Here is a 54681-nt window from a genome sequence, read left to right as displayed (position 1 = left end):
CTGCACGTTCGAGATCCGCAGACGGCGCTTCGTTGGGGTCACCCTGACGATCATCCTCCCGACAACGCAGGAAGGATGACATCGCCGCCGGCCCAAAAGGCGCCATCGCGACTCGAGCCCAGCGTTCCGGTGAGCGATCCCCATCCGGGATGGCGCGGCCGAGCGCAGCCGGCTAAGCGACGGCTCATCTCAGTCGGCAGACTGTGCTGGTGTCCTCTACGAAGGAGATCCAAGCACTGCTGACCACCGCGCAGCGCGACCAGACGCACGTCACGGTCCGTTTCGCGTTCGGGAACCGATGGTCGATCGACGGGTTTGTCGTCGGTGTGGGTCGGAAGTGGGCGCTCCTCGCGGAGACGATGACCGGCGGCTTCTTCGACGGGTACGCCGCCGTCCGTCTCGCGGAGATCGAGCGGGCGCGACCGAGTCGATCCTGGGAAGCACGATTCTCGCGCACCCGACCGGAGTGGCCCCCTCGCCCGCCAGCCGATCGCCCCGCGATCGATCTGGACACAACCTCGGGGCTGCTGGCCACCTTCCTCGACCCGAAGAACCTGGTCAGCATCGAACGCCGCAAGAAGTACAGCGCGATGTGGGTGGGCGTCCCCTACGCACTCACGCGCAACTGGCTCTCCCTCTGGGAAGTGGACGCGAAAGCGATCTGGCATGAACGGCCGCTCGGCTACCGACCCCGAACCATCGCCCTCGTCCGGACCGGTGACCACTACCTCAGAGCACTCTCGGCCGTCGTCGGCGATCGACCTCCCCAGGACCTGCCGTACGACTGGGCCGCACGCTCGAAGCACGCACGACGCCAACTGTGACGACAGACTGCCGATGGCCGGATGACGACCCCTCATCGGACGCCGGACGCATCGACGCACTAGCCCTCCGAGGCTCGCGCCGCACTACCGTCGAATGCGCCCGCCCAAGGCACCCCTAATCCAGTAAGGGGGTGTCCTGCCCGCAGCACGGTGAGGGTGGCAGCCCGTTCGAGCCGGGCCGGGTCAGAGGAGCCTCGCGCTGCGGGCGCGAGGCTCCCGCTCGACGCGGAGAGCGATTCCCTATCGGTACGCATGTCCAAATCCTCGCGCATCGAACAGGGGCCGGAGAGGCTCCTCGACGCCGGAGCGGCTGTCCTCATCTACTCCGGAGGTGTCCGTTAGGGGGACTTGGGTTCAGCCGGTCGTTGCAATACCACCGTGAGTCGGAGTGTTGGCGATGGGATCGAAGTTGAAGCAGCGCGCCCGGGGTGGCGCGGTTCTGGGAGCTGCCGAGGGAAGGGTCGAGTCGGTCGGCGGCCCGTGATGCTGTCGGCGTGCCGGTGAAGAGCCGCTCAACGGAGCAATCAGCTGCTTTCCGTCCGTCGCCTCGCAGGGGGTGTCTGCTCGGATCTTATGCTTGATTCGTCACATTGTTTAGTGGTTCAGTATCGCGTCGACGTTTTCGGTCGTTCCGTATCCCACCATTCGATGAGGTTGGCGTGCAAGATTAGCGCGAAGGCTTCGACTGCAAGGTCGCCTCCGGTGGTCAGGGAATCGATTGCGGCAGGGTCCCACTGGTCGAGATTCACTACCTCGTCAGTGGAGGTGGGTGTAGCTCGAATGGTTGTGTCAACGCTCCATCCGTTTGAGCTGTGGGTTGCGGTAGCCGCGATGACGTCGTACGGGGTGGAGTAGTGGCGGCGCATCCACCCCACGACGTCGGCGAGGTCGCGGGTGTCGGTCAATCGTTCTCGATCGGGGTGTAGACGGGGCATCCGGTCCCGTAGGGCGGTTGGATGATGGGTGCGGCGGTGGTGCTGCTGGTAGATCGGGTGTTTATGGTGCTGTCGATTTTGTAGGCGTTGACGATGCCGATGGGGTTAGCGAGGGGATCGGAGCCGTTGTAGGCGTTATATCCGAAGAGAACGAAGTAGACGGGTGTGCAGTTCGCGTCGTAGAGCGTCTTAGAGCCTGAGCTCCCGGGTGCGTAGAGGCCGTAGCTGAGTGTCTGCTGAATATCAAAGTTGGTGTCCGCGTCAAAGTGGCCGCGAGCGATGATGTGATTCAGTCCGAACCGGGAATTTCCGCAACGCAGCGGCAAGTCCCCCTGGTCGTTGCTGTAGCTGCCGAGCGAGTGGTCGTACGTCTGTCCGTCGCAGGAATGAGTGTTCAGTCCTGGTACGTCAGCCTGAGCGGCAGGTGCGACAACCGTACCCAGGACGAGCGCAACGAACACCGTGGCGATTTTGCCAGCGGACCGATTTCGTGAGGTGTGCATGACTATTACGACCTTCATCCAAGTCCCCGCGCTCACCCCCTTGTGAGCGGTCGTCGTGCACGTCTAGGTCTACTCCGCATAGCTCGGCAATACAACCCTGGGTGTTGCCGACACCCGGGCTTGGCAGCGGGACACGCATGCCCTTCGAAGATCATCAGTGGGACAGTGTTCGTGGCAGCGAGCTGCAAGTTGGCGTCTGCGGGAGGGCCGTTCCCCGCACCAGCCCGGCGCGCGGGATGCGCCGCGCGCGGGCGCGGGCGGCAGCGTTCCGCAGGACAGCCGCTCGCGGCCATCACTGCTACTGCAGCGACCAGCGCCAGTTCCGAGCGCAGTAGGAACATCCCGCGCTGATGTCCTCCGGCCCGAACGTCGGAGTAATGATCGACGGTGCGAGCTTCACCGCCACAGGCTTCGCGGGACGATACCGCTGCCCGCAGACGTCTAGGCGCCCGGCCAACCATCCCCATGCGGGACGGTTGGATTACCGGGGTTGATCCGCACCCTCCGAGCCGCGGAAGCACGCCCTCTACGCGCGTGTCCCGTCAAGCAGTCTTATGTGCTCCTCCTCGCTGGCCCTCCGCCAGCCGTAGGGCGCGACAACCAGGTACGTCACGCCGCCCTCCTCAACTCGGAGTCGTCCGCCGGAAAGCCCACCGGTCCCCACCTCTTCATCGATCCACACGAGCAGCTGCGAAGTCCAGTCCGCAGCATCTCGCGGGGTGGCATAGATCCAGGGCTGATCATTTCCCGACGACGGCAACGCGATCCTGATCCGAGCCGTGTGACCGCCGACCTGCACAAGCCGAAAGTCGAGCAGACCAGCGACCAGCCGCACGTCATCGATCCGGTAGTCGTACTCCGAAACCGGATGACGCCGCCGCATCCCGACAGCCTCGAGCGCTGCGGCAAGCTCGGCGTCCAGCAACATGCGCTGATCCTCCCAGACGCCCGGCCAGCGATCCCAAACGGAACACCAGAGGCGGAGCGGATAAGGCGCCGCGCGCGACTACTTGCTGGCGCGCTCGCTACGCTCACGGGATGGTCGGCCTTCCGCGGTGGCACCGGCGAGCTGACGCTCGCCGTTCGCGCCGCGCCCGGTTCCGGGTCTTACTCGCTGAGGCCTGCGGTGAGTGCTCGCACCCCTGGGTAGAGCACCTCGCGGACGCCGGCGCGGTCGGCAGCTCCGTCTGCTCGGAGTGCGTCTACGAGCTCGAGCATGAGTTCAGTAGCGGGCCGATTTGTCATCGACCGATTCCGATCGACGTGTTGAGTCGCGCTGACGCCGCTGCCCCGAACGTCTGACCAGCCGCCCGTTCTGCGATCTCTCAGTGAGACGCTTGATCGGCAGCAACGATACTCTGCAAAATAGAGTATGGTGCCACCGTGGAGGAAATACGAGAGCCGAGACTATGGATCATGACGGTCCTGGCGCAGGGGCGAGCGCATGGCTATGGAATTGTCTCCGAGGTGCAACGCCTGTCAGACGGCACCATGCTCTTGAAGATCCCCACTCTCTATGCCGCACTAGACCGCTTGGAGCGCCAGGGACTCGTTCGTCCAGACGGGGATGAGGAAGTGAACGGTCGTACGCGGCGCTACTTCCGACTCACCGATGCCGGTTCCGCGCGACTCGCCATAGATGCGGAGCGGCTCGCCGTGATGGAGAGAGCCGCCGCTCGCGCCGTGCGCGGTCTCGGGCGAAGCGCGACCGCATGAATGGCGCAACCGCCTACCGGCGTTCCCTGCGCTGGTATCCGTCTGAGTGGCGGGAACGGAACGCAGAGTCGGCGATCAGCGCCTACCTCGACCGAGACGACGCGTTGGGTCGATTCGGCCCTTCTCGAGTCGACCGCGCAACGCTCGCATGGTCCGGCGTCCTCGAGACGGCCGTCGCGCCGTTCCGACGAGCGCGCCTGCCGACCACAGCGACCGGCATCACATTCGCCATCGCGGCAGTTCTGTACATTGCCGTGCTCGACGTGCCAGCACGCTTCGCATTGCTGGCGGCCCGAACAGGCAACGTCGCAACCATCGCGCTGGGTTGGTCAGGAGCTGTCGCTTTCGTCGGTGTGATCGTCGCCATCGGATGGATCGTCGCCGCGGCGATCGCGCTGCGCCGCGGGCATCGCGTCGCTTCTCTCGCCCTCATCGCCGTTGCGTGCGGAGCGTCGGTAACGACGTATCTCCTGTCATGGCCAAAAGTGCAGGTCTTCACTCCTACGACACTCGCGCTCATAGTCCTGATTGCCGCTACCGCAGGACCGTTCGCCGGTGCGATTGCCGCTACGCGCGCAGGACTCCTCCGACAATCTGCCCTGTGGATCATCGGAGTATCGCTCCTCGCGCAGCTCCTCGGGGCCGCGATAATCGCTGAACTCGCTGATACGCCGACGCGCGCGGAAATCGTCGCCATCGTCGCCTGTGCCTACTTGCCACCCCTCGCGCAGGTTGCTTCCGCCATCTGCTTCGTCTTCCAAGGACGCGGCACCCAGTCACGAACGACGTCAGCCCCGTCCCAGCCGAGTGCCCTCACGGGCTTCCATCACCGCTCGCGGACGTCTCGCTGAACGATCCCCTACCGGACACCACATCCTCTCAGGCCGCTGTTCTGGGAGAGTGGACTGAATCGTGAGGGGCACCAATGATTGATGCGCGGCGGACCGTAGAGATGGATCGGCTGCCCGGAGGGTTCCGATGAACGGTCCGCGCGAAGTGCTCGGCCTTCCGCCCTTCGCGCTGTTCTGGAGCGCAACGACCATCCGCTCTTTCGGCAGTGCGATCGCGGGTGTCGCGTTCCAGGTGCTGATCGTCTCGGTACTGAACGCAACGCCTGCGGAGATCAGCATTCTCGCGGCGCTCGGCGTAGTGCCGTACCTGCTGTTCGGTCTGATCGTGGGCGCGCTCATGGATCGGTGGCGGCGCCAGCGGACGTTGGTCGTCACCAGCATCGGGCGTGCGCTGATTCTGGGAATGATCCCCGTCCTTCTCCTTCTCGATGCGCTCACCTTCTGGTCACTCGCCGCGGCAGTCCTGCTGCTCGGTGTCCTGACCTTGTTCGCGGACTCCGCCGCGCAGCCGTTCCTCCCGCAGATCGTTCCCCGGTCGTCCTTGGTGATGGCCAACGCGCGACTGGGCCAGAGCGAGACCCTGGCGGGAACGGCAGGACCCGCGCTCGGCGGAGCACTGCTCAACCTGATCGGCTCACCACTCCTGCTCGCCTTCGACGCTGCCATCAACGCGGTGTCGGCGGTGCTGCAATCACGCATCAAGGTGGAGGAGCGCCGGCCCGATCGCCGCGCACCAGGCCGTCACATCGGTCACGACATCCTCGACGGAATGCGATTCACCTACCGGCACCGCACCCTCCGGCCGCTCGCGCTCTCCGTCCACGCCTGGTTCCTCGGCAACAGCATCGTGACGACGGTGTTCGCGGTGTTCGTTCTCCGAGAGCTGTCCCCGCCCGCTTGGGCGTTCGGCGTCTCGCTCGCGTTCGGCGGCGTCGGTGGCCTCCTCGGAGCTCTCGTCGCACCTGCTGTCGGGGCGCGGGTCGGAGCGGGTCGTGCGATCCTGCTGGGCCGTGAGCTCGTCATCCTGCCCTGGCTGGCACTCGCCGTTCTTCCCCTCGACGTGGACAGCGGCCTCGGTCTCCTGCTTCCCGTCGTCTGCGCCGTGCAGTTCGTCTACGGGCTGTCGATGGGTATTGAGGATGCCAACGACACGGGATACCGGCAAGCGATCGCGCCCGACGAGATCCAGGGCCGCATGAACTCCACCATCCGCACAGCGAATCGCGTCGTGTTTCTCTTCGGTGCGCTGTTGACCGGCGTCCTCGTAACGGCTTGGGGCTACAACCTGACGATCGGAGCGGCGGCGATCGCCTTCACCGGAGCCGCGCTCATCGTCGCACTCTCCCCCCTGCGCAATGCCCGCCACGAAGACGCAGAGATCTCTCCCGAGCAGGCTCCCGACTCGATGGACGAGACAACTCGCTAAGCGAGCCCGCCTGACGCCAAGTTGAGGTGTGCTCCAAACGAGCGCTCTCTGCCGCCATAATGCGATCGTAGAACACCGCCACAGAGCGATCATCTCTACATTTCGCGGCGGTCGGTGTCGCTCATGCGTGTACCGGTGAACGATCCCCATACGGGACGTCGGCCGCGCGGCGGAAGCCAACCATTTAGAACTTGGACGGCGTTCCTGAGACGTTCCGCGCCCGACCGGCCATGTCCATAGTGAAGAGCAAGGTCTGCTCGAGGAGGAAACGATGGACGACGACGGATTCGATGAGTTCCTGGCCCGCTCGGGACGTAGTCCGATAGGTGGGCTCGCGTCTCGCACTGTTATTGAGGACCTGGTGTCCGCCACCGCGGAGAGCGCGACACCACGGCGTCCGTGGTGGCGTCGCCCGCTTCTAATCCTCCCCGTGATCGGTGTCCTCGCCGCGACGACAGCCGGGGCCGTCGTCTTCACCGTGGGATTCGATGCGGACGCGATCGTCCCGATCAACTACACGACCGACTCGGGTCGACAGGTCAGCTGTCACTACGCGGTCGAGGCCGGCATCGGCGGCACGAGCGACCCGGCAGCGGTAAAGGACTTCATCGCTGAGCACGACTGGTCAGGGATCGGCCAGCGCGTCTACGAAGAAGCCCTCGCACATCCCTACATCCCACGGAACAGCGAAGAGGCCGCCGGCCTCACGCAGGCCAACCTCGACAAGTTCTCGTTCGGGGCGGCTCTGACCACGGTGATCTGGGCCGAAGTCCCCGACGAACTGGTGCCCGAGGACATGCTGAGCGGAGCCGAATCCGACTGCGAAGGAGAACTGCGGTGACCCTGGACGACCAGCTGTCATCGAAAGCCTCCTCGACGCGGCGAGGCGACGACGAGCGCGCCAGACGGGTGGAGCTCCTGCTTCTCGCCCAGGCGGAACCGCTACTGCGCTACTTCTCCCGCCGAGCTCCCCTGGATGACGCCCCCGACCTCCTCAGCGAGACCATGCTCACCGTCTGGCGCCGCGCGAAAGACGTACCCGCCGGCAACGAAGGGACGCTCTGGATCTACGGGGTCGCACGCCGAGTCCTCGCTACTCACCACCGCTCGAATCGCCGCCGAACCAGCCTCGTTGACCGCCTCCGAGACCAGATTGTCGTTCACAACCCGGCCCACGACCAGCTGGACGACATCAGCGCGCACCTCCACCACCTCATCGAGAGGTTGCCCGCCGTTGATCGCGACATCATCGGCTTGGTCCACTGGGAAGGCTTCACCCTCGAAGAAGCCGCACGCATCCTCGAGAAAAACCCCTCCACGATCCGGACCCGATACGCGCGACTTCGACAACAGCTGAAGTCGGAACTCCAAGCCGAGGTCTAGCTCCGTCAGATGGCCATCCCCTTACGGGACAGACTCTCGACCGATTCCATCGTCGCGTCGTCAATTCGGGGTCCTGCCGGACATGTACAGAGTGAAGGCCACTCGAGCGCACAGGAGCAGATCATGACCACCGAACCTCACGACGCGGGCAGCGATCGGGCGATGAACGCGCTCCTGGACGAATCGGCGCCGCCGACCCCACTGGCGGAAGCCGTCTCCGACTCCTCTCTTCGAGAGATGATTCGCGGAGCGGAGTGGAACGCGCGACGCGGCAGGCGACAGGCGACGCCTCGTGCGCTCGTGATCGGGACCGTCGTCGCTCTCACGCTGGGCGGCACGGGTGCAGCAGCGGCAGCGACGCTCTCGGGGTGGGAGCCGTGGGTGGCGAATCCGGATTCCGTTGTCCACTTCACCCTGCCCAGCGGAAGAGAATGCGAGCTCCGAAGCGTCGCCAAGGAAGGCGACCCGGAGGACATCAAGGAGATGCAGGACGTGCTTCGCACCACCGACGTGCTCGCCCTCGCGGACGTCGACGGCGAGCTTGCTCGGATCGTCGCCCGGGACGTGACCGTCCGCGGCGACGACGGCGACACCGTGGTGCCCGCGACCGAGTTGTACTCCGAAGATGAGCTGTACCGCCAAGCCGTGGAGGGCGCGATCATCAACGTCGTCTGGGACGAGCTCGAAGATCGAGGAGTGGTCGATCCCGTCACCGGATCGGATCTCTCCTTCGGAAGCCAGGACGACTGCGCAGACCTCACCCAGGCAGACCGCACCCAGTGAGCCGCCGCGACACCCGAGCCGATCGCGTGGTCACGATCCTCGACGCCACAGCCCGTGACCTTCTGAACTACCTCGAACGCCGAGTCGGCGCCGACGACGCTCCCGACGCGCTCTCCGAGACAATGACGATCGCGTGGCGCCGATCGTCATCCATGCCCCTGCCAGACGAGGACGCCCGCCTCTGGCTGTTCGGGGTCGCGCGGAACGTCGTCCTGAACACCAGCAGGACCCGCCGGCGCCAAGACCTCCTCGCCGAGAAGCTCCGCGGCACCATCGACCCCACCGTCGTGATCGCAGAACCCTCCGACATCGCCCTCGACGTACGGGCAGCTCTGGACAAGCTCGCTCCAGAGCTCGCAGAGCTCGTGCGACTGGTGCACTGGGACGGCTTCTCTCTCAGCGAGGCAGCTCAGATCGTCTCCGTCCCGCCGTCAACGGCGCGCAGTCGGTACCAGAAGGCGAAGCGCGAGCTCGGTGACCTGCTGTCCCCGCAGCCCTCGGAACGAGCACTTAGGTCTGCAGAGAAACGCTGGGTCTGACGCGCTAGCCCATCGGCTATCGAGACAAGTTCCGGCAGCGGCGGGGGTGTCGGACCACGCGGCCGTTGGCGAGAACCGCACATTGCGAGCCGTATTTCCTGAGTCCGACGACCCACGTCTGAGCGATCCGTCCGACCAGGCTGTGACCATGACTGAATCGCCCATCACTCGATCAACTCTTCTCCACCAGTCGCTTGCAGGCGGCATGGACGTGTCCCACGTCGAGGTGCGCCGAATCTCAATCGCAGCTGGCACGAAGGGCGGTGCTCACGTTCACAACGGCCCTGTCTTCGGAGCCATCGAAAGGGGGTCGGTCACATTCCAGATCGGTGAGGAGGCACAAACCACCCTTCGCGCCGGCGACGTCTTCTACGAGCCTGCCGGGGTCATCGTCTCCAAGTTCGACACCACGAGCGAAGACGTCGTGTTCATCGGCTACTTCCTCCTGGCGGACGGGGCAGCACCCGAGATCGAGTTCACTGCGCAGGACTGACCGCTAGCCCGTCCCCGTACGGGCGGCCTCCCGCGACGGATCGCACGCGCACATAACGCTGGTCGAGTGGTCGGAACGTGGAATCCTCGTCCCATGATCGTGAGCGACGGACAGGCCTGCGCCCCAGGGGACCTCGACGTGCTCAGCGACCGGCTCCGACTGTGCCGGCCCGCCGAAACCGACCTCCACGAGCTGTTCCGCCTCTACACCGATCCGCGGATCGCGGAAGAAGATCCGCTCCTCCTCCATCTCTCCGCCGATCAGACCCGGGCCGTGATCGCGTATCGAAGGACCCAGTGGACACGGGACGGACTCAGCAGCTGGGTGATCCGCCGGCGCGACTCCCCCATCGACAGCCGTGATCTGATCGGAATGGGTGGATGCACTCTGCTCTCCGATGCAGCCTGGAATGTGGCGTTCACCCTCCACCCCGACCACTGGAGCAAGGGCTACGCGCAGGAAGTCGCCCTCGCCGGCATCGAACTCGCCCACCGCCTCCGACCGGAGCTGCCCATCACCGCGGTCGTCGCAGAACGCAACGCACGCTCCCGCCGCACGATTGAGCGACTCGGCCTCCAGCGGAGGTGGGAAGGTCCGGATGCGCACAGCCCAGACCCGACCGCTCGAATCGTCCTCTACGCCGACCGCCAGCTCTCCATCGAACAAGTCCGCCAACTCACCAGCTAAATCCGGCCACAGCACGACCTCATCAGCCGGCCAGGGATCCCTCACGGGACCGTCAATGGTGATGAGGCGATGAGTGAGCACGTTCGTGCCTGCGTCAAGACAGTGGATCTGTCGCGGTGGAGCATCCCCTACCGGACGCATGGTTGACGGTCCCATGGAGGGCGGCCGCCTCCACTAGACCTCTTTATCCGACTGGGGTAGCTACCCTCGAGCCCATGACCGACCAGCAGAACGATGCACGGTTGCGCGCGAGGCGGATCGCCGGTGCGACGGCGATTGTTCTCACCGTTGTCGCCGCGCTTCTCGTTCAGGCCGGCGCGAGCTTGCTGACCCTCGCCTCACCAGCCATGACGGACTGCCGGCCGCGCGAGATCCCGCTGAGCGCAGCAGCCTGGTACCTCGGCGCCCTGCTCGTTATCGGAGGATCCGTCTATGCGGCGGCGAAGACCGCGCGTTCGCTCACATCGACCGCGCTCCCCTACGCCCTCCTCCTCACAGCGATCCTCGGAATCGTGACGTTCTCGGGACTAGCGATCCTCATCGCCGGGCTGATGGGCTTCGCGGAGATGGATGACCCTGGACCGCCTCCGACAGGCGGACCCGTCCTGCTCCTCATCGCCGCACTCAGCACACCTGCCTGGGCGCTCGGCGCATCCAGCATCCTCATGCTGTCCAAGAGACGCAGAGTGCCGTCTCGTCCGGCGGCGTCGCTCATCGCGTTCGCTGCCATCACTGCGACGAGCGTTGGTCTCCAGCTCGTCAGGTTCACCCTGACCTGCTGACGGTGATCACAGAGGTCCTCTACGAAAGGGGCAACGACGGTACCGCCACACGGCACCGATCATCGGCACCGCGGGACTCGAGAAGTTCCTGCTCAGCGACCCCCTTACGGGACGCCAGAAGCGATGGAAGCACGGCGGAGCGCGCGACGGCGTGGCGATGCGCTCGCTACGCTCACGGGATGTTCGGCCTCTCGCGTTGGCGCCCGCGAGCTGACGCGCGCCGTTCGCGCCGCGCTCGGTTCCGCTCCCTGCTCGCTGAGGCCTGTTGCGCGTGCTCTCACCCGTGGGTGGAGCACGTCGCGGATGCCGGACCGGCCGGCGGTCACGTCTGCTCGGAATGCGTCTACGAGCTCGAGCACGGGTTCAGCCACGGGCCGACCTGTCACCGACCGGTTCCGATCGACGTGTCGAGTCGCGCTGACGCCGCCGCCGCGACAGCAGCGCGGGGCGGCAGCGAGCGACTGGTCGGAGGAGGTCGGATGCGAGACGATGCAGAAGACCGTGATGACCCTTCGATCCCGACCCTGCGCGAAACGACAGCCGCTCTCTTCTTCGGGCTGGTCCAGCCCCGAGACGTGATCGCTCTGGCAGCGAATCTCGTCGCAGCAGGGAGTGACAGCGAGTCCCTTGTCGCTCTCGCGTCCCTCTACTCCAGCGCCACTCCCGCCGACGTCTTCGACCTCAGCTCGGCGGCACTCATCGAAGCGGGCGCGCGGCCATTGGATCGGGACGGTGAGGAGATCCCGCTTCTCGCGCTGCGCGTCGCATGCCGTCGTTTCCTCACCGGCGACTGGGATCTCCGCTCCTTCTCATCCTGGGTGCACGACCGGATCGGTCACGACGGACCGGCAGCTGCGCAGCCGCTTGTCGAGGTCGATGACGAGCTCGACGCGCGAGGCATCGGAGCCGGCGAGCGATACCGCCAGAAGGTCGCTCGACTCGCCGCCGCCTTCCTCGCTGACACAGAAGGGCCGGCGAGCGAGAACCCCTAACGAATCCGTCCGGTGCACGATCGGCTATCGAGACTGAAACTCCTACCGCCTTGGTACGGGACTGGTTCCCCCGCATCGACCGCGACGCCTGCTGACATGATCGTGGTCATGCCCTCAATTCGTTCGGCAAAGTTTCGGGCAGAGTCGTCGGTGGACGCTGTGCTCCTGCGGGCACTCGCCGGGCACGAGTCGAAACAGGTGCGCATCGCTGTTGCCGAGAACGCCGCTGCGGATGACCTGACGATCGGGCGTCTCCTCGCTGATGACGTCGACGCCGTGCGCCTCGCCGCCGCCAGCAGCCTTCGTGAACGCCCGCAACTCCACGAGATCGCGGCGAAATCAACGGACAAGTGGGTCCGTGCGATCCTTGCCCACCTGTACGCGGACGACGACCAAAGGTCGCTCGCCCTTGCGGTACAGAGAACACTCGCGGCGGATCCCTTCGGGGAGACTCGTGGCCGGACGGCTCAGACCACCGACGACTTGGAGATCTTCGAGTCGCTTCTCACCGACCCGTCACCGGTTGTCCGCGGCATGTGCGCGCGCAACCCCCGCATCTCCCTGACACAGATGGAGCGTCTCATCACCGACCGCGATCGCGCCGTCCGCGCCGGAGCCGCAGAGGGCGGACTCCAGTACCCCAATGACGAGCAGTTGCTCCGGCTGGCGCGCGACCGGTCGGTCGAGGTGCGCTGGGCAGTACTATTCCGCGCCGACCGACCCAGACGAGCAATCGAACTCATCGCAGAGGACAGCGACGAGATTAACCGACACCACGCGCGGATCGCCCTCCACGACGAGCACGACATCATCGCGCCAGCGGTGACGCACCGTGCACGCGCAGAACGTCGACGGGCACAGCTTGTTCGCTCATTCGGTGAGTGAACGGCGGGGAGTGAAGAGCGCCTTGTACGGCACGCGGTCTCGTTAGCCGATCCCCATATGGGACGGAGCTGAGCGGGTAGCGTCACCGGCATGACCTCGGGTTCGCGTCACCGCATTCGAGTTGCTGCCGCACTCACAACCGGAGCGGCGCTGCTCACCGCCGCCGGCTGCGCGCCGGCGGTGCAGACGTCGGGATGCCCGGGCTGGGCGTATTTTGGATCCGCGGAAGCCCGCTACGAGGTCGCCGAAGCGGTCATCACGACCGCCTCCCCTCGCGCCTCGGGAACTCAGAGCGTCTTCAGCGTCGCAGCATCCGCATACATGGTCACCGTGGATGAGACAGAGAAGGGACCGTTCATTGCAGGAGAGACAATCCGCGTCGTGTCGATGCCTGATGCGTGCAGCGGCACCGACCTCTACCCGGACGGAGACCCGATGGACACCGACCAGCCCCTCCGCCTGTACCTCAGTTCCGGGAACGGATTCTGGGCGACGCTGACTCCGCTCGAGGGCGCTGAACCGATCGAGGAATAGCCCGCCAGTCGATCCTCTTACGGGACGTAACGCCTTCCGTGGGATGGCTCAGTCGGCAGATGCCGCGAGTGCCGGCGCTGCCAGGCCGAGTCCTTCGCAGAAGGGGCCAGTGGGCTGGCCCGCTCTGTTCGGGAAGACGCCGAGCCTGGTGTCCGCGAGGACGCAGACCGTCGGGTTAGGTACGTTGATGGGTCCGCTTCCCGGGTAGGGCTCGTCGGGGACGGCGCTCCAGCTCGCTTCGCATCGTTCGAGGGCGGCGGCGACCCGCTCGGACAGTGGAAGCAGCTCGAATGCGTTGCGGTCGTCGTCCACGAGGATGCTCGTGGTGTGGTCCGCGCGGACGTCGGCGACGGAGTAGCAGTCGAAACTCGTGTTGGCTTCGTCGTTGCTAGCCTGCGTTACGGTGATCGCGGCGGCGCTGGTGCCGATCGCGACGACGGCCGCGAGGCCGAGCCCGACGAGGCGGCGGCGCTTGGTGGAGCGGTGGCGGGCAGCGATGTCGGTGAGGATGGTGGCGCGCATCCTGGTGAGCTGTCCCGTGGTCGGGCCGAGGTCGTGGGTCATCAGTTCTCCCTTTCAAAGGGGCGCAGGGTGGTGCGGAGCGCGGTCCGGAGCCGGCTGACCCGGTTGCGGATAACGCCGTGGGTGGAGCCGAGTGCTTTCGCGGCGTCGGCGTAGCTGCTGCCCTGCTCGATACACAGGTAGTACAGCGCTTGATCGGTGTCGGAGAGCTCGGAGACGGCTTCCTCGATCGCCGCGGCGAGCTGGCGCCTCGCAACTTCTTCGTCAGGGGTGCCACGTCGATCCGGGTGCAGGGACAGGTCCGCGTCCTCGGTGCGGTTCCGTGCACGGGTCTTGGTTCGGACGAGGTTCAGCGCGGTGAACCGGGCGGTGGTGAGCAGCCACGGAAGGGCGGATGCGTCCACGATCGCGACGTCGTTGATCCGCGTCCACGTGGTGAGGAATACGTCTTGCACGACGTCTTCGGCGTCGCTGGGCGTGCGAACGATGCTGAGGGCGTAGCGGTAGGTCGTCGCCGCGTGCCGGTCGTAGAGCCGGCCGAACGCAGCCCGGTCGCCTCGCCTCGCGCCGTCCATCAGGGCGGCGTCATCAGTGCGCGCCGCAGCGTCTCGCGCGGGTGCTGCTGCTTCCGGTGGCGTGCTCATGCCTAGTGGTGTCCGATCCGAGCCGATCGTCTCAGACGAGATCCGCTTTGCAACTCTCCGCTCGAGGATCCCCAAACGGGACTGGCTGACGTCTCCTCAACGCCCTGCCGGTTTCACGTCGAGTTGTATCACTTGAGTTTGATTTGGAACCAACTCGATCAAGCGGACACTTCTAGGCATGGGTGTGGAATGGGAGACGGATCGCGAGGTCTGGCGGCGCGCGACGGGGGCTGATCCGCGGGCATTCGCGCTGATCTTCGACCGGTATCACCTGCGCGTTCGGGCCTACTGCCGTCAACTGCTCGGGGAGTCCGTCGACGCGGAGGATGCCGCGGCCGTCGTGTTCCTTGAGGCGTGGCGTAAGCGCGCCGACGTCCGCTTCGTCAACGACTCGCTCGCCGCGTGGCTGCTCGTCGTCGCCCTGAACGTCACCCGGAACATCGGTCGCGGTCGACGCCGATACGAGCGGATGCTGCGCACTCTTCCACCTCCTGTCAACGCGCCCGATCCAGCAGTGACGGTGGCAGCCGCAGCGGCATCCGCCGAACGCAGCCGCACCATCAGAGCTGCACTGACGATGCTGCGGCCGGCGGATCAGCAGATCCTCGCGCTCTGCGTCATTGAGCAGCTCACCCTCGAGGAAGCAGCCGCCGTGCTGCGCATTCCGGTCGGGACGGTGAAGTCCCGACTGTCCCGCGCCCGAGGTCGCCTACGCGATGAGTTCACACGCAGGCGGACACTTCCCCACACCTTCCGACCCGCGGAGTACTGACATGACAGCACCAGAGCACGACCGTACCCTCGCCCTCCGAACGGTGATCGCGCAGGCCGCAGAGAATGACCCAGGCAGCGGGCGCCACCGACGTCACCGGATCGCGATCGCCGCGGTTCCCGCGGCCGTCATCCTCGCCGCGGTCTCGGGCGGACTCTTCTTCGCCCAAGCGCCGGTGTCCGACACCATGACGGTCGCTTGCTTCGCGCGAGCAGAACGCAATGGGTCCGAGTTCCCCGGCACCACAGGAGCCCTCGCAACACAAGACGGAATACCCGGCAGCGGCGATCAGGTGCCGATCCCGGACGCGATCGCGTTCTGCTCCGACCTGTGGAGGCAGGGCGCACTTGACGTCGACACGGCGAATGGCTCACCAGTCGACCTTCGACCAGGACAGATTCCCTCCGAACTGACCGTCTGCGTCATGCCCGACGGCATTGCAGCTGTCATTCCCGGTACCTCCGACGTCTGCGGGCAGCTCGGCCTCGCCAACCGCGTCAAGTGACTACCAGCGCACCCGATGAACCATCCCGTTACGGGACGCGCACAAGGGGCTCGGGTTCCGACACTAGACCGGTGTCGAAGCAGAAGAAGATCCGGGAAGTGCTGCTCTCAGCTTGGGCCGGTACGACACGTGGGAGCACCGCTTCTCTCGAACACGGCCCGAGTGGCCGCCGCGGCCGCCGTCAGGGATGCCGGCGATCGATCTGGACAGCACCTCAGGCATGTTGGCGACCTTCCTCGAGCCGGGCGTCCTGCTCTCCATCGAACGCAGGAAGCCGCGGAACGTGCTCTGGGTGGGCGTGCCGAACGAGCTCACCCGGAACTGGTTCTACCTCTGGGAGGTCAACTCGAAAGCCGTGTGGGACCCTGCACCAAAGGGCTACAGACCTCGAACCATCACACTCGTCCGAACCGGCGACCGCTACCTCCAGGGACTAACCGTTGTCGCGGACCCTCCTCCGTCCGAGGATCTCCCCCACCACTGGACAGCCCGTTCGAAGACCGGGAGTCGGCAGCAGTGAAGTGGCCCGCTCAGCGATTCCATACGGGGCAGGGATCTTCGCACCGCTATGGCGGGCAGCGCCCCAGGCGAGCGAGGGCGTTCTGACGACGGCGGTCCCGGTGGGATGATCGGCGCATGGCGCCGATTTTGAGGGAAGTGCATCTCTGGCCGCACACGGGTCACCCGGATGTCCGATGGTCTCCACCGCGCCCCCCGGACGAATCGGGCTGGCCCCTGCTCGAGATGGACGCCATTCTTCGAGGGTCGAGGAAGATCTCCGAACCGCTCGGAGAACGCCTGGCGGAGCAGCGCATAGAGATGCCGCGGGCGAGCATCCGACTTCTCCCAGGAGGAGCATCCGCGAGTACCGATCTCGAGGTCGAGATCTCTCGCATCGTGATCGACGGTGAGAACTCGGTCCACTTCGCGGTACCGGCGGGATTCCACAACCTCGATGTGCGGGCGCGGGACGAACTGGTGCTGACGATGTGGACGGAGACGCTGCGAAGGCTGGTGAGCAACCATGGCGGCGATCCGGCCGCGGTGAGTCGAGCGACTGACGCTCTGAAAGGAATCGACTACGAGGAACCGCGTCGCGGGCCCTGTAAGCAGAACCCGGCTCGATCGCATCGCATGCGGCTGATCGGCGTACTCAAGGACGACGGCTACTTCCGTCTACGTGTCGAAGTCGAGCACCTGGACGGAGGTCGGCCGCCGGTGCTGTCCGAGACGATAGTCGGCGACTCCACCTTCTGGTCGTTCGATCGCGCTGCATGAGACCTGCGGTGGACGTCGAGCTCCTCCGTTGAAGGCGTATCGATTCCCGGCATCCTGCTCGGCGACCGAGGACGGTTCACCCTCGACGTCGCCACCGGTGCGGTCCACCCAGCGGAGGATTCAAGACGCCGCTGCCGATCGAGTCGACCGGTCCCGCCGTCGGGGCGGGCTTCCGTTTCATCGAGCAGCCCGCTGACGACGTCTACGTCGGGTGGGGAGGAGGAGGCCCGGTGAACGATGTTCCCGCGGAATATCTCGCCGAGGTCGACCAGCTTGCTGACCGGCTCTGCTCACCCGAGTGGAAACCGTGGTGGCGCCTCGTCGGCGTGGACCACGTGAGTGGGTACGTCAACTACGAGCCACCGCGCGAGACGCCGATCATCCGACTCGTGAACAAGACACTGACGATGATCGTCAGGCGTTCTGTCGCAACGATTCCCACCGGACCGGAAGCAGAACAGCTAGCTCGGCAAGACGTAGAAGCCGCCCTCACCCGTCTGGCCGCACGCAAGAACGTCGAGCTTCCTCCGCTCTGAACCAGCCGCGAAAGGCGCGCACACATCCCCACCTCAGCCGCCGAACACAGCTGGGCGCTGCAAGCACACCGCTACGGAAGACGTCGACCGCGACCGTCGCATCTCGTGACCGGTCAACCATCCCCCGTACGGGTACCTAGCCGCACAACACGGGGAGGCGTGGCTTGTTTCGTAGGCTGAGCCCATGAGGTCAGCACTTCGGAGCGCAGCCGGCGGTGCCCTCATGCTGATGGCCCTCGCCGGAGGTCTGGTCTCGCTCGGTGCCGGGTGGATCATCGATGGACGTGAGCCTCCAGCCGTTCAGTGCGAGAGCGGCCCGTACCCGCGAACAGGCGGACCGTTCCACGAAACGACCCGTATCACCGGATCGGTGACGATCTTGCCCCTCGGGGTGGACTGCACCTACGACGTCGACGGAGACGAGGTCGGCCCGCAGACAGTCCGGCACCCGAACATGCCCGCCACTGCAGGTTTCCTGGGCAGTGCGCTCACTTTCGCTGCTGGAGCAGCGCTCCTCGTCGTCCGGTCCGGTCGGGCAGGACCCGTCTCTGCCGACTGATGCGCCCGACCCCGGCGACTCGCTCAGCCATCCCCCGCCGGGACGTGCGTGGTGGGTAGCGTCCGCCCTACTCTGACGGGATGGAACTGCGGACCGCGAAGACCCTCGGCATCCTCGCGATGGTGATCGGCACCCCAGTCGCCCTCCTCACCCACACGATCGGCTGGATCCAGACCGGCTGGGAACCCGCCGCCGTGCAGTGCCAGCACAGCGACTACCCCGACGGGATCGACCTCTACTCCAGCCGCGTATCGGGCGAGAAGATCCTCTACCCGCTCGGCCTGTCCTGCACCTACGCAGCCAGCGAGACCTCACCAGGCATCACCATCCGTCACCACAGGTGGGACGCCACCGCCCTCTTCACCGCAGCCGCCGCACTCGCTCTCGCGGGAACCGTCGTCGCGCTCAGAGCCGAACGCAAGCAGGAGCTCATCACCGAGTCGAAGGAAGAACGAGCGACGACATAGCGCAGCGCCCCTCTGCCGGTCAACGATCCCCTTACGGGACGGCCGGTACGCCGACTCTCTCCCCGACAGAATCGTGCATCCGTGTCATGCCATCAGGGGTGCAGGGTTGAGCCAGACTGGCCGAGTGTCAGCACTGCGCCATTGGGCGCCATTCCCCTTCGTCGCAGTCGCCATCGTCGCAACGGTAATTCTCACCGCTCTCCACCTGGTCGAGCTGTATGTGCTGACTACCCAGCAGCTCGCGCAGGTCGGGACTGGGCAAAATACCGCGGGAATAGTCGCGTTCTTCGCGGTCTACCTCATTCCGTCCGCCCTGATCGAAGGTGTGCTCATCGGGCTTGCTGCGTTCGCTGCCGCTCGGCTCCTGAAGCGCGGACGTCGAGTCTCGCAACGCGCGATCGCACCGCTCGTCGGTCTGGTCGCGGCGGTCGTCGCCCTCTGCCTAATGGTGGTGCCGTTGATCGGGTACGCCACAGGTGGGCTTCTCCAGCTGGGCGCCGGGATCGCGGCCCTCCTCTCGGGCGAAGCCGGAAGCGGCCCGGCGAACCTGATGGCAGCCATCGCGCTCGCCCTCCTCCTATACGTCGGAGCCTTCACCCTGAGTGCACGCCGCCTCTTCAATACCGCTGCGGCCGCGGACGCTCACGCCCGCTGACATCTACAGCTCCTCGGATGGACCCGCTGGACGATCCCCGTACGGGACAGCAGGGCCGAGACGCGCTTGAGGACAACACCGACCGAGCGCGTCGAGAAGTCCCGCCGATGTCAGGAGGGGTCGCGGTCTCCGCGCACTGTGAGGAACCAGGCGGTGTCATTGTCCGCGTTCGATGCGATGGCGTCGACACTCGATATCGGCTTCTCGCCAAGCGACGCGGGATCGATCTCGTGTGGGCCATCGGCGCAGTCGATCGCGTCGAGGGTGGTCGTCGTCCTCGTCGCCGGTCCCCCAGCCGTGGAAAGCGATCCGATTTCGAGGTCGATCACTCCTTCGCCGAGGCAATCGAAGGTGATCGCGGTCGGCAGCGCCGGCCTCTCGAGGGTGACTTCGACGCGGCCGCCGTCATCGTCGGCCTCGACGTTCAGCGAGAGGACCGCTACGACGTCGCGATCCGTTGCCACGTCCGCCTGGCGCTCTTCGCGCCACTGCGTGATTCGAGGATCTTCACCGGGTACCGGTGTGCAGCCGGCGAGAGCCGCCACAAGAACAAGACCAGCTGCTGTGTGGATCGGACGGGGCCTCATTGCTACACAGTAGAGGCACAGGACGCCGAAGAAGACCCATCATCACAGCGCCAGCGCTCGTCTCCTTCGCAGCGCGATACGGTGTGCTGACGAGGCACAGGGGGATGCGGTGGAATCGACGACGCGCCTGAGGCGGGTGGCCGGAGCGGCAGTGGCGGCGCTCACGATGACGCTCATGGCCGGGTGTTCCGGCCCCGACACCGAGGCGTACACCGATTTCGAGCGGGCGCAGGACGAGCGGGACACTCTTCCCGACGTCGGCACCGTAGGAGACGGCTACGACCCCGCCTCGATCCGTTACGTCGGCTCAGCCGACGGACTGGACGTCTGGATCGGGTCGCAGACCACGACCGGAGGCCGGTGCGTCATCGTGGACGGAGACGGCGACAACGAAGACGGAAGCGGCTGCGGGGATGAGCTGTCGCTGAACGGAGCATGGGCCGTCCAGATTCACACCGATGGCGCCGGTCCAGACGACCCCACTGGCCTCGACTGGACGAGCCTTGGCGAGAACGTGTCCATCCGCCGGTACTAACCACCCTGTTCCTCACGTCGACCGCGCGGACGAGCACGTGCGAACGACCCCTACCGGCCGCCCGGTCGACCATCCCCATACGGGACGCCGCGCTCGGAGCATCTCGCCTTGCTCGCGCAGCGTCGTGCGGAGGATCATCTCGAAGGTGGCAGATGATTGGTACCGCGATCCTGGGTGGGATGCCGCTGACCGTGACGAGTTCGAGCGTCGTCTCAGCCGAGCACGACCGCACAACCGTCAGCAGTACCTCAAGCTCAAGGCCATAGCTCTTCGTGACGCGGGCCTGATCGACGCCGCTCGATCCCTGCTCATCCGCGCAGTGGACTACCCCGAGCCGGATCTCGCCGTTGAACGCGCGCATAGTCGCGAGTTGCTCGGAAACATTGCTGTGCAGACCGGCGACGTGGAGGAGGCCCTGCACCAGTACCGGACGGTGATCCAGGAGAATCCGACCTTGAACGGCACATCGGGGTCGATACGCATCGCTGCCGCCGAGGTGCTCCTCACCCGAAAGGGGCCAGGAGACGTCGAGGAGGCCATCGCCCACCTCGACTCGTGGCCGGCTGAAGTCGGCTTCCAACTCTCGTCCGAGATCTTCCGGTGGCATCTAGCGCGCATCAGCGCGGCCACGATCAAGCGCGACGTCGACGCCGTACGAGAGTCTGCACGCGCTGCTCTGCAACTGGTCGAGGCCCCACCTCAATTCCGGTTCCACCCGACCGTCGGCCTCGTTCACACGGACCGCAAGACGCTGCGCCAGCTGCGTCGCTGGGCGAGGTGAACCCAAGCCACCTGCTCCAACAGCAGATGATGCTCTCAGCATCTCTCTAAGCCATCCCCCGACGGAACGCCCATGCGCTCTCTTCGGCACTGCTCTGGTAAGCGCCGAACTACAGCTGGGGAGAGACTTGGGGCATGTGGTTAGAGGGAATCGCGCTTGAGCGGCGGTTACGCGAGCTGGACACCCCTGGGCCCGGCGATGAGCCGGTTGACTTCGACGGTCAGCGACTGGCAGCAAAGGTGGACGCCCTCGTCGCACTGCTCGATGAGAGCTTTCCCAGGGCTGTAACGGCGGATCGTCCCTGGGAATGGCAGGACTCCGCGACCTTCACGCACGTCACGGTCGACGGTGCAGCAAACCGCACTTCGGCGAACCTCGTCATCTGCATCAGCCGACACGGAGACCTTTGCTTCATTGCCCTCGAAGCCCAGGAAGCGTATACACGCGAGGAGTTCGATGCGCTGGTCGAACCAGAGGACTTGTCATCGATACTGGCAGCCCTCGACACCGTGAACTTCACAGTCACTGCCGAAGAAACGCTCTGGGCCCGATACGACGGACCGCGCGTGATGAGCAACTCGAGCTGGATCGAACGCTACTTCGGGTATCCGATTTGAGCGCGCCCGGCGAGCAGGTCCGCGCGCCGAAGCTGCGTTGAGCGGTAACCCATCCCCTTACGGGACGAACCAGCTTGCCCCGCGGGAGCCGACATGAGCAGTGAACCGTCAGGGCGTGCTCTGCGCCCCACGTACGGTCAGGAACCAAGCCGTGTCGCGATCGGCGTCAGTTGTAGCCGCGCCGACGAGATTGATGGGGTCGGTGCCGAGGGAGGCCGGATCGATGTCGAGCGGGCCATCGCCGCAGTCCACGGTCCGGACAGTGGTCTTGCCTGTCGTGACCGTGCCGGTCTTGGAGTCGGAGTCGAGCTGCAGTTCGACTGTGCCATCCCCGAAGCATTCGAAGGTAATGGCGCCGGGCAGCACCGGTTGGTCGAAGGCAGATACCAGCCGATCCCCCTCCCGTCCCGCGCTCGAATCGGACGACAGCACAGCGAGGAAGGGACCTCCCGCGTCGATGTCAGCCTGACGATCCGAGCGCCACTGGGTGAGCTGTGCGCGATCAACGGGCTCCGGCGCGCATGCGGTCATGGTGCCCACGACAGCCAGTAGGAGTGTGAGTGCAACAGAACGACGACTCATCTGCCCACCCTAGGTCCGACCGGATTAGGTCGAGCGAGTCTCATCGTCCGGCATGGCGGAAAGTGTCGCACTGGGCGATCCCCTTACGGGACGCTCTCGGTCGCGAGTCGGTTGCTCCTCGTGGTGAGAGCCGCGTCACGCCTACTGTTCTCCCGTGGGAGAACTCAAGGGAACGAGCGCGGCGGCGGTCGAGGCCGCTTCTCGTCGCGCCGAGGGGTGGATACGCCGTGGTTGAACGTCTGGACAGTTGGGATCCGAGTGGACTCTCGCCGGACCGGCAGACATCACCCCGCCAACGACGGTTGTTAAGACTGTCGCTCGTGCTGGGCGCTCTAGCCGTCGTGGCGGCCGCGGTTCTGTGGGTGGGTGATCTGCTGTTCGGAGTGCATGGCCCTTCGCACTACGTCAGCATCACCAACGACACCGCAGCCTCACTCACCTGGTCCTGCTCCTGGTCCGATCTTCACCTCGCCGCCGGGGAGACAGGTCAGCTGCGCATCCTCGACCAGCCCGACCAGGACTACGGCTGCGTCCCACAAGCAGCCACCCCCTTCGTGTCGGCACACAACAACGACATCTGCCCGTCGCTGAACTCGATGACCGAGGGAAGGCAGTTCACGGCAACCGACTTCGCGAAGACCTACCGCTGCCCATAGCTGCATACGCGACCGGTGAACGATCCCCAAACGGGACGCCTGTAAGACGGTCCGTCAAATGGGTCGAGTGCAGGCTTCGTCAATCGCTTCTTGCTCGTCGTCGGTCAGCCACGCTTCGCTCGTGCTGGGGAACCATCCCTGGTTCGGCCACTGGTCGATGAAGTCGGTGCGGCTGGGCGCGTCGGGGTTCTCGATGCCGTTCGCTTCGTAGCAGGGCACGAGGTACTCGGTCAGGTAGCTGTAGAGGTAGTCGATCTGCTCGGACGTCATGGGCACCACGGGGGTCGTGGGATAGCTCGACCAGCAGGTGAACGCGGCGACCGATTCGGCTTCCGTCGAGGCGGACGTCATGATGCTGACGGGTCCGCCGCCGGCGGCGTTCGAGCCGAGGTCGACCGTTAGGCCGGCCGCGGTGAGGCAGCCCAGGAGTGCTGTCGAATCGTTCGGGTCGCGGTATTCCTGGAACGGGTCGGCGGGTCTCGTCGCGTCAGGGAAGCCTGCCAGGACTCCTTCCCATTGGCGGTCCTGCTCCTGGATGCGCAGCTGCTCCTGCTCGTCGGGCGCGAGAGGTGTTGGGGCGGGAGAGGGACCAAGATCGGGCATCGGGTAGGCGACGACAGAGGAACTGGTCGCCTCAGGGGTGGGGCCAGGTGCGAGAGCCCACGTCGAAACCAGGGCGACCGCGAGGACGATGACGGCTCCGGCGGCGACGATCCAGATCACCCTCGCGCGGCCGGCTGGCGTGGGGTGGGTGCGGCTCTCGCCCAGGGCGGCGGCCGCGATGGATTCCGGTTCGTCGAAGGACCGCACGCGCTCGATGGCTTCTGCCGGCTCGAGGCCGGCCAGCTCCTCATCTATCCCGTCTCGGATCGCGGAGGCGACGTCACGAGGGACGGGCCTTAGCGCCCGATCGAGCCGCTTCAAGTAGGTCTGGACCTCGCGGGGTGCGCTGGTCGGGGTCATGTGTCGTCTCCTGCCACGATCGCTTGGACGGAACGGGTGAAGGGCTCCCACTGGCGGCGGAACTCGCCCAGCTCGGCCTGTCCGGAGGGGGTGAGCTTGTAGTACTTCCGGACCGGGCCCGAACCGCTCTCCCCTGCGTAGGAGGTGATCAAACCGCGATCCTTCAACCGCCCGAGCACCGGGTAGAGCGTGCCGATGCTGGCGATCATGCCCAGCGACACCAGCTCCTCCGACAGGCGCCAGCCGTACATCGGCTCCCGCGATAGGAGCCCGAGGGCGCAGTACTCCACCACGCCCTTCCGGATCTGGGCCCCCACGTCGACTGTCATGCTTTGCATGTTAGCGTGCGATGCATACTAGCGGTGGTGGGAATCTGTCGGTCCGACTACCGCGCAACAACCAACGAAGGTGTCCCACGATGCCGACTGCTTCCACCGCGTCACGTCTCTCGACTTCAGCATCCGATGGATCTGTGAACGCGTTCATCGGCTGGACCGCCGCCGGCGTGGTCACTGTGCTCGCCGCCCTGGTTCTGGTGTTCAGCAGCTTCATGGTGGCTCTGGGGATCACGGACGCGGATCCATCCGAGGGAGCCATCGCGATCGGCGCCGGCGGTGTAGGTGTCATCATCTGGATCGTCGTTGCCGCTGTCGGAGGTTACGTCGCTCCCCGGAGGCTCTCGCGTCGTCCTGTTCTCGTCGCGTGGCTTCCAGCTGTGGTGAGTGCCCTCTGATGCGGGATCGCTATCGGCCTGTTTCCCGTCCTGCTCGAGAACGTCGTCTTTCCGATGTCGTTGACCCCCGTGCCGATGAGCCAGCCGCTCCTTTTCCAAGCGTTGATTCTTACGGCCGGTGCCATCCCGGCTGGAGCGGGGTTGCTGGTGATCAATCTCGTGTTGCGCGTGATCAGAGCGCGCCGGGGCCGAGTCGCGACGCATACGAGAGGTGATGCGCCTGACGTCGGGAGTCAGAGCTCCTCGTGATCCATGGCGAGAGAGGACTGGACATCAACTAGATGAGGCACGGCGTCGGCTCAGCGCCCAGACCAGCGCGCCCGCGAGGAGCACCGCGCAGGTCAGCCCGGCGACGTGCAGGACGAGCGAGAGCGTCCCGTTCTCGGGGAGCAGGAAGCCGTAGGGCACCCACCCGTCGGTCGCTCCGCGGACGAGCAGGACGGCGCTGACCCAGGGCGGGGCCGTGCCGGTACCGGGGACGAGGGTGTTGTAGATCACGGCGACGACGATCAGGTAGGCCGTCGCCGCGCCGCGGACGTAGCTCAGCCACACCGGAGTCGGACGGCGGGCGAGCGCGACCGATCCGGCGACGATCAGCACCGCGCTCGCGAGGAGGCTGGTCTGGTTCGTGAAGTAGCCGAAGTAGTCGAACGGATTCGGGTCGCCGGCCACGATGCTCAGCGCGTAGGTGTGGAGGATCACCGCGACCGCGGCTGCACCGACGGCGATGCGCGCTACACCCACGAATGGGCGGGTCGGTGCCGGGGAACTCATCGGGTCAGCCTAGGAGCCGTTGGGCTTCCTGCTGGCCCGCGACAGACGTTCCCCCTTCGGAACGGTGCTGAGCATTTCAGGCCGAGACGCGACCACGAGGAAAGCGGTGACGTCGCTTAGCCTGAGCCGGTGGGGACGTTCTCGAAAGTGCGCAGCACGGTCGCGGTCGCGGCATGCCTAGTGGTCATGACGGGATGCACGGCGCAGCCTGCACCACCGACTCCGCCACCGGCGACGAACACCGAAGACGGCTCCACCTCTCCACTGACCGGCGACCTAGGCGTAGCGACCTTCACCGGGAACGACGGGACCACCGGCGCCGTCCAGTTGAGCGCGGCGGACGGCCGGCTGGCCCTGACATCCGACGAGCTCGTCATCCCCACCGCGTCTTCCGGTTCCGTAGCGGTCATGGGAGCGCTCGATCCGATCGACGCGGATACCACCTGTTTCGACGTCGATTTCCCGATGCGTCTCGCGGACGCGGAGTCAGGGAAGCCCTACAAAGCGTGGCGGAACCTCGCAGAGTTCCATGGCGACCCGACAGCGATCAATCAACTCGTTCTCACGACCCGCCCGCAGGACGACCCCGACTGCTCAACCAAAATCCTCGCCATCGCTGACGTCCAGTGGAACGTGGAGCCGCAGCGCAGCACCCTCGTGGCCCGGGACGCCGGCCCACGTGCAGCAGCGCGTGGCGAGGTGTCATCCGCGGACGGAGTGCCGACGTCGTACACGGTCGCTCGCAACGACCTCGCAGAGGACGTCGCGGCACGATTCGGCATGACGGCCGATGACCTGTTCTACCTCAACCCGTTCCGCTTCCCTTCGGACGAGATTCTGCGCGTCGGTGAAGAGCTGAACCTCACTGTCGCGGCGCGATGACCTCCCCCCGCGGGTACTCGATACCGGGCCTGGCGTTCCGGCTCTTGATCAATCCTTCGGAGTGCAGTGCATGATGTCCCGATGAACGCTGGAGAGCCCCCGCAACCGAGTGCAGCGACGCCCATCGTTCTCGCCTTGGTCTTCGGCGGTCTTGCAGCCGCCCTGGGAGCCGTAGCCTCCATTTACATGTGGGACCCGAGCGAGACGTGCAGGACCCGCGGCGGAGGCAGCCTGACGGGAGAGGGGTTCCTCTGGAACCCGCTGTGCTCAGATGGTTCAACCGTTCAGCCGATATGGATGACGTTGTCGACTGCTGCGGCGTTGATCGTGGCCGTGACATGCGTCGTCATTGCGGCCAGCCGTCAAGTTGAACGTGACGGACAGGAAATTGCGTCGCCCGACGTTCTGCACGACTACTCGCGCCAGACCCTGCCGGAGGACAACGGGCTCCGCAAGCTGGGCGATGAGTGGTGAGAGATGGCAACTCCGGGGGGGCACCCTCCCGATGAGCGTTAGACAGTCTCCTCGGCCGGATCACGCGATCCCCCTCGTTTTCGCCGTGATCTTCACCGTTTTCGCCGCCGCTCTCGGGTTGATGTCCTCTCTCTACATGTGGGATCCGGCAGAGGCGTGCGAGGTTCGTGGAAGCTACTCCAGCTCCGAGAGCTTCCTGTGGAATCCGCTGTGCGTGGACGGTTCGGCTGTCCAACCGCTGTGGATGACGGTGGCTGGCGCTGCCGCATTGATCGGTGCCGGCGTCTGCGTCGTCCTCGCGATCGCTTTTCGAGTGCTCAACCACGAGCGGGAAGTCCCGCCGCCCGTCGTCTCGCACTGGGAGTGAGCAGTCAAAGGTAGATTCGCCGGATGACGACGACTCGGACCTCCCACTCGACTCTCGCCCTGCTGCTCGCCGTTCCGGTGTTCGCGCTCGTCGGTTGCGCCGGTTCGACGGCGGGGGCTCCGGCATCGACGTCGGCCGCCGCGCCGGCGTCGACCGCGACCGCCGCCCCGACGTCCGCCCCCGCTACTCCGGCGGCGACCGCGACTGCGGGTGCGGCGGCGGCTGGTCCGGTGTGGCCGGCGGACCCGTGCCGGGACACGCAGCTCACGGTCACGGTGGAGGACCGGCCCGAGCTTTCCGGGGCGGGCCAGGAAGAGTTCGCGATCGTGCTCACGAACGCCTCGGATCAGGCGTGCTCGTACTTCGGGTGGCCGGGCGTTCTGATGCTCGGTGCCGATGGGACGCAGCTCACCACCGCCGGCACGTCGGGTGCGGAAGCGTTCCCGGGGGCTCTCGCTCCGGGTGAGTCGGCGCAGGCGGAGGGCCAGCTCTCGGCGGTCGGCGCGTACGACTGCACGCCGACGACCGCGACGACTGTCCGGGTGCTCGTCACCTCGGACGGCGCCGGACCGGGAATCGACACGCCCTCCGATTTCCAGGTCTGTGGCGGGGACGGTCGGAGTGACTTCACGACCGGGCCGCTCACGCCGGCGTCCTGACTCTTCTAGAGTCGCGGCTGCGGTCATGGACGGGCTCGAGGGTGGAGACAGCTTCGTGCTGTTCCTGGTTCTAGGTGCCCTTCCCTTCCTCCTTCTGGTCGCCGTGGTTTCGGTCGTCACGATCGGCATCCTTCAATGGATCGGAGGGCGGGGGCGGCCCCGTCCGTAGACTGAGTGCAACCACCCCTTCGGCACGGCGCCGACCGGAACTCAAATGAGTAAATGAAGCAATGAGCACATGGGTGTGGTGTTGATCGCTTTGTGGCGGCAGTCTTTGATCGCTCCTTGACGTCGCGCTACGCGTGCGTCGGATCACCGAGGATTTCAGCGAGTCAGGAATTTCGCGAGAAACGTGCGGTAAATCACTGTGAGCTGCTGCAGATCGCTTACCACGACGTGTTCGTCGATCTGATGGATTGTGCTGCTGATGAGGCCGAATTCGGCGACCTCGCCATAGTGGGCGATGAATCGCGCATCGGAAGTTCCTCCGCCGGTATCCAACGAGGGAGTTCGCCCGGTCACGGATGTTACCGCCTCGGATAACAGCGCGACGTGGCTCGATCCAGCAGTGATGAAGGGGTCGCCACTTACCTCGACTAAGAGGGTGAAGTCGGTTGCGAACTCTTCTGCCGCCCGGCGGATCAAGCCCTCGAGGCTCTCGGCTGAATGAAGGTCGTTAAAGCGAATGTTCAGATGCGCGGTTGCTTCGGCGGGCACCATGTTGTTCGCCGCATTGCCGACGTCGATCGTGGTGATCTGGAGACTCGACGGCTCGAAGCACTCGGACCCCTCGTCGAGTGGTGTTGTGGCGAGTCGGTTGAGAACGCGGATGAGGCGGTGCACCGGGTTGTCGACGAGGTGGGGGTAGGCAACGTGCCCCTGGAACCCGCGCACCGTCAGGTTGGCGTTAAGGCTTCCGCGCCGTCCGATCTTGATCACGTCGCCGATCCGCTCCGGGTTCGTCGCTTCGCCGACAAGGGTGAAGTCCGGCATGTCGCCGCGATCGGCGAGCCACTCGAGCACACGCACGGTGCCACCCGTGGCCGGCCCCTCTTCGTCTCCGGTGATCAGGAGGCTGACCGACCCAAGGTCGAGCACTTCGGGCTGCGTCTGCGAGACCGCTGCGAGGAAAGCGGCGATGGCGCCCTTCATATCGCTGGCACCTCGACCGATGATCGTCCCGTCGCGGAGTGTCGCATCGAAGGGGTCGGAGCTCCACTCGTTAGAGCCTGGGGGAACGACATCGGTGTGACCGGCGAAGCACAGGTGCGGTCCGTCGATTCCTCGGCGGGCGTAGAGATTCGGGGTGCCATCGAAGTCCAGCCGATGAACGATGAAGCCAAGGCTCTCAAGTACGCCTGCCACGACATCGAGGGCTCCGTCGTCGCTCGGAGTGACCGAAGCACATCGGATCAAAGACTGCGTGAGCGCGACGGGGTCCACGGGAGCGAAACTATTCGGCACGGAGACACCGTACCTGCAACATCAACTGCATCTCGGAAAACAACAGCTTTCTAAGACGCCCGGTCGGCATCGCTGTCGCGGTGTGGGGTCCGCGCGATTCCGAGGTCGCAGATGTCTCGAAAATGCGTCTCAACAGAAACCGTCTCAGGGTCATGACTGCGAGGAGTTTGTGAGTCACACTGGTCGAGTGAGACTTCTTGGATACACCCGCGTGAGCACATCGAGTCAGGATGCGCAGTTGCAGCTCGACGCGCTGGTGGCTGTCGGCGTTCAAAAGCGCGACGTGTTCGCTGATGTCACCTCCGGGAGCAAGACCGCGATCGAGCGCCGAGGGATGAAGAAGCTCCTCGAGCATGCAGAGTCCGGTGACACCGTGGTCGTGTGGCGAGTTGATCGGCTTGGCCGCTCCTTGATGGACGTCCTGAACACGGTGAACCTGCTGCGTGACCGCGGCATCCACGTCCGGTCTATCTCTGATGGCATCGATCCGGCGACGTCGACGGGCCGGCTGATGCTCAACATGCTGGCCACCCTCGCCGAGTACGAGCGCGAACTGATCGTCGAGCGGGTGAATGCGGGGATCGCAGCGGCGCGGCAGAACGGCACACGCTTCGGCCGCCCACTGTCCGATCCTGCAGTAATCGCCGACAAGCTCGCCATCGCCTCCGATGCTCGAGCGAAGGGCCGCACCGCCGAAGACGCAGCACGACTCGTTGGCTGGAGTCGCGCCACCCTCTACCGTCACCAGCAAGCCCTCGCCGGCCGCGAGAGCACCGCCATGTAGCAAATGCCATGGACGGTGACGAGCGGTGGCGAATTCTCCGACTTCACGTCGAAGATCAGATACCCCTCGCCGCCCTCGCACGAGACATCGGCATCGGCCTCCGCACACTACAGCGCTGGCATCAGCTCTACCGAGAAAGCGGCGTCACTGCTCTCGATCCGCACCAGCGATCGGACGCTGGTGTACGTCGAACGCCGCCTGAGCTCGTGGCGTTCATCGAACGACTGGCTTTGAGCAGGCCGCGACCAGCGCTGACCACGCTGCACCGCCTAGCAAGCGCTGAAGCAGATCATCATGGCCTGTCGGCGCCGAGCTACGCCACCGTCAGGGAAATCGTGCAAGCTCTAGACCCGGCGCTCGTAACACTCGCGTTGGAAGGACCGGCCGCCTATCGAGACAAGCACGAGCTGGTGTTTCGCCGACGCGCCGAACGTCCCAACCACATGTCGCAGGCGGATCACACCGAACTCGACATCCTCATCATGGGCACCGGGGGCGCGCCCGATCGGCCGTGGCTGACGATCGTGATGGACGACTATTCGCGCGCGATCTGCGGCTACATCGTCTTCGCCGGGGCACCGTCCGCGATGAACACAGCACTTGCTCTCCGTCAGGCGATCTGGAGAAAGCCCGACCCGAGGTGGGCTATGTGCGGGATACCTGACGTTCTCCACGTCGACCACGGCTCCGACTTCACCAGCCACCACCTCGAGCGCACCGCCATCGAGCTGCGCATCCGCATCATCCATTCCATCGTCGGCAGACCCCAGGGCCGCGGCAAGATCGAACGCTTCTTCCGCACCATCAACACCGAACTCCTCGCTACCCTCCCGGGGCACCTCGGGCCCGGCAGCAGAAGCCCCCACCCAGTACTTGATCTGGCGGCCCTCGACCAGGCGATCGGCGCCTTCGTCAGGACCTACAACGAGCGCCCGCATCGCGAGCTCGAAGCCTCTCCGCGAGACGCATGGGTTGCTGACGGCTGGCTCCCGCGTATGCCTGACAGCCTCGAACAGCTCGATGGGCTTCTTCTCACTGTTCCGAAGAATCGCGTCGTGCAGCGCGATGGCATTCACTTCCAGGGCCAGCGCTACCTCGCCCCGACGCTCGCACCCTTCGTCGGGCACACCGTCACGATTCGATATGACCCACGTGACGTCTCAGAGATCCGGGTCTACGACCGCGACACCTTCGTCTGTGTTGCCGTCGACGAAGCTCACCCCAACCTCCGACTCAGCCTCCGCGACATCGAAGCCGCCCGCCGCGCCCGCCGACGACAACTCCGGCACGTCATCAACGACCGCATTCCCACCGCCACCGTCCGGGAGGAGCCGCACAGCGTCGCGCCCGTTCCCCATCGGCGCCGGCTACGCACCTATGAAGAGGACGAGTGATGAACCAGGCCTTCATCGTGACCAAAGAGCACCGACGCTTCACCGAGTTCGCCAACGCCGTCCGCAAGGAACGAACCATCGGCATCTGTCACGGTGATGCTGGTGTCGGCAAGACCAACTCCGCCCGCCGCTATGCGAACTGGGACGCTCTCGAGCCCTACATCAACGAATGGGGCCCGCGAGGAGATCACGACGCCAAGCACTACGCCCTCGCCAACCGATCCCGCACCGTGTTCTACACACCCGAAGTACTCTGCCGACCCAAAGACCTCATGCACGAGTAGTCCCGCTGAACGATCCCGATACGGGACGGTGCTGGCCCCGCCTGCCGGTTGCAAGTAGACAAAGGCGCGGTCTTGAGTACGGTGGCGCCGTGAAACGAACAGGCGAGGGAATGGCGGGACCGCATTGCGCCGCTACGGCGCTCATTGCTGCTGGCGCACTGATGCTCGCCGCGTGCTCAGGTTCACCAGCTCCGGAGGGTGATCCGATCCGGGCAGCTCGCGCGTTGCGCGACGCGCCGCTGATCGTGCAGGAAGGCAACGCTGCCGACACCTGCGGAGAGTTCGTGCTTGATCAAACCGAGCTCGTGCCCATCAACGCGGTCGCATGCCTCGACACGGCAGCAGCAGCGGGCGAGGAGGCGGAGCTCGCCTGGAGTTCTCTCACGGATGAAGGGGATCCCGTCGTCTCTTTCGCCTACACGGCACCCTGGAACGCAGGGATCGTCTTCTCTCTGACAAACGAATACAACTCCTACGCGGATGATCACGGTTGGACCACCGGCCTCTGCCCGGACGCAACCACCGCAACCTCCGATTTCAGCCCCGAGACGTGCCCCGGTCCTGTGGAGGGATGAGTCCACGCGGACGACGAAGATGGCCCGCTCAACGATCCCCTTACGGAACACATGATCGTGGAGTGCTGAACCTTCTGATTCATGGCGTGTTCACCGACGTGCCGGACCATGATGCTCATGGAAACACGAGAACTGGCATGGGGCATTCTGGCGTGGCCTGCCGTTGCGGTCCTTGCGCTGCTGCGAACTGTGGGCAGCTGGGATGTATCGGGCGGGTCCGCAGCAGGGCTCATCGCGGGCACGGCAGCTGCGTTCACTGTCGCGGGCGCACTCCTGTGGCTTCCCTCGAGTCTCTGGCTCGACCGGCGGACACTCCGCTTCCCGCGCGTCGGGCGGGCGGCCGCGTTCCTGGGTCTGGGACTCGTGATCGGCGCCGCCGCCTCCACCGCGCTGGTACTCGCGTCGGGAAACGCGACCTGGCCCTCCTCCGCGGGCCTCATCACGGAATATGCAGTCACGGCAGGAATCGCTTCCCTCCTCGGCTGGCTCCTCGCCGCCACCCTTCGTGCGAAGAAGCTGCCGATCGTTCAGACGGCGGCGAATCGCGTGAACCGCTGAATGATCCGGGTCGTCGATCGATCAGCGTGCCAGCAGCAGTCCGGCCAAGCCGATGACGACCGGCACCACGGCAAAGGCCAGGAAGAGGTAGGAGAGCACGAGTCCCACCGTCGACTCCCAGCGAGGACCGACGTGTCGTCGCGCCTGATGACCGACGAGGACGCCGGCCAGCGGGAGAAGGTACTGCAGCGTGGTCGCGACTCCGATGACCAGGGGATCGCCCACCCACAGGTGGGCCACCGCCAGGTATCCGACGGCGTAGGACACGACGGCGAGAACGCCCAGCACGAACGCAGCCCGCGTCCACCCTCGTCCGCTCCGCCGCGCGGTACCCGTCTCCTTCATCACACTCATACCTCCACTGTACGAATCGCTCCTCGCGCACGCCCGCCCCTCGGAGCATGTGCCGGTCCTTCGCCCGACGTCTCGTTCGGTGACACGACCACGCCTCGGCGAGCTGCTGTCCAGCGTCAGCCGGCGAGCCGGCGTCCACAACGAGGACGCGACTCGGATTCGGAACATGTCCGATGGCTGCCTCGATAGCCTCAGCGCATGAAGATCCGAGCCGGTTCGCCTGACGATCGCGGGCCCTGCATCGACCTCTGGCTGGAGGCACTCAGAGCACGAGACGGATGCAGTCAGGACGACGCGGTCGCCGAGAGGGCTCGAGCGAAGTTCCACCGGCCTCTCGTTCGGTTCGCCGTCATCGGCTCGGATCCCCTCGGGTTCGCTCTCACCGTCGACACGGGCGATGGTCCGGGCCGACACAGTGCGCTGCTCGAACTGCTCGCCGTCGCACCGAGCGAGACAGGGCGCGGGCTCGGCCGGACACTGCTCGACGACGCGGTCCAGTCCGCATCTCAGCTCGGCTACCTCGTCCTGAAGCTGCACGTCCGCGCCGGAAACGATCGGGCGGAAGGGCTTTACAAGGCGTCCGGCTTCGAGCCTCACGGGGATCCCGCGCCGCATCCGCTCGGTGGTCATCCGATGATCGAGTACGCGCGGACTCTGACTCACGTCAGCAACTGAGGACCTCCGGCCACCGATCCCCGTACGGGCCACCTCGCGCGACCGGATCACATGCGCACTCAACGCTGGTCGAGCGGTCGGGTCATGGCAACCTCATCCCATGAGCGTGAGCGACGGACAGGCCTGTGCCCCACGGGACCTCGACGTGCTCAGCGACCGGCTCCGACTGTGCCGGCCCGCCGAGACCGACCTGGACGAGCTGTTCCGCCTCTACACCGATCCGCGGATCGCGGAAGAGGATCCGCTCCTCCTCCATCTCTCCGCCGATCAGACCCGGGCCGTGATCGCGTATCGAAGGACCCAGTGGACACGGGACGGACTCAGCAGCTGGGTGATCCGCCGGCGCGACTCCCCCATCGACAGCCGTGATCTGATCGGAATGGGCGGATGCACTCTGCTCTCCGATGCAGCCTGGAATGTGGCGTTCACCCTCCACCCCGACCACTGGAGCAAGGGCTACGCGCAGGAGGTCGCCCTCGCCGGCATCGAACTCGCCCACCGCCTCCGACCGGAGCTGCCCATCACCGCGGTCGTCGCAGAACGCAACGCACGCTCCCGCCGCACCATCGAGCGACTCGGCCTCGCGCTCAGATGGGAGGGTCCGGACGCGCACAGCCCAGACCCGACCGCACGAGTCGTGCTCTTCGCCGACCGCCAGCTCTCCGCTGAACAGGTCCGCCGGCTCACCGGCTGAACCCGATCGCCGATCGGCTCATCCGCCAGCTCAGCGAGAGCTCCCCTCACGGGCAGCGAGTCGGCACCGCCGGTGAGCATGGCGATCCTCCGCTGCGGGAACTGCAAGCGAAGCCGACCTGTCGGTCCACCAGCCGGCGCCTCCCCCTCCCCGCTCCTCGATCCCCGACCGCAGGGCAACGAGACACGACGACGCTGCGCTCGGGAGTCCACCGGCAACTCCTTGAAGGGGCACGGCCGTCCGTCGCCGGACGGATTCACGTCCACCTCTTGTTCATTCCGGCTTCGTTGTCCAGCGCCGTCGGCTGCCCTAGCGTTCGGCAGGTGGACACCAGGAGATCGACCTCGACCGGCTCTAGCTCCGTTGTGTCCTGGGTCGCTCTCGCGTCAACCGGCGTCGCCGCCGCGACACTCTGGATCGCGGACGCCGTCTGGTACGGGATCCCCGAGTCGGGTGGCCCGGGAGTCAGTCTGCTCTTCATCGGCGGATGGGGTCTTCTCACGTGCGCCGCCCTGCTCACGGTCGGCGTGCTCATCCATCTGGCGCCCTCCGCGCTGAGCCGCCACGGAAAACGCCCCGTCGAGTTCGTGCTGCCGAGCGCCGCACTCGTCCTCATCGCGGGGATCCTGCTCGCGCATCCGCTGGCGGGCAGCGCTTTCGCCTGACCCTCACCGGCATCGACCCTCGAAAATGTCTCGGCGCCTCCGGGCCCTCTCGTCAACGGGCTCTGGTGGCTTCACAATTACAGCGAGGGGTGCAACCGTTCGGGTCGGTGCACCCCTCGCTGCCGGTTGGCCGAACGCGCGCCAACCTCGAACGACCAGCAGCCAGGGATCGCCGATCGAGCGGTCACAGCCTAGATTTTCTAGACGGTCTAACTAAGTCCCCTTTCCGGGTGAGGTGGATCGTGCAGGCGATGCTGGTGCTTCGGCTGACCGCGGGCGCCGAGTTGGGAGCGGAGCGATCCGATTTCGAGGTCGATCACTCCTGGTACGGGTCGAAGCGGTGGGCGGGGCGGGCTGCGGTGGTCGTGGTGGTCACGGGCGGGCCTTCCTGTGCAGCAGTGGAAGAGGAGGAGGGGGCGGGGACCGGCGCGAGCCGGTCCCCGCCGGAGGAGCTAGCTGAGCCCTGCGGCGTCGGCGGGGGTGCTGTCGCCGGTGACGACCTGCTCGACCGGGGAGAGCGCGTAACCCCAGGCCGCGAGCTGGCGGAAGTGCTCGGCCGTGCGCTCGTCGCCGCGGCGCCAGGACTCCTTGCTCGTGTGCGCCTCCTGCCCTCCGAGCACGACGGCCAGCGCGACCAGGCGGGCCTTCGCGGGGTTCCCCTCGATCAGCGCCGCGAGAGCGTCGGCGCGGTAGCCGGAGGGGCGCTCGATGCGCAGCAGCGCGTGCGCGAGGTCGCTGCCGTTGCTCATCCCCGACGACACCGCGAACCGGTGAGCGGTGAGGCCCAGGGCGATGACGCGATCCGCGTCCTTGGGGAGGGTCTTGCGGGCGAGGAACGTCGCGATCCACTCGCGGCGCACCTTCTCGGCCGCGTTCCACGCCTTGTTGTTGGCGATGAGCACCTTGCGCTCAGCGGACTTCTCGGCGCGCTCCTCCTCGGCCTCCTCCTCGGTCTGCGGCTGCTCGGGCGCTCCGTAGGCGTAGGTGAATCCGGCAGCGGTCGGGTCCTGAACCAGGAGCGTGACCTCGACCTCGCCGCGCCAGCTGGTGTCGATGAGCACTCCGCGGCCGGGAGCGGCGGCGACCTGCTCCGGGGTGACGCTCTTCCCGTCCTCGCCACGCAGCTGCCGCACCGGCGTCCACGTCGCCTGGTCGCCCTAGGCGTCGGAGCGGGTGAGGATCTGGAAGACGTTGCCGGTGTACTCGGCGGCGGTCGCCGCGAGGAGCCCCTGGTGCGCGGCCTCGTCGCGGAGGGTCTGCGCGGTGTGCTCGAACCGGGCCGGGTCGTGTATGGCGACCTCGATCAGGGTCGCGCGGGCGTCGGCGTCGTCCTCGAACTCCAACAGCACCGCCGCCTGGTCAAGGGTCAGCTCGTGCTCGTGCAGAACGGACGTGACGGTCGCGGACTCCGCGACCGCAAGCCCCTTCTTCACCGCGTCGGTCTTGGTGCCGGTGCGCTTGGCGATCGCCGCGGCAGACACGCCCTCGAACGCGAGCTGCGCCCACGCGGCGGTGCGGTCCGCGACGCTCAGCTCGGCGCGCTGGTCGTTCTCGATGATCTGCTGAACGATCCGGTACTTCCGAGCCGCCAGCAATCAGTCAGGTGGACGAGCCGGTCGTCGGCCCGGCCCCTACGCGCACCAGTCGCGCGAGCGTCCGTTGACGCTGCGCGCGGTGTCGCCGGTGCCGAGGTCGACGAGCACGGTCGAGGTCGCGCTGAAGCCCGGCTCGCCCGGGTAGTCGTCCGGCCGACCCTCGACCGAGACGGTCTCGACGGCGAGGTACTGCCCGTTCGGCGAGAGGCAGACGCCGCGGATGCGCCCCGTCGGCGAGGTGCGGAACACCTCCGAGGTGCCGGACGCGTCGACGCGGACGACGGAGTACTGGGTCGCCCCCGTCTCCGGCGCGTACTCGGCCTCGAGCTCGACGTAGCTCCCGGAGTCGAGGAGCAGGATCTGCACGGGCGTCGCGGTCGCGCTCACGTCGGCCGGCGGGAGGGCGAGCGTTTCGACCGAGCCGTCGGCCAGGTCGATCAGCGAGCCCGACTCCGGATCGGCGACCACGAGCCGGTTCGCGCCGGGCACGAATCCGCGCAGCTCCGCGTGCTGCCCGAGCGGGCTGATCGAGCCGGGCGTCAGCAGGTCGAGCAGGAGCACCGTGTCGTCGAGCGAGTGGGTGACGACCGAGGTGGTGCCGGGCACGAACATCCAGTCGCGCGCCCGCAGCGGCCCGCCGTCGATCCCGACCACGGGGACCGCCTCGGCCTTCTGGTCGGTGAGGTCGTAGGAGTAGAGGGCGCGGTCGAGCGGGCCCGACGGCGCCTGCCCCGTGAAGGTCCAGCCGAGCACGCCCTTCTCGGGCGAGGAGTGCAGCTCGCGCACGGTCCCGGGGCCGGGGAGCGGGATCACGCCCTCGGAGCCGGTGTCGAGCGTGACCGTGCGGAGGAGGTTCGTGTCGTCCGGCTCGATGGTCACGACGACCAGCACCGGGCCGACGACGGCGTAGTCCTGGATCCGGTCGGCCGTGACGAGGACCCGGGCGTCGCCTCCGGAGAGCGGGCGGACGCGGACGGCGTCGGGCTGCGAGGGGTCGTCGGCGGTGCGGTCGAGGGTGAAGAGGTCGGGGTCCTTCGTGGTGAAGGAGGCGGAGACGTCGGCGGCCGAGCCGGTCGCGGCGCTGCGGGCGTCGTCGATCCCGATCTCGTAGCGGGTGGCGTAGCGGAGGGTGTCGGTGAAGGTGACGGTGAGCACGCCGCCGTCGAGCTCGGCGGTGTGCGGGGCGTCCGGAGCGACGCGGACACGGTCGAGCGCGTCGGGCTCGAGCGCCTGGTCGAGGTGCAGGCGGGCTCGGGAGCCGTCGCGCTCGACGACGCCGTCGGTGCTGACCTCGAGGGAGGCGACCCGGGGCCCCTTCGCGACGGTGGCGGCGGTCAGGCCTCCGACCGCGAGGACGAGCACCGCGACGACCGCCCAGAAGAGCCGCGAGAAGCGGGAGGCGCCTGCGGAGTCGAGGCCGGGAGCCCGCCGCGCACCGCCTCCGGCCCGTCGCCCGCTCTGCGCCGACGTGCCGCCGCCGGGAGACGCGCCGGGCTCGAGAGACGCGCCGCGCTCAGGAGACGCGCCGCGCTCAGGATTCGCGCCGCGCTCAGTAGACATACGGCATCGCCGGCTCGTCGATCGGAGTGAGCGCCTCCGGCTCCAGCACGACCGCCTCGGCGCTGGTGACGCTCGGGTTCGCGCCGAAGCCGCCGCTCGCCTCCAGCCACTGCCCCTCCGACCAGGTGTCGGCCCAGCCGGCCTGGTAGACCGGCACGCCCACCGGCTGCGCGTCCACCGCGCAGCAGGTGACGACGAAGCGGGCGATGTAGAAGACGTTCTCGGGGTCGGAGGCGTCGGGGGTCACGAATCCGCTCACCGTCGCCGTGCGGCCGGCGAGGAACTGCTCGCTCGCGCCCTGACGCAGCAGGGTCGCCCAGTCGCGCACGCTGAACGAGGCCGTGTCGCCGGTGGGCGCCGCAGCGGTCACGGAGGCGTCGACGGCGCTGGTGTTGACCTCGCGCTGCGTCGCGGTCGAGGCGGTGAGGGCGGCCGGCGGGAGCACGAGCAGGGCGACGGCGGCGGAGGCGATCACCGCGACTCCGGCCGCGACCGCGACCACCCGGCGCCAGGGGCGGGCGGGCACGGGGGCGTGGAGGTGCTCGACGTCGTCCTCGTGCTCGTGGGCGTCCTCCTCGGCGCCCGGCACGACCGCGAACGCCGCGATCAGCAGCACTCCTGCGATCACCGCGAGCACCACCGAGAACTCGAAGTAGCGGGGGTGGATGTAGAGGCCGAGTCGGCCGGTCGCCGCGAGCCACAAAGTCGAGACGACGCCGATCAGGCTGAGGACGACGCCCTTCCAGCGGGCGAGGAGGCGCTCAGAGCGCATAGTTCACCGCCAGTCCCAGCACGGCCGCGGCGAGGGCGACCAGCACGGTGACGCGCACCAGCGTCGCGGCCGAGAACGTGGTGCGGAGCAGCGCGAGCATCTTGACGTCGATCATCGGGCCGAAGACGAGGAACGCGATGATGCCTCCCGGCAGGAACGTGGAGCCGAACGAGAGCACGAAGAACGCGTCGACGTTCGAGCAGATCGAGATGACGAAGGCGAGCACCATCAGCGCCAGCACCGACCAGAGCGGGTCGCCGCCGAGAGTGGTCAGCACGTCGCGCGAGACGCCGACCTGGATCAGCCCCGCGATGGCGGCGCCGACGAACAGCGCCGGCATCATCGCCCCGGTCTCCTCGGCGAACAGCAGCACGCTGCGCCGGGAGCGGTCGCGGAGGGAGCGGGAGGGCCGCTCGCCCGCCTCGCAGGCAGCGCGGAAGCGGTCGGTGAGCAGGCTCATCGGCTCGGAGTGGCGGCTGAAGATCCAGCCGACGAGGTTCGCGATCGCGAAGCCGCCGACGATGCGCCAGACGAGGATCCCGTCGGCCCAGCCGAAGGCCTGGTAGGTCGTGACGATGGTGATCGGATTCACGATCGGCGCGGCCAGGAGGAACGTCATCGACTCCGACACCGAGAGGCCCTTGACGATCAGCCCGCGCGCGAGCGGCACGTTGCCGCACTCGCAGACCGGGAGGAGCACGCCGAGCAGCGAGATCACGAGCCGCCGCGGGAGCGCCCGCTTGGGCAGGATCCTCAGCAGCACGGCCTCGGGCACCCACAGCTGCACCGCGATCGAGAGGACGATGCCGAGGAACACGAACGGCAGCGACTCGATGACGACGCTGATCGAGAGGGTGAGGAAGTCGCGCACCGCGTCCGAGAGGGCGTCTCCCGCCGCGTCCGGGGCGAGCAGGCGCGTCGCCACGAGGACGGCGACCAGGGCGAGCCCGAGGAGCGGCCCGCGCCGCGACCGCCGGGCGCCCGGGGACGCGCGGGTCGGGGCGGCGAGCGCGGATTCGGGGGACATCCCGACCCATCGTAGGCGGGGGTCCTGCGCGGGCCGGCGCGGGGCGCGGGCGCGGGGCCGCCGGGCGTCGCCCGGGGCGCGCGAGAACTCAGAAGTGGGCGTACGGGAGGGCGAGTACCGCGACTTCTGCGTGCTCGCGGTGTCGGCTGCGCCCGACCTGGCGAGGTCCGGCCGTCCGCGAGTGTCCGATCGTCGTCGCACTCGCGCTCGAGTGCGACGACTTCTGGACACTCGGTGCGAGGGCGGGCGCCGAGGGTCGCGGGAGGCGGGCGCGGCACTCGCGCAGAAGCCCTCCGGGTGCAGGATGAGCGCATGCCCGCCTCCCCCGCGCACCCCCTCCGCGTGCGGATGCAGCCGCGCGCGATCGACGAGGCGCACCGCGTCTCGAGTCCGCTCGAGCTGCTCGTCGACCTGACCTTCGTCGTCGCGATCGCGCAGATCGCCCAGCAGCTCGCCCACGCGACCGAGGAGGGGCACCTCGCCGAGGGGCTCCTCCCCTTCGGCATGGTGTTCTTCGCGATCTGGTGGGCGTGGATGAACTTCACCTGGTTCGCCTCCGGGTACGACACCGACGACGTGCCCTACCGGCTGCTGACCCTCGCCCAGATGGGCGGCGTCCTGGTGCTCGCGGCGGGAGTGCCGGCCGGCTTCGAGGACGGCGACTACCGGGCGATCACCATCGGCTACGCGATCATGCGGTTCGCGCTGGTGAGCCAGTGGATCCGCGTCGCCGTGTCCACTCCGGAGCACCGCACCTCCGCCGTGCGCAACGCCGTCGGCTTCTCGATCGTGCAGGTCGGCTGGCTGATGCGGCTGCTCCTGCCCGAGGAGGTCGGGGTGGTGAGCTTCCTGCTCCTGGTCGTCTGCGAGCTGGCCGTGCCCCTCTGGGCACAGCGGGCGGGCGACGCGAACTGGCATCCGCACCACGTCGCCGAGCGGTACGGGCTGTTCACGATCATCCTGCTCGGCGAGGGCGTCCTCGCGGCGGTGATGGGCGTGCAGCGGGCGGTGACGGAGGCGGGCGTCAGCACCTCGCTCGTGCTGGTCGCGGCCTGCGGGCTGGTGATCGTCTTCGCGCTGTGGTGGCTGTCGTTCTCGCATCCCTCCGGCGAGCTGCTGGAGCGGCGGCGCGGCCTCTCCTACCGCTGGGGCTACGCGCACTTCGCGGCGTTCGCGGCCCTCGCGGCGCTGGGATCCGGGCTGGAGGCGGCCGTCGCCGCGACCGCGGGCCACCTCGAAGCGTCCGACACGGTGATCGGCGCGGCCGTCGCGGTCCCGGTCGCGGTCTTCGTCCTGACCCTGTGGGCGGTGCACGCGCCGCTCGGCGAGCACCAGCCGATGCCCGCGCGGCTGGCGCTCCCCGGTGTCGCGCTGGCGCTCGCGACTCCGCTCGTGGCGGGGGCGCTCGGCGTGGGCGGTGTGCTGGTCGCGCTGGCCGCGGTCTCGGCGGGGCTGGTCGCCGCGGTGGTGGGGCGCGGGCGCACCGCGGAGTGACGGGGTCGGCGGGCGAGGCGCGTCGCCGTCCCGAGAGGCGCGTTGTGGGGGCGGAGGAGCGGACCGCGCCTCGAGACACAGCCCTCGTCGACGAGTCGCCGGCCTGGCGGCGGTGTCCCGGCGGGGGCGGAACGCCTCGGCGAGCGCACCGCGGCAGCGGCTACCCCCGGCGCGGCAGCGGCTACCCCCGGCGCGGTAGCGGCTCCGGGCGGCGGGGCACCCAGCAGCGGACGCGCGAGCGGTAGCGCTCGAAGTCGGCGCCGAAGCGGGCGGCGAGGTCCGCCTCCTCCAGCGGGCGCACGGCCCGGTTCCAGACGACGGCGCCGAGGAGCGCGTACAGCACGACCAGCCACGACGAGAGCAGCAGCCCGACCGCCGCTCCCTGCACGATGCCGGCGACCGCCATCGGGTTGCGGACCCAGCGGTAGGGGCCGGCGATCACCAGCCGGTTGGTCATCGCGATCGGCAGCGGCGTGCCGTCGCCGAGGATCGACATCGTGAGCCCCGACCAGATCCCGAGCGCGCTCGCCGCGACCAGCAGCAGGACGCCGACGCCGACGACCGCGGGCGGTGCCGCTCCGAGGCTCACGCCCCAGCGCTCCTCCAGCGCGGCGATCACCAGCGGGACGACGACCAGCGCGCCTCCCCAGAACACCGCGATCTGCCCGAGGGTCGCGGCGAGGTGCGATCCGGGTCGGCGGCCCGCGGTCGCGACCCGGAAGGAGAGGGGACCGGAGGCGATCCAGCGCGTGGGCACCCTGCCGAGCAGGAGCAGGCACGCCGCGACGACGGAGCCGCCCGCCGCGGTGAGCATCGCGACGACGCCCCAGCCCGCCTCCCCCGTCAGGGTGGCCCAGACGGTCAGCGCGACCGCGACGAGGAGCGTCCAGGCCGTCGCGGTGACGGCCGCCCAGCGGATGCCGGCGGCGGCGAGAGCGGAGGCGCCGACGAACAGCGGGAGGTCGAGTGCCGCGACAGGGACGGGATCGAGGCTGCCGAGCGTCGCGATCCGCACCGCGGGGACGAGCGCCACGGCGACCCACCAGGCCACTCCGCCGAGCGCCTGCACGGCGAAGTAGAGGCGTCCCCAGGGCATGGCTGCACGGTACTTCATAGCTGAACCCAAGGAACGACCCAGGGCGTTGACGGGCTCAGCGCCCTAGGCTCGGAACCAGTTCCCGCCGCCTCCACGAGAAGCGGCCCACCACGACGCCAAGGACGACGCCGATGAACCGCACGACCGTGATCACCGCACTCGCCTGCGGGCTCCTCCTCACCGCCGCCGCAGCCACTCCCGCTGTCGCCGCGACCTCGGACACCGCCGGGGACTCCACCCGCTCCGTCGACGAGTTCGGCGTTCTCGCCGCGACCGACGGCGACACGCTGCTGATCAACGGGCGCGCCTTCCTCCTCGAGTAGGTCCTCCCCGCCGGGCACGGCCGCGAGGACGCCACTCGCGGCGCCGGCCTCCTGATCCGCCGCTGCGTCGACGTCGACGCCGTCGCGGCCGTATTCCTGGTGACGACGGTGCACGGCTTCTCCGGGCCCGAGATCCTGCCCGCCTACCGCGAGGCGCTGCGGCATCCGCGCACCGCGCACCTGGTGTCGATCTCGGACAGCGACCGCTCCCCCGAGCTCGACTACGCGGCGACGGTGCACCACGGGATCGACGTGGACGGCTTCCCCGCCGGATCCGGAGGAGAGGACCTCGTGATCCTCGGCCGGATCCACCCCGACAAGGGCACGGCGGAGGCGGTCCGGATCGCCGCCGCGGCCGGGCGGCGACTCGTGATCTGCGGCATCGTCCAGGACGAGCGCTACTGGCGCGAGGAGGTCGAGCCGCTCGTCGACGGGACTCGCGTCGTCTACCGCGGCTCGGTCGGGCCGGAGGAGCGCGCCCTCGTGCTCGGCGGGGCGCTCGCGCTCCTGCATCCGATCGGCTTCGACGAGCCGTTCGGCCTCTCCGTCGTCGAGGCGATGGCGTGCGGGACGCCGGTGATCGCGTACCGCCGCGGATCCATGGCCGAGATCATCGACGAGGGCGTCACCGGGTACGCGGTGGGCTCCGCGGCGGAGGCGGTCGCCGCGGTCGGTCGGGTCGGACTCCTCGACCGCGCGGCCGTGCGGGCGACCGCGCGCCGCCGCTTCGCCGTGGACCGGATGGTCGACGAGTACCTCGCGGTGTACGCGGGAGTGCTGGGGCGCTGACGCCGGCGTCACGTCGGCATCGGATGCTCGCGTGACTCCCGGCCGTCTGCACCGAGTCGCCCGGGAGGGCTCGTTCTCGACGCGGAGAACGAGCCCTCCCGGGCGACTGAGCGATGCTGATAGGAAGAGGCCGTGCCTCGACCTCATCTCTTCGTCACCCGCGGGAGCCTCCTCCACTTCGCCTGCGACGCGTGGCTCCTGCCGACGGACCGCTTCCTCTCGTTCACCGACTTCTGGCGCGGGGTCCCGCAGCTGGAGGATCGCGCACGCGCCGCGCTGACTCCGGAGTTCTCGGACGGCCGACAGGCGGCACTGCCGCTCGCGCCGCGCGACGGCGAGCCCACTCCCGTCCTCACCGCCGTCCCCGATCACGCCGTGCGCGACGCCGAGGACAGCGAAGGACTCGCCGACATCGCCCGCCGCCTCCGGGCCTTCGTCGAGGTCGCCGCGCGGACGGCGACGAGGGATCGGCGCACGAGGCGGCCGCTGCCGCTCCTGGCCGTGCCGCTCTTCGCGACGGCGGGAGGCGGATCAGGGACCCTCCGCGACGCCGTGCTCGCCCAGCAGCTCCGCGTGCTGCGGGAGGCCGCCGAGGCGTTCCAGGTCGACATCGCGATCGTCACCCTCCGCGCCGACGTCCACGCCTTCGCCCAGTCCAGGCGGCGACTCGATCCCGCGACGTCCTGGCCCGAGCTGGAGGCTCCGGCCCTCGAGGAGGCGCAGAGCCTCGCCGAGCGCGCCCGTCGCCGCCGGCTCGTGCCCTTCCTCGGCGCCGGGACCAGCGTCAGCGCCGGCGGCCCCTCCTGGGACGGACTGCTCGAGGAGCTCGGCCGCGAGATCGGACTCGACCCGACACGTCCGCGGTCCTCAGCGGGAAGAACGTGCTCGACCAGGCGTCCTACCTCGCGACGCTCTTCGACGAGGAGCAGCCCGGACGGTTCGCCGAGGCCGTCGCCCGTGAGATCGGATCCCTCGAGCGGTACGGTCTCGCTCCGGCGCTCCTCACCGCGATCGACTCCGAGCAGGCCATCACGCTCAACTACGACCGCCTCTTCGAGACGGCGTCCGAGGACGCGGGCGTCCCCCGCGCCGTCATCCCCGGCGACCACGAGGGCGACCACGAGCGCTGGCTGCTCAAGCTCCACGGCACCGTCGACGACCCGTCCTCGATCGTCCTCACCCGCGACGACTACCTCGGCTTCGACTCCTCCCGCCGCGCCCTCTCCTCGATCGTGAAGGCCACCCTCGCGACCCGGCACCTGCTCTTCGTCGGCTTCGGCCTCAGCGACGACCATTTCCACGAGATCGTCCACGACGTCCGCCGCGCGTTCCCCTCCTCCGCCTCAGGAACGCTCGCGACCGCGCTCACCCTCTTCGCGGATCCGCTCGACGAGCGCCTCTGGCAGGGGAGGCTGCGGCTCGTGCCGATGCTGCCGGTGCCCCACGATCCGTCCCACGTCGGCGAGGCCGCCCGCGTCCTCGAGATCTTCCTCGACGCTCTGGCCGCCTTCGCGACGGACGCCCACTCGTACCTCCTTGCACGGGGACACGAGAGCGCGATGACCGAGGCGGAGCTGCGGCTGCGGGAGCGGCTCATCGCGATGCTGCGGGAAACGACGGCGGAGGAACGGGCGACCGGAGCGTGGCAGGAGGTCGCGGGGATGAGTGAGCGGCTGGGTGGGGAAGGGCGCTAGCTCGGACAGCGCTCGTCCCTCGAGGGCCGAACGGCCGAGCCGGCGGTCGTCGGCGAGTCCTGCGCGGATGGACGAAGGACCAGCGGATCGACTGATCGCGGGCGAGAGGTCACCGACCTCCCGCCCGGCACCGCTCAGACGGCGTCGTGGAGCTCGACGTTGTCCTGATACTCGAAGTGCGTCTGGACACGATCCGAGACGTCGATGTTCTGCAGCTTGCTGGACGCTGGGATGAAGCCCACCAGACCAGCTGCCGTCTCACCGGCCTGAGCCGTCCGGTAGACGAACTTGAGGATCGCGTCGTTGCGGGAGTGGTAGCCGTAGACCGCTTCGTCGACCGAGGCGGTCAACGAGTCCCAGTTGCTCTTCGCTCCGATCGCGGTGCCGAGGAGATGTGCGGCCTGGATCCGCGGCCCTCCGGGCTTCGTGCCCATGGACTGCGCGGCGACGACCATCGCCCTCGCTCCCAGACTGTGACCGATGAGCACGTATGACTCCGCGTTCGTGCGTGCGAGCAGATCACCGATGATCACGCCCGTCTTGTCGGCGCGGTTCTTCGCGACGTGCCAGGGGTTCCTCGCGAGGTCCGAGGCGATCATCGCCGGCCCGGCGACGCCTCCGAGAAGCTTCGCCCCCGCCTTGTGCCCGAGCGCCGCCGCTCCTCTGAGCAGCCCCATGGCGACGCCCTTGCCTGCTGCGCCCAGGGCGAGATCCGTCAGATCCCGCAACTCCTTCGACCCCCATCGGACGCGGTAGACGGGCGAGTCCGGGTAGCGGGAGTCGACGATCGACTTCCACTCGCCCCACCGCTCTCCCTCACCGTCGGTGAGGAACCCGTTAGCGACGACCACGGGGACGCCGCCCGTTCCCGGACGGAGCAGCTCGATCTGGAACGACTTGTCCTCGCTCAGGTAGGCGTTCGCGACCGATGCCCCGAGGACACCTCCCACCGCCGCTCCGACGGCCGTCACGACCGCCGTGCCGCCGGCCATGCCGAGCCCGCCCGCTGCGAGGGTGCCGCCGCCGAGCAGCGCGAGTCCGTGTGAGCTCGCCGCTGCGCCGGTGAATCCGCCGAAGACGCCGAGCGAGCCGATCGCCCCGCCGATGGCGGGAGCGGCGAGGAGAGCGACCGGCGCCGCCATCGCGAGGACAGCGATGCCGCCCACGATGATCTTCGAGGTCGCGTCGAGGTCGGGCTTCTCGTATTCGAGGAAGGCCTCGTAGTCGTGCAGCTCGCCGAAGGTCCCCTGGGCCTTCTCGAAGCCCGGGATCTCGTGCTTGTGCTCGGCGCAGAACTGGGGGACGCGCAGAGCGCCGCGCTCGCGCACCGCCATGTTGCCGCAGCCCACAGCCACGCACGGGAGCGTCGCGGATCCGCAGCCCTGGCAGACGTAGACGGGAAGCTGCCCCGCGGGACGGTTCGACTTCCGGTGCTCGGTGTTGAAGAAGCACGACGAGCACCATCCGTGCTGGACGTCCAGCAGCGAGACGTCGTCTGCGACGTCCGCGATCCACTGCGCCGTCTTCGCGTACGTCTCGGCCACTTTCTGTGCGGTCCGCCGCTCCTGCTCCACCTGCTGGAGAGCTGCCTTCTGCTCGGCCGGATCCGAATGCGCGAGAGCCTCGGCATTGGACGTCATCCGGGCGCGGTACCAGGTCTTGGCGTACGCCCACATGTTGCTGCGCAGTGCAGGATTGCTCTCGAGAACGCCACCGCTCTCCGTCACCGGCTCGAGATCGGTGAATTCCCCCGCAAGGGAGAGAGTCGCCCCCTGATCCGAGAGCACATCCACTCGGAGACGGGTTCCTTCGACGACATAGGCGTGCAGTGAGCCGGGCATGGGTTGATCGTGCCATACCGGTCGAGGTCCGGTTCACCGCGGAAGGGCCGTCGCCTCCATGCGGTCGCCGCTTACATCCGGCCCTTCATGGCACCCGACGTTCGACCCCGCTTGAACGAAATGCCCGGCTTCCCCGGCGTGCCGAAGGAACTGCAACCTGTTCACGACATCATTAGGAAGTACCGCAACACTACTGTCACGTACTCTCAGTCGGACCTCGTGCTGCCCCTGGCCCTCGCGACTCTTGACAGCGACGGCACCGTTACCGACCGATCAACCTTCGTTACAGAACCCATCACCATCGCCGTCTCGGCAATATCGATAGTTGTTCTCACGCTCCTCTTCTGCTTCCGCCGCTCGCCTGTCAAAATCCGCTTCTCGTTCGCGCCAGGCGTCAATTTCCTGTGCCACCTCGATCTCGAGCGCACGACGACATTCTCCTACAGTGCCGATGTAATTGGCGGCCACGGAGTTGCCTGCTTGCGCTATGAGTCGCGCGTACGGTCGGGCTCCATCGGCTATGGACGCTCGCGGCACATAATCGATGTAAGCCACAGTGTCATCGCCTACACCATTCTTGCCCACGCCCCCCTCCATGCTCGAGGCACTTGGGCGCCACCAGCCTGTTCTGACTAGTTCTTCGTTTATCGATCCACCCGGCGGTGCGACACTGGCCGCACCATTGCCGCCGTCGAGCCGATGAATGAACCCTTCACTCCTGTGCGGCTCGCTCATGACAACCAGTACTTCCTGCCCGATCGGGAGAGCCATTTCCATTTCCTGCCGAGCTTGTTCGACACCGTTCTGAGTGGGCTGACAGGCTTGAGCAACCGGTTCGATGAGATCCAGGGTCACGGTGGCCCCGTCTACCCTCAACGTGGAAAGGTCACCGGCCTCTGGGCGTCCAGTGATCTTCCCTGAGAAAATACGTTCTTCAGCGTGAAGGTCAGCTGCAAGCATTTCCTGCACGTCACTGGCTGCTTCATCAGTCTTCAACGCCCTGACGCTGACGATAGTACCTTCGCTTTTACTAGTTCCAGGTGAAATGTCTTGGGAAACGACGGTCCAGTTAGATTTACGCCAAATGCTCCGCTCGTTGAGCTTGTCCTCAGCGTTGATCTCAAGCCGGAGTCGATTTGCCAGCTTTTCAGCCTCGCTAAGTCTCATACCAACCAACATTGGAACGCGAACCTCACCCTCCTGCGGCCAATATTCGGGGGCAAAGGTTGCGCTAGGAGATGAGACTGGCGTTGCCGGGATAGTGGAGGCCGGTGTCGGACTTGCGGTAGGGGAGTCAGGAGCAGCGGACAAAAGTGCAGGTACTTGACCGGCATCACTTGCGTCTCGGCCCTGAATTGTGCCCCCTGTGGCGTTCGCGAAGACACCGACGAGCACGACGAGCGCACTGACGATTAGAGCAATTTTCTTGTGGCGCTCGTAGCCTTGGAGGCGCAGACCCCGCTTGTCCCGCATAGCGCCGGCAAGCACGAGAATTAGGTCCACGAGCACCCATATCCCAAAGCCGCCGAAAGTCAGCAACTTCAGGATTGCGGTTCCCGTTTTGCCGAGGTAGAAGCGGTCGACGCCGAACCAGCCAAGGAGCAGTGCGAACAGCCATGTCACCAGGAACGACTTATCGCCGGTGCCAGCATCTCTAACGTACCTAATGATTGGAGGCCGCGGCGGAGGCTGAGAGGACATATTCTTTCCTTAGTTCATGGGGCATGCTTAGCGAAACACGCGTCACCGGGGGTGCCCTTCGATCGGGCTAATCGACGAGGTCGTCGTAACGTATTGCTTCCAGCAGCTCTGCAAGTTCGGGCTCATCCGACAAGTCGAGCGGCATGAACGCCTTCGTCACTCCGACCTGTCGAACATGCAAGTCCGTGCAGGTGTCGTTCAGCACCTGTATCGAATCCGTCGTTGCCCATTGAACTCCATCGACCGCGGCGCGATTTATTTTCGCCGCGACCAGTACATGTGGAATATGATTTCCGTAAGAATCGGAATCAGCAACCGCAACGGCAACGAATCGGACCGAGCGCAAACCGGGCGCAACTGCAAACGCCTCACGAGCGGTCACAAGAACACATCCAGCTACCGCGTGCTTATGCCAGTCCGCCGCTTCCTTTTTTGGCAGAGTCTTGATTGTAAGTCGTCCCGCGGGCGTAAGGTCGGGCTTTCTCTGCGGCATCGCGTCGGCAGCAGGCACGATTACGACCAGTGTTGCTTCACCGCCAGAGACACTCAGAGGAGCAGCGGCGGCGTCGTTGTCCTCAAAAGCGGCGGCCAGTGCCGACATTACGACTTCCGGCTGGTTGTCGACAAGTGATTGCCACTCCCTGTCGAGCACAGCTTGCGCATCTTCCTGTTGTGTCGCCAGCTGCCATCGGTGCCAGTCAATCTCCTGCCGAGCATCCGCCTCTGCGTTTGCAAGAGCCTGGCGCCGATGGTCGCGGGCGAACCAGCTAACACCCTGAAGATGTGCCGCTCGGTGGAGATTCCAGATTTCTACCTCGTTGATCTCATCCAGCGGTGGAGCCAGCGGCCTCGTCGCTGGTGGGAATTCCTGCCGGTGCAGGTTGTCGATGCGCTTGTAGACCTCGATGAGCTGTTCTGCTGCTTCTGCTCTGCTTGCGGCTTCTACGGACCGGGTGATTGAGCCGCTGGAGGTGCGACGAGCAACGCCGAGGCTGGTGGAGTACGTCACCGGTCCGATACCGGTGGAGAACCCCGGTGCCCCTGCGCCCAGGTGGAGCCGCGCGGCGCGCGGACCGAGGCTTGTCCTCACCCCGCGGCTCGACACGCGCACCCGGACGCCGGGTACTAGGCGCACTGAGAATCCCATGGTTCGCAGCCTAGAGGACAGCGAAAGTGGTGTTTGTTGGCAGGTTCGGGCGTCTCTGGAGCGGTCCGGGTGATCCTTGATCCGTGGCGCAGCAGTGGAGGTTCGAACGTTAGTGAGTGGGAGTAGGACGACCGTCTGGCAGTGACGCAGTGCTCGGGCCAACAACGCACCGGCACGGCGTCGCCCGCGGTGAAACGCTCCCACTGCGCCGCCTCCAGCACATCACGCTCCGGCGGGTAGACGCTCATAACGTCAGCGACCCCGCGTCGGGGAAGTTGTTGCCCGCTAGTAGGAGGAGCGGCTCGTCGGGTCGCCGGGGCCGCCGATCAGGCCGGCGCGCGCGATCAGGGACGGCGCGGATCCGGCCAGCACGGCCTGCTCGCAGGCGGCCTTCGCGGCGCCGTACGAGGCGGGGTCGTCGGAGGGAGGGAGCAGCTCGGCGTCCTCGTCCGCGCCGACGACCGCGTTCTCGGCGTAGACGCTCGTGGTCGAGACGAGGACGTAGGCGCTGCAGCGCAGGTCGCGGACGGATCGGCGGACGTGCTGCGGGGTCGAGGAGACGTCGATCACCGCGTCCCACGATGCCGCAGCCACGGCGTCGAGAGCGTCGTCGCGGTCGCGGTCGGCCCGAACGAGGGACACCCCCGCGGGCACGGCCGTCCCCCGCGCGAGGCAGGTCACGTCGTGGCCGCGCCGCAGCGCCTCCGCCGCGAGGTGCCCGCCGAGCCAGCCCGTGCCTCCGAGGATCAGCGTTCTCATCCCCGCATGCTCGCACGGGCCGCCTCGCGCGAGGCCCGCTGAGGTGCCCGAGACGGTTCCGAGAACGCTGAAACAGCTGCATCCCCGGGCGACTCGACGCAGTGGGCGCCCAGCGAGCGCCTCAGCGACAAGGGCCCCCTTCACGAGCCCCCGAGCACCCGACCACCCGAGCCCGCCCGCGTCCTCTGTCCGGAATCACGCGGGCGGCTCGGGCGCTCGAGCGGCTCACACGACGACGAAGGCGTCCAGGATCAGCGAGTTGCCCGTGGAGGCGGCGTTGCGCTTGCTGCCGCGGCGGATGGTGATGGTGTGCTCACCGGCACTGAGGGTGCTGCTGGTGAACACGGTGCGGGCCGAGCGGTTCGTGGCGCTGTAGCGGTCGACGGAGGCGACGAGCACGCCGTCGATCAGGACCTCGTTGATGCCGGAGGTCGGGGTGATCCGGCTCACCCAGCTGACCTTCGTGCCCCGGAAGCGGAGGGTCGCCGAGGCCGTGGAGGTGCTGGAGTACGAGATGCTGCCGCCGCTGTCGGCGGTGCTCGAGAGCGTCGCCCAGGTGCCGACCGTCGCGATGACGGCGGCTCCGTTCTGGTACGTCCCCGCCGCCGGCAGCGTCGAGGTCGGGGTGGGCGTGGACGTGGCCGTCGGGGTCTCGGTCGGAGTCGGCGTGTCCGTCGGCGTCGGCGTGCTGGTCGGAGACGCCGTCGCGGTGGGGGTGGGCGTCGACGTGGAGACGGTCCCCGCGGTCACAACGAAGGCGTCGAGGATCAGCGTGGATCCGGTGGACGCCGGGTTGCGCGTCGTCCCGCGGCGGATCGTGACCGTGTGGGTGCCGGCGGCGATCGGCCCGCTCGTCCAGACCGTCTGACCCGAGCGGGTCGTGGGGCTGTAGCGGTCAACGGTGGCGACGAGGACGCCGTCGAGCAGCACCTCGTTGATGCCGGAGGTCGCCGTCATCCGGCTCACCCAGCTGACGCCCGTGCCCGAGAAGCGGAAGCTCGCGGACGCTCCGGCCGAGCTGGAGTAGCTGATGCTCCCACCGCTGTCGGCGGAGGAGGAGATCGTGCTCCAGGTGCCCGCCGTCGTGATGAGCGGCGAGGAGTTCTGGTAGGTGCCCTCGCCGGGGATCGACGAGGCGGGCTCGTCGGGCAGCGGAACGACCGGCTGCTCTGCGAGCCAGCGGTCGAACGTGTCGAGCATGTCCTTGTTCGTCAGGCTCGGCACGTTGTGGCCGTTCGGAGCGCCCTCGGTCGGCGTGTAGAGGACCACAGCCTCCTTCGCGACGGGCTTCGCGAGCGCGACCCAGGCCCCTCCGTGCACGGCGATCGGGACGAGGACGTCCTCCGTCGAGCCGGTCGTGCGGATCCGCGCCCCCGCCCACGAGGCCTGCGGCAGCAGCGCGGGGTCGGTCGCCGGGATCGTCGAGGGGTCGTTGTCGTAGTCCGGCAGGACGCGCCCCGGGTCGCGCCGGGCCATGTCGGCCATGTCGTAGACGCCGGCCGCGTGGTACGCGCCGCGGATCTCGGGGACCAGCTTGTTGCCGTACGCCCAGCAGAGCAGCGCTCCGCCGCCGGAGTTCGAGCGGAGGAAGCTCGCGCCGATCCGCCACGTCTTCTGGAACCAGGCGACCGCGTCCACCTGCATGGCGACGGCCCGCTTGTTCGTGTAGATGCTGCCGCCGTAGTTGGGGCAGATCGAGATGACGCCCTTGTCGACGGCCTGGTCGGCGCTGTACTGGTAGGCGCCGGACAGGGCCGCGTAGGTGCTCCCGTTGGCGTGGTAGTACCAGTAGACGACCCGGCCGATCCGCTGCGAGGGGACCGCGGTGTGCGGAACGAAGAGCCGCGCGCGGTCGGTGCCGATCATCACGTCGATGATCTGGTACGGCTTCTTCCCCACGCGCGAGATCGCCGTGTCGCTGCGCCCGAGCTCGTTGGGCAGCGGCGGGATCACGCTGTAGTCGGGCGCCGCGGACGCGGTCATCGCGTAGGCGAAGGCGGATCCGACGCCGAGGGCGGCTCCGGTGAGGACGAGACGGCGGCTGTGGCGCGCAGGAGAGGACATGGGATCCCGACGTGGAGAGGGCTGCTCGGTCGGCGGAGCCTGACCGGAAGGTGTGAGGGGGGGGGTGCTGCGGTCCGGATCGGACCACCGTGGAGGGGGCGCGGTGCGGTCCTTCGGGGGACCGTGCGGGCGGGCAGGCGCGAGTGCATCCTCCCGCGTCCGCCGCGCGACCACCAGACCCGCTTCAGGGACACCCGCGGCGGCGCTCCCACCTGGCGTTCAGCGGCGGAGCGATCCGGAGAAGGTCCTGGTGAGAGCGCTATCTCGCGCCACTGCTCCGGAGATGCCCGCCACGGGAGCGGGACCGCATCGTGTCGGTGGCGGAACTCCGGGATCCCGCGGGGCCGGCACGGATCCAGGCCGCCCTGAGCCCGGCGCGAGGGCCGTGCGCACGTCAACACTCTCGCGGGGGACCGCCGGATAGGTTGCGTTTTCTGGGCTCCACCTGGGCGCTGGTTCAGCGCTCGCTCTCCCCTTTCTGCGTGCCCACCGGATCAGGGGCCCGTCGTCCGCCGCCCACGTCCCGTCTCAGGGGGACAGGGCGACTCCGAGCCGCGACCTATCGTGATCCCGCTCCATCCGGAAGGCCCGGCGAGGCGCCCCGGGTGGAGGTCGATCCGTGTCGAACGCGCATGCCCGGCCGAGCCACGACCGCTCGATCGCCCTCGGCCTCGTCCTGCTCCTGCTCGCCGCCGTCCTCGTGGTTCTGCCGGCGACGAGAGCTGCGGCGGCCACGGTCCTGCTCCAGGAGGGCTTCGGCGGCACCAGCGTCGCGGACTCGGCCTGGCAGGCGCTCGACGGGGGCTGCATCACCCGGGCGACGACCGCACCCCCGGCCGGGTCCTCGAACCTCGGCGTCTGCGCCAACCGGACTCAAGCCCCCGTCGCCGCGACGAGTCCGGGCTTCCTCCAGCTCACCGATGCCCGCAACGACGCCAAGGGCGGCGCGGTCTTCAACCGGCCGATTCCTGCCGCGGGCGGCATCGACGTCCAGTTCGACCAGTACCAGTACAGCTCCGCCCTCGGCCTCCTCGGAGCAGACGGCATCGGCTTCTTCCTCACGGACGGCTCGAAGTCCCTGACGGCGGCCGGAGCCCCTGGCGGCTCGCTCGGCTACGGTCAGTCCGCGACCGTCGAGGGTGTGAACGGCGGCTATCTCGGCATCGGCATCGACGCCTACGGGAACTTCTCGGCCAGACCTCCCACGCAGAGCACGACACCCAACGCCCCGCCCACCTACGGACTCGGATTCGGGTGCCCCTCCGGCTCAGGCCAGGGCCAGGTCGCGAATCAGATCGTCGCCCGCGGTGCAGGCCAGGGCCAGACCGGCTACTGCTTCCTGCAGGCCGCGCCGCCGCCGACGCTCACCTCCGTCCGCACCCCGATCACCGTCTCGTCGGGCAATCCGCCCGCGAGCTACGGCAGGACCGTGCGGATCACCGTGTCCGCCACGGCCTCCCCCGTCGTCACGGTCTACTGGGGCACCTCGGC

At 67.4% G+C, this 54681-nt stretch carries 65 protein-coding genes and 1 pseudogene (2 of these 66 cut by a window edge); 43 read left to right on the top strand and 23 right to left on the bottom strand.

Going from position 1 to position 54681, the window contains the following annotated elements:
- Window positions 1–6, bottom strand: partial view of a hypothetical protein gene (locus tag C5C46_RS08670; RefSeq protein WP_146076919.1) — the start only. The gene continues 447 nt to the left of window position 1, outside the view; 6 of the gene's 453 nt are visible here — the first part of the coding sequence; it begins with the start codon at window positions 4–6; its stop codon lies beyond the left edge, outside the window.
- 203 nt (window positions 7–209) lie between these two features.
- Between C5C46_RS08670 and C5C46_RS08665 the strand changes: the two genes are divergently transcribed.
- Window positions 210–824, top strand: coding sequence for a hypothetical protein (locus tag C5C46_RS08665; RefSeq protein ID WP_104351282.1), 615 nt, complete (start codon window positions 210–212; stop codon window positions 822–824).
- Window positions 825–1725: 901 nt separating this feature from the next.
- On the opposite strand, the gene C5C46_RS08660 is transcribed toward C5C46_RS08665, so the two are convergent.
- Window positions 1726–2262 (bottom strand): hypothetical protein, encoded by a 537-nt coding sequence (locus C5C46_RS08660; RefSeq protein ID WP_146078959.1) that lies wholly within the window; start codon window positions 2260–2262, stop codon window positions 1726–1728.
- A gap of 526 nt (window positions 2263–2788) precedes the next feature.
- Window positions 2789–3190 carry a hypothetical protein gene (locus C5C46_RS08655; RefSeq protein WP_104223337.1) on the bottom strand — a complete coding sequence of 134 codons (402 nt, stop codon included), beginning with the start codon at window positions 3188–3190 and terminating at the stop codon, window positions 2789–2791.
- A gap of 488 nt (window positions 3191–3678) precedes the next feature.
- Between C5C46_RS08655 and C5C46_RS17350 the strand changes: the two genes are divergently transcribed.
- From C5C46_RS17350 to C5C46_RS08595, 13 genes are all read left to right on the top strand, one after another.
- Entirely contained in the window at window positions 3679–3978 is a 300-nt protein-coding gene (locus C5C46_RS17350; RefSeq protein WP_104223338.1) for a PadR family transcriptional regulator, read from the top strand.
- Window positions 3975–4829 carry an NAD(P)(+) transhydrogenase (Re/Si-specific) subunit beta gene (locus C5C46_RS16570; protein ID WP_146078958.1) on the top strand — a complete coding sequence of 285 codons (855 nt, stop codon included), beginning with the start codon at window positions 3975–3977 and terminating at the stop codon, window positions 4827–4829. Before C5C46_RS17350 ends, C5C46_RS16570 begins: the two co-directional genes overlap by 4 nt.
- Window positions 4830–4956: 127 nt before the next feature.
- On the top strand, window positions 4957–6255 hold the full coding sequence (locus C5C46_RS08640) for an MFS transporter (RefSeq protein WP_104226393.1): 1299 nt from the start codon (window positions 4957–4959) through the stop codon (window positions 6253–6255).
- A 430-nt stretch (window positions 6256–6685) separates the two neighbouring features.
- Window positions 6686–7096: a hypothetical protein gene (locus tag C5C46_RS16875; RefSeq protein WP_181065502.1), complete on the top strand. Its 411-nt coding sequence runs from the start codon at window positions 6686–6688 to the stop codon at window positions 7094–7096.
- Window positions 7093–7638, top strand: a complete 546-nt coding sequence (locus tag C5C46_RS08635) for an RNA polymerase sigma factor (protein WP_181065503.1) — start codon at window positions 7093–7095, stop codon at window positions 7636–7638. Before C5C46_RS16875 ends, C5C46_RS08635 begins: the two co-directional genes overlap by 4 nt.
- Before the next feature lie 162 nt (window positions 7639–7800).
- Window positions 7801–8421 (top strand): hypothetical protein, encoded by a 621-nt coding sequence (locus C5C46_RS08630; protein WP_146076921.1) that lies wholly within the window; start codon window positions 7801–7803, stop codon window positions 8419–8421.
- 26 nt (window positions 8422–8447) lie between these two features.
- Window positions 8448–8960: an RNA polymerase sigma factor gene (locus tag C5C46_RS08625; protein ID WP_146078957.1), complete on the top strand. Its 513-nt coding sequence runs from the start codon at window positions 8448–8450 to the stop codon at window positions 8958–8960.
- Window positions 8961–9108: 148 nt separating this feature from the next.
- Window positions 9109–9453, top strand: coding sequence for a cupin domain-containing protein (locus C5C46_RS08620; protein ID WP_146076923.1), 345 nt, complete (start codon window positions 9109–9111; stop codon window positions 9451–9453).
- Between the two features lie 93 nt (window positions 9454–9546).
- The gene (locus tag C5C46_RS08615; RefSeq protein ID WP_104226390.1) at window positions 9547–10140 is read left to right on the top strand and encodes a GNAT family N-acetyltransferase; all 594 of its coding nucleotides are present in this window, start codon (window positions 9547–9549) and stop codon (window positions 10138–10140) included.
- A 215-nt stretch (window positions 10141–10355) separates the two neighbouring features.
- Window positions 10356–10922, top strand: a complete 567-nt coding sequence (locus C5C46_RS08610) for a hypothetical protein (RefSeq protein WP_104226389.1) — start codon at window positions 10356–10358, stop codon at window positions 10920–10922.
- 479 nt (window positions 10923–11401) lie between these two features.
- Window positions 11402–11914 (top strand): hypothetical protein, encoded by a 513-nt coding sequence (locus tag C5C46_RS08605; RefSeq protein ID WP_104223346.1) that lies wholly within the window; start codon window positions 11402–11404, stop codon window positions 11912–11914.
- Window positions 11915–12010: 96 nt separating this feature from the next.
- Window positions 12011–12799 (top strand): hypothetical protein, encoded by a 789-nt coding sequence (locus C5C46_RS08600; protein WP_104308778.1) that lies wholly within the window; start codon window positions 12011–12013, stop codon window positions 12797–12799.
- A gap of 90 nt (window positions 12800–12889) precedes the next feature.
- The gene (locus C5C46_RS08595) at window positions 12890–13333 is read left to right on the top strand and encodes a hypothetical protein (protein ID WP_146076925.1); all 444 of its coding nucleotides are present in this window, start codon (window positions 12890–12892) and stop codon (window positions 13331–13333) included.
- A 48-nt stretch (window positions 13334–13381) separates the two neighbouring features.
- Here the strand turns inward: C5C46_RS08595 and C5C46_RS08590 are convergent, their stop codons facing one another.
- Window positions 13382–13897 carry a hypothetical protein gene (locus tag C5C46_RS08590; protein WP_104223349.1) on the bottom strand — a complete coding sequence of 172 codons (516 nt, stop codon included), beginning with the start codon at window positions 13895–13897 and terminating at the stop codon, window positions 13382–13384.
- Window positions 13897–14499, bottom strand: coding sequence for an RNA polymerase sigma factor (locus C5C46_RS08585; RefSeq protein ID WP_104226388.1), 603 nt, complete (start codon window positions 14497–14499; stop codon window positions 13897–13899). Before C5C46_RS08585 ends, C5C46_RS08590 begins: the two co-directional genes overlap by 1 nt.
- 178 nt (window positions 14500–14677) lie before the next feature.
- Here C5C46_RS08585 and C5C46_RS08580 point away from each other — a divergent pair, with 178 nt between their 5' ends.
- The 7 genes from C5C46_RS08580 (at window position 14678) to C5C46_RS08555 (ending at window position 19271) form a co-directional block, all read left to right on the top strand.
- Entirely contained in the window at window positions 14678–15271 is a 594-nt protein-coding gene (locus C5C46_RS08580; RefSeq protein WP_104226387.1) for an RNA polymerase sigma factor, read from the top strand.
- A gap of 43 nt (window positions 15272–15314) precedes the next feature.
- Entirely contained in the window at window positions 15315–15776 is a 462-nt protein-coding gene (locus C5C46_RS08575; protein ID WP_146078858.1) for a hypothetical protein, read from the top strand.
- Window positions 15777–15996: 220 nt separating this feature from the next.
- The gene (locus C5C46_RS08570; protein ID WP_146076927.1) at window positions 15997–16296 is read left to right on the top strand and encodes a hypothetical protein; all 300 of its coding nucleotides are present in this window, start codon (window positions 15997–15999) and stop codon (window positions 16294–16296) included.
- A gap of 116 nt (window positions 16297–16412) precedes the next feature.
- Window positions 16413–17054 (top strand): hypothetical protein, encoded by a 642-nt coding sequence (locus tag C5C46_RS08565; protein ID WP_146076928.1) that lies wholly within the window; start codon window positions 16413–16415, stop codon window positions 17052–17054.
- Between the two features lie 230 nt (window positions 17055–17284).
- On the top strand, window positions 17285–17590 hold the full coding sequence (locus C5C46_RS16565; RefSeq protein WP_146076929.1) for a hypothetical protein: 306 nt from the start codon (window positions 17285–17287) through the stop codon (window positions 17588–17590).
- A gap of 639 nt (window positions 17591–18229) precedes the next feature.
- Window positions 18230–18616, top strand: coding sequence for a hypothetical protein (locus C5C46_RS08560; protein WP_104223354.1), 387 nt, complete (start codon window positions 18230–18232; stop codon window positions 18614–18616).
- 124 nt (window positions 18617–18740) lie between these two features.
- A complete protein-coding gene (locus tag C5C46_RS08555) occupies window positions 18741–19271 on the top strand; it encodes a hypothetical protein (RefSeq protein ID WP_104226385.1) in 531 nt (176 codons plus the stop codon).
- A gap of 110 nt (window positions 19272–19381) precedes the next feature.
- Here C5C46_RS08555 and C5C46_RS08550 read toward each other — a convergent pair whose 3' ends face one another.
- The gene (locus C5C46_RS08550; RefSeq protein ID WP_146078956.1) at window positions 19382–19816 is read right to left on the bottom strand and encodes a hypothetical protein; all 435 of its coding nucleotides are present in this window, start codon (window positions 19814–19816) and stop codon (window positions 19382–19384) included.
- A 151-nt stretch (window positions 19817–19967) separates the two neighbouring features.
- On the opposite strand from C5C46_RS08550, the gene C5C46_RS08545 reads away from it, so the two are divergent.
- The 3 genes from C5C46_RS08545 to C5C46_RS08535 all read left to right on the top strand — a co-directional run bounded on the left by C5C46_RS08545 (window position 19968) and on the right by C5C46_RS08535 (window position 21791).
- Entirely contained in the window at window positions 19968–20393 is a 426-nt protein-coding gene (locus C5C46_RS08545) for a hypothetical protein (protein ID WP_146078955.1), read from the top strand.
- 145 nt (window positions 20394–20538) lie between these two features.
- A complete protein-coding gene (locus tag C5C46_RS08540; protein ID WP_146076931.1) occupies window positions 20539–21174 on the top strand; it encodes a tetratricopeptide repeat protein in 636 nt (211 codons plus the stop codon).
- Window positions 21175–21308: 134 nt separating this feature from the next.
- Entirely contained in the window at window positions 21309–21791 is a 483-nt protein-coding gene (locus tag C5C46_RS08535; RefSeq protein ID WP_104223359.1) for a hypothetical protein, read from the top strand.
- A gap of 108 nt (window positions 21792–21899) precedes the next feature.
- Here the strand turns inward: C5C46_RS08535 and C5C46_RS08530 are convergent, their stop codons facing one another.
- The gene (locus C5C46_RS08530; RefSeq protein ID WP_146076932.1) at window positions 21900–22331 is read right to left on the bottom strand and encodes a hypothetical protein; all 432 of its coding nucleotides are present in this window, start codon (window positions 22329–22331) and stop codon (window positions 21900–21902) included.
- Window positions 22332–22756: 425 nt separating this feature from the next.
- Between C5C46_RS08530 and C5C46_RS08525 the strand changes: the two genes are divergently transcribed.
- Window positions 22757–23029 carry a hypothetical protein gene (locus tag C5C46_RS08525; RefSeq protein WP_146078954.1) on the top strand — a complete coding sequence of 91 codons (273 nt, stop codon included), beginning with the start codon at window positions 22757–22759 and terminating at the stop codon, window positions 23027–23029.
- Window positions 23030–23083: 54 nt separating this feature from the next.
- On the opposite strand, the gene C5C46_RS08520 is transcribed toward C5C46_RS08525, so the two are convergent.
- Window positions 23084–23992, bottom strand: a complete 909-nt coding sequence (locus tag C5C46_RS08520) for a hypothetical protein (RefSeq protein WP_104223362.1) — start codon at window positions 23990–23992, stop codon at window positions 23084–23086.
- Window positions 23989–24321 carry a PadR family transcriptional regulator gene (locus tag C5C46_RS08515; protein WP_104223417.1) on the bottom strand — a complete coding sequence of 111 codons (333 nt, stop codon included), beginning with the start codon at window positions 24319–24321 and terminating at the stop codon, window positions 23989–23991. The genes C5C46_RS08520 and C5C46_RS08515 overlap by 4 nt, the downstream gene beginning before the upstream one ends.
- Window positions 24322–24464: 143 nt before the next feature.
- Here C5C46_RS08515 and C5C46_RS08510 point away from each other — a divergent pair, with 143 nt between their 5' ends.
- Entirely contained in the window at window positions 24465–24725 is a 261-nt protein-coding gene (locus tag C5C46_RS08510) for a hypothetical protein (protein WP_104223363.1), read from the top strand.
- Between the two features lie 273 nt (window positions 24726–24998).
- Here C5C46_RS08510 and C5C46_RS08505 read toward each other — a convergent pair whose 3' ends face one another.
- A complete protein-coding gene (locus tag C5C46_RS08505) occupies window positions 24999–25499 on the bottom strand; it encodes a hypothetical protein (RefSeq protein ID WP_104223364.1) in 501 nt (166 codons plus the stop codon).
- Between the two features lie 129 nt (window positions 25500–25628).
- On the opposite strand from C5C46_RS08505, the gene C5C46_RS16870 reads away from it, so the two are divergent.
- The 4 genes from C5C46_RS16870 to C5C46_RS08490 all read left to right on the top strand — a co-directional run bounded on the left by C5C46_RS16870 (window position 25629) and on the right by C5C46_RS08490 (window position 27881).
- Window positions 25629–26381: a LysM domain-containing protein gene (locus tag C5C46_RS16870; RefSeq protein WP_181136507.1), complete on the top strand. Its 753-nt coding sequence runs from the start codon at window positions 25629–25631 to the stop codon at window positions 26379–26381.
- A 297-nt stretch (window positions 26382–26678) separates the two neighbouring features.
- Window positions 26679–26855 (top strand): hypothetical protein, encoded by a 177-nt coding sequence (locus tag C5C46_RS16865; RefSeq protein ID WP_181027276.1) that lies wholly within the window; start codon window positions 26679–26681, stop codon window positions 26853–26855.
- An 85-nt stretch (window positions 26856–26940) separates the two neighbouring features.
- Window positions 26941–27222, top strand: a complete 282-nt coding sequence (locus C5C46_RS08495) for a hypothetical protein (protein ID WP_104223367.1) — start codon at window positions 26941–26943, stop codon at window positions 27220–27222.
- Between the two features lie 77 nt (window positions 27223–27299).
- Window positions 27300–27881, top strand: a complete 582-nt coding sequence (locus tag C5C46_RS08490; RefSeq protein WP_146085357.1) for a DUF4232 domain-containing protein — start codon at window positions 27300–27302, stop codon at window positions 27879–27881.
- A gap of 324 nt (window positions 27882–28205) precedes the next feature.
- On the opposite strand, the gene dapE is transcribed toward C5C46_RS08490, so the two are convergent.
- Window positions 28206–29345, bottom strand: a complete 1140-nt coding sequence (gene dapE / locus C5C46_RS08485; RefSeq protein WP_104226382.1) for a succinyl-diaminopimelate desuccinylase — start codon at window positions 29343–29345, stop codon at window positions 28206–28208.
- A 187-nt stretch (window positions 29346–29532) separates the two neighbouring features.
- On the opposite strand from dapE, the gene C5C46_RS08480 reads away from it, so the two are divergent.
- The 5 genes and pseudogenes from C5C46_RS08480 to C5C46_RS08460 all read left to right on the top strand — a co-directional run bounded on the left by C5C46_RS08480 (window position 29533) and on the right by C5C46_RS08460 (window position 32940).
- Window positions 29533–30129, top strand: a complete 597-nt coding sequence (locus C5C46_RS08480; RefSeq protein WP_104223370.1) for a recombinase family protein — start codon at window positions 29533–29535, stop codon at window positions 30127–30129.
- 8 nt (window positions 30130–30137) lie between these two features.
- On the top strand, window positions 30138–31523 hold the full coding sequence (locus C5C46_RS08475; RefSeq protein WP_104226381.1) for a Mu transposase C-terminal domain-containing protein: 1386 nt from the start codon (window positions 30138–30140) through the stop codon (window positions 31521–31523).
- A pseudogene (locus C5C46_RS08470) lies at window positions 31523–31804 on the top strand (AAA family ATPase); the annotation flags it as partial. The gene C5C46_RS08475 and the pseudogene C5C46_RS08470, both read left to right, overlap by 1 nt.
- A 92-nt stretch (window positions 31805–31896) precedes the next feature.
- Window positions 31897–32382: a hypothetical protein gene (locus C5C46_RS08465; RefSeq protein ID WP_146078953.1), complete on the top strand. Its 486-nt coding sequence runs from the start codon at window positions 31897–31899 to the stop codon at window positions 32380–32382.
- Window positions 32383–32490: 108 nt separating this feature from the next.
- Window positions 32491–32940 (top strand): hypothetical protein, encoded by a 450-nt coding sequence (locus C5C46_RS08460; protein WP_104226379.1) that lies wholly within the window; start codon window positions 32491–32493, stop codon window positions 32938–32940.
- Window positions 32941–32961: 21 nt separating this feature from the next.
- Here C5C46_RS08460 and C5C46_RS08455 read toward each other — a convergent pair whose 3' ends face one another.
- Window positions 32962–33294 (bottom strand): hypothetical protein, encoded by a 333-nt coding sequence (locus C5C46_RS08455; RefSeq protein WP_104226378.1) that lies wholly within the window; start codon window positions 33292–33294, stop codon window positions 32962–32964.
- Between the two features lie 198 nt (window positions 33295–33492).
- Here C5C46_RS08455 and C5C46_RS08450 point away from each other — a divergent pair, with 198 nt between their 5' ends.
- From C5C46_RS08450 to C5C46_RS08440, 3 genes are all read left to right on the top strand, one after another.
- Window positions 33493–33969: a GNAT family N-acetyltransferase gene (locus C5C46_RS08450; RefSeq protein ID WP_104223376.1), complete on the top strand. Its 477-nt coding sequence runs from the start codon at window positions 33493–33495 to the stop codon at window positions 33967–33969.
- 100 nt (window positions 33970–34069) lie between these two features.
- A complete protein-coding gene (locus C5C46_RS08445; protein WP_104226377.1) occupies window positions 34070–34663 on the top strand; it encodes a GNAT family N-acetyltransferase in 594 nt (197 codons plus the stop codon).
- A gap of 365 nt (window positions 34664–35028) precedes the next feature.
- Window positions 35029–35328 (top strand): hypothetical protein, encoded by a 300-nt coding sequence (locus C5C46_RS08440; RefSeq protein ID WP_104223378.1) that lies wholly within the window; start codon window positions 35029–35031, stop codon window positions 35326–35328.
- Between the two features lie 452 nt (window positions 35329–35780).
- On the opposite strand, the gene C5C46_RS08435 is transcribed toward C5C46_RS08440, so the two are convergent.
- Genes C5C46_RS08435 through C5C46_RS08415 form a run of 5 tightly spaced genes read right to left on the bottom strand, consistent with a single transcriptional unit; the run spans window position 35781 to window position 40282 of the window.
- Window positions 35781–36461, bottom strand: a complete 681-nt coding sequence (locus C5C46_RS08435) for a hypothetical protein (RefSeq protein ID WP_104226376.1) — start codon at window positions 36459–36461, stop codon at window positions 35781–35783.
- A gap of 24 nt (window positions 36462–36485) precedes the next feature.
- Window positions 36486–36923, bottom strand: coding sequence for a hypothetical protein (locus C5C46_RS08430; protein ID WP_104226375.1), 438 nt, complete (start codon window positions 36921–36923; stop codon window positions 36486–36488).
- Window positions 36924–36959: 36 nt separating this feature from the next.
- Window positions 36960–38483, bottom strand: a complete 1524-nt coding sequence (locus C5C46_RS08425; protein ID WP_104323996.1) for a hypothetical protein — start codon at window positions 38481–38483, stop codon at window positions 36960–36962.
- Complete coding sequence (locus tag C5C46_RS08420; protein WP_104226373.1) at window positions 38473–39255, bottom strand: TIGR03943 family putative permease subunit; 783 nt, start codon at window positions 39253–39255, stop codon at window positions 38473–38475. Before C5C46_RS08420 ends, C5C46_RS08425 begins: the two co-directional genes overlap by 11 nt.
- The gene (locus tag C5C46_RS08415) at window positions 39245–40282 is read right to left on the bottom strand and encodes a permease (protein ID WP_104223382.1); all 1038 of its coding nucleotides are present in this window, start codon (window positions 40280–40282) and stop codon (window positions 39245–39247) included. The genes C5C46_RS08420 and C5C46_RS08415 overlap by 11 nt, the downstream gene beginning before the upstream one ends.
- Window positions 40283–40594: 312 nt before the next feature.
- On the opposite strand from C5C46_RS08415, the gene C5C46_RS08410 reads away from it, so the two are divergent.
- Window positions 40595–41776 carry a low temperature requirement protein A gene (locus C5C46_RS08410; protein ID WP_219812277.1) on the top strand — a complete coding sequence of 394 codons (1182 nt, stop codon included), beginning with the start codon at window positions 40595–40597 and terminating at the stop codon, window positions 41774–41776.
- 181 nt (window positions 41777–41957) lie between these two features.
- Here the strand turns inward: C5C46_RS08410 and C5C46_RS08405 are convergent, their stop codons facing one another.
- Entirely contained in the window at window positions 41958–42872 is a 915-nt protein-coding gene (locus tag C5C46_RS08405) for a methyltransferase (protein WP_104226372.1), read from the bottom strand.
- A 131-nt stretch (window positions 42873–43003) separates the two neighbouring features.
- On the opposite strand from C5C46_RS08405, the gene C5C46_RS08400 reads away from it, so the two are divergent.
- The 3 genes from C5C46_RS08400 to C5C46_RS16860 all read left to right on the top strand — a co-directional run bounded on the left by C5C46_RS08400 (window position 43004) and on the right by C5C46_RS16860 (window position 45678).
- Window positions 43004–43195 (top strand): hypothetical protein, encoded by a 192-nt coding sequence (locus C5C46_RS08400; protein ID WP_104223384.1) that lies wholly within the window; start codon window positions 43004–43006, stop codon window positions 43193–43195.
- A 99-nt stretch (window positions 43196–43294) separates the two neighbouring features.
- Entirely contained in the window at window positions 43295–43984 is a 690-nt protein-coding gene (locus tag C5C46_RS08395) for a glycosyltransferase (protein ID WP_258059407.1), read from the top strand.
- A gap of 881 nt (window positions 43985–44865) precedes the next feature.
- On the top strand, window positions 44866–45678 hold the full coding sequence (locus tag C5C46_RS16860) for an SIR2 family protein (RefSeq protein WP_181136506.1): 813 nt from the start codon (window positions 44866–44868) through the stop codon (window positions 45676–45678).
- Between the two features lie 134 nt (window positions 45679–45812).
- On the opposite strand, the gene C5C46_RS08385 is transcribed toward C5C46_RS16860, so the two are convergent.
- From C5C46_RS08385 to C5C46_RS16850, 5 genes are all read right to left on the bottom strand, one after another.
- A complete protein-coding gene (locus tag C5C46_RS08385; RefSeq protein WP_219812276.1) occupies window positions 45813–47405 on the bottom strand; it encodes a DUF726 domain-containing protein in 1593 nt (530 codons plus the stop codon).
- 387 nt (window positions 47406–47792) lie between these two features.
- A complete protein-coding gene (locus tag C5C46_RS16855) occupies window positions 47793–49142 on the bottom strand; it encodes an NINE protein (protein ID WP_374953792.1) in 1350 nt (449 codons plus the stop codon).
- 145 nt (window positions 49143–49287) lie between these two features.
- The gene (locus C5C46_RS16560; protein ID WP_146085695.1) at window positions 49288–50229 is read right to left on the bottom strand and encodes a hypothetical protein; all 942 of its coding nucleotides are present in this window, start codon (window positions 50227–50229) and stop codon (window positions 49288–49290) included.
- Between the two features lie 423 nt (window positions 50230–50652).
- Entirely contained in the window at window positions 50653–51126 is a 474-nt protein-coding gene (locus tag C5C46_RS08375) for an NAD-dependent epimerase/dehydratase family protein (RefSeq protein WP_104226368.1), read from the bottom strand.
- A 225-nt stretch (window positions 51127–51351) separates the two neighbouring features.
- Window positions 51352–53190: a hypothetical protein gene (locus tag C5C46_RS16850; RefSeq protein ID WP_181027253.1), complete on the bottom strand. Its 1839-nt coding sequence runs from the start codon at window positions 53188–53190 to the stop codon at window positions 51352–51354.
- Window positions 53191–53809: 619 nt separating this feature from the next.
- On the opposite strand from C5C46_RS16850, the gene C5C46_RS08365 reads away from it, so the two are divergent.
- Window positions 53810–54681: the 5' end (the start) of an Ig-like domain-containing protein gene (locus tag C5C46_RS08365; RefSeq protein ID WP_104226367.1), read on the top strand. The gene runs 2545 nt beyond the window's last position; 872 of the gene's 3417 nt are visible here — the first part of the coding sequence; its start codon is at window positions 53810–53812; its stop codon lies off the right edge, out of view.

It is taken from the genome of Rathayibacter sp. AY1E6, assembly GCF_002931115.1.
Lineage (GTDB): Bacteria > Actinomycetota > Actinomycetes > Actinomycetales > Microbacteriaceae > Rathayibacter.
The sequence above is the reverse complement of the archived record's forward strand: the minus strand, read 5'-3'. Positions and strand labels throughout refer to the sequence as shown.

What these genes read in the sequence shown, in the direction of transcription:
- C5C46_RS08660 (WP_146078959.1), bottom strand. Translation starts at nt 2,262, where the DNA reads ATGCACACCTCACGAAATCGGTCCGCTGGCAAAATCGCCACGGTGTTC.
- C5C46_RS08655 (WP_104223337.1), bottom strand. Translation starts at nt 3,190, where the DNA reads ATGTTGCTGGACGCCGAGCTTGCCGCAGCGCTCGAGGCTGTCGGGATG.
- C5C46_RS17350 (WP_104223338.1), top strand. Translation starts at nt 3,679, where the DNA reads ATGACGGTCCTGGCGCAGGGGCGAGCGCATGGCTATGGAATTGTCTCC.
- C5C46_RS16570 (WP_146078958.1), top strand. Translation starts at nt 3,975, where the DNA reads ATGAATGGCGCAACCGCCTACCGGCGTTCCCTGCGCTGGTATCCGTCT.
- C5C46_RS08640 (WP_104226393.1), top strand. Translation starts at nt 4,957, where the DNA reads ATGAACGGTCCGCGCGAAGTGCTCGGCCTTCCGCCCTTCGCGCTGTTC.
- C5C46_RS08630 (WP_146076921.1), top strand. Translation starts at nt 7,801, where the DNA reads ATGAACGCGCTCCTGGACGAATCGGCGCCGCCGACCCCACTGGCGGAA.
- C5C46_RS08620 (WP_146076923.1), top strand. Translation starts at nt 9,109, where the DNA reads ATGACTGAATCGCCCATCACTCGATCAACTCTTCTCCACCAGTCGCTT.
- C5C46_RS08615 (WP_104226390.1), top strand. Translation starts at nt 9,547, where the DNA reads ATGATCGTGAGCGACGGACAGGCCTGCGCCCCAGGGGACCTCGACGTG.
- C5C46_RS08610 (WP_104226389.1), top strand. Translation starts at nt 10,356, where the DNA reads ATGACCGACCAGCAGAACGATGCACGGTTGCGCGCGAGGCGGATCGCC.
- C5C46_RS08605 (WP_104223346.1), top strand. Translation starts at nt 11,402, where the DNA reads ATGCGAGACGATGCAGAAGACCGTGATGACCCTTCGATCCCGACCCTG.
- C5C46_RS08600 (WP_104308778.1), top strand. Translation starts at nt 12,011, where the DNA reads ATGATCGTGGTCATGCCCTCAATTCGTTCGGCAAAGTTTCGGGCAGAG.
- C5C46_RS08595 (WP_146076925.1), top strand. Translation starts at nt 12,890, where the DNA reads ATGACCTCGGGTTCGCGTCACCGCATTCGAGTTGCTGCCGCACTCACA.
- C5C46_RS08590 (WP_104223349.1), bottom strand. Translation starts at nt 13,897, where the DNA reads ATGACCCACGACCTCGGCCCGACCACGGGACAGCTCACCAGGATGCGC.
- C5C46_RS08585 (WP_104226388.1), bottom strand. Translation starts at nt 14,499, where the DNA reads ATGAGCACGCCACCGGAAGCAGCAGCACCCGCGCGAGACGCTGCGGCG.
- C5C46_RS08580 (WP_104226387.1), top strand. Translation starts at nt 14,678, where the DNA reads ATGGGTGTGGAATGGGAGACGGATCGCGAGGTCTGGCGGCGCGCGACG.
- C5C46_RS08570 (WP_146076927.1), top strand. Translation starts at nt 15,997, where the DNA reads ATGTTGGCGACCTTCCTCGAGCCGGGCGTCCTGCTCTCCATCGAACGC.
- C5C46_RS08565 (WP_146076928.1), top strand. Translation starts at nt 16,413, where the DNA reads ATGGCGCCGATTTTGAGGGAAGTGCATCTCTGGCCGCACACGGGTCAC.
- C5C46_RS08560 (WP_104223354.1), top strand. Translation starts at nt 18,230, where the DNA reads ATGGAACTGCGGACCGCGAAGACCCTCGGCATCCTCGCGATGGTGATC.
- C5C46_RS08535 (WP_104223359.1), top strand. Translation starts at nt 21,309, where the DNA reads ATGTGGTTAGAGGGAATCGCGCTTGAGCGGCGGTTACGCGAGCTGGAC.
- C5C46_RS08520 (WP_104223362.1), bottom strand. Translation starts at nt 23,992, where the DNA reads ATGACCCCGACCAGCGCACCCCGCGAGGTCCAGACCTACTTGAAGCGG.
- C5C46_RS08515 (WP_104223417.1), bottom strand. Translation starts at nt 24,321, where the DNA reads ATGACAGTCGACGTGGGGGCCCAGATCCGGAAGGGCGTGGTGGAGTAC.
- C5C46_RS08505 (WP_104223364.1), bottom strand. Translation starts at nt 25,499, where the DNA reads ATGAGTTCCCCGGCACCGACCCGCCCATTCGTGGGTGTAGCGCGCATC.
- C5C46_RS16865 (WP_181027276.1), top strand. Translation starts at nt 26,679, where the DNA reads ATGACGTTGTCGACTGCTGCGGCGTTGATCGTGGCCGTGACATGCGTC.
- C5C46_RS08475 (WP_104226381.1), top strand. Translation starts at nt 30,138, where the DNA reads ATGGACGGTGACGAGCGGTGGCGAATTCTCCGACTTCACGTCGAAGAT.
- C5C46_RS08460 (WP_104226379.1), top strand. Translation starts at nt 32,491, where the DNA reads ATGATGCTCATGGAAACACGAGAACTGGCATGGGGCATTCTGGCGTGG.
- C5C46_RS08455 (WP_104226378.1), bottom strand. Translation starts at nt 33,294, where the DNA reads ATGAGTGTGATGAAGGAGACGGGTACCGCGCGGCGGAGCGGACGAGGG.
- C5C46_RS08450 (WP_104223376.1), top strand. Translation starts at nt 33,493, where the DNA reads ATGAAGATCCGAGCCGGTTCGCCTGACGATCGCGGGCCCTGCATCGAC.
- C5C46_RS08445 (WP_104226377.1), top strand. Translation starts at nt 34,070, where the DNA reads ATGAGCGTGAGCGACGGACAGGCCTGTGCCCCACGGGACCTCGACGTG.
- C5C46_RS08425 (WP_104323996.1), bottom strand. Translation starts at nt 38,483, where the DNA reads ATGTCTACTGAGCGCGGCGCGAATCCTGAGCGCGGCGCGTCTCCTGAG.
- C5C46_RS08420 (WP_104226373.1), bottom strand. Translation starts at nt 39,255, where the DNA reads ATGCGCTCTGAGCGCCTCCTCGCCCGCTGGAAGGGCGTCGTCCTCAGC.
- C5C46_RS08415 (WP_104223382.1), bottom strand. Translation starts at nt 40,282, where the DNA reads ATGTCCCCCGAATCCGCGCTCGCCGCCCCGACCCGCGCGTCCCCGGGC.
- C5C46_RS08410 (WP_219812277.1), top strand. Translation starts at nt 40,595, where the DNA reads ATGCCCGCCTCCCCCGCGCACCCCCTCCGCGTGCGGATGCAGCCGCGC.
- C5C46_RS08405 (WP_104226372.1), bottom strand. Translation starts at nt 42,872, where the DNA reads ATGCCCTGGGGACGCCTCTACTTCGCCGTGCAGGCGCTCGGCGGAGTG.
- C5C46_RS08400 (WP_104223384.1), top strand. Translation starts at nt 43,004, where the DNA reads ATGAACCGCACGACCGTGATCACCGCACTCGCCTGCGGGCTCCTCCTC.
- C5C46_RS08375 (WP_104226368.1), bottom strand. Translation starts at nt 51,126, where the DNA reads ATGAGAACGCTGATCCTCGGAGGCACGGGCTGGCTCGGCGGGCACCTC.
- C5C46_RS16850 (WP_181027253.1), bottom strand. Translation starts at nt 53,190, where the DNA reads ATGTCCTCTCCTGCGCGCCACAGCCGCCGTCTCGTCCTCACCGGAGCC.